Origin of the sequence: Agromyces sp. NPDC058484 (assembly GCF_042720415.1) — a bacterium.
GTDB lineage: Bacteria > Actinomycetota > Actinomycetes > Actinomycetales > Microbacteriaceae > Agromyces.
This window is the reverse complement of the sequence record NZ_JBHXMP010000001.1, coordinates 113,944-169,992: the sequence shown is the minus strand read 5'-3', so window position 1 is coordinate 169,992 and position 56,049 is coordinate 113,944. Positions and strand designations below refer to the sequence as shown.

Here is a 56,049-nt window from a genome sequence, read left to right as displayed (position 1 = left end):
CTGATATCGGCACGTGCATCGGTGGCACACTGGAATCGTGGCTGTGCCACCCGAACCGTCGACACCGGTGTTCGTCGGACGCGAACGTGAACTCGGGACCATCAGGGGGCTCCTCGACCGCGCCGCGGCCGAGGAGGCGCAGACGCTCGTCGTCTCGGGCGACGCCGGCGTCGGCAAGACCGCGCTGGTGACGCGTGCCTGCTCAAACGGGTCCGGTGCATTGACGATCTTCGGCACCTGCCTGCCGCTGACCACGATGTCCATCCCGCTGCTGCCGATCCGGTCGGCCGTTCGGAACCTCGACATCAACCGCTTCGATGACCTCAGTCCCGTCGGGATCGGCGACCTCGACGGCGACGATCGCGACGTCACGGTCCGCTTCGACGAGTGGCTCGCTCGCCGTTGTCAGGTCCAGCCGGTCGTCCTCGTCGTCGATGACGTGCAATGGGCCGACCGCTCCACGCTCGACGCCCTCATGTACGTCATCGCGGGCCCCGCTCGGCGTCGGCTTGCCGTCATCGCAACACTCCGGGCGGGGGAGGTCGGTCTCGGTCACCCGCTCCAGCGCTGGCTCGCCGACATCCGGCGCCTTCCTCGCATGTTCGAGCTCGGGCTCGAACCCTTCGATCGCGCAGGTACCGCCGCGCAGATCGAAGCGCTGATCGGAGCGGTGCCACATCAGTCGCTGATCGATGACGTGCACGGCCGCGGCCGGGGCAACCCCTACTTCAGCCGACTGATGGTCTCGGGTCTCACGTCTGATGCCCGCGTGGCACCGGACACGTTCCCGGCGGACCTCAGCTCCGCGGTGCTGCAGTCATGGTTCCGTCTGTCGCAGGAGACCCGGCGGCTCGCGACCGTGCTGGCGGTGGGCGGTGCAGCGATGCGCGCCGGCGAGCTGGCTGAGGTGGTCGAGGATGCCGATGTCGGCGGGATTCGATCGGCGCTGGCCGAGGCGGTGGACTCCGGCACCCTGGACCGACTCGAAGACGGCTCATTCTGGTTCCATCATCCGATGAGTGCAGAGGTGCTCGCCGCGGCTCTGGCGGATGATGAGCGCCGGGAGTGGCATCGACGATTCGCAGACCTGCTCGAGGGACGACTCGCGAGCCCCGCGCCCGCCGAGACGGTGATCGCCGTCGCGGATCATCGCTCTCGCGCAGGCGAGACCAGTGCCGCATTCGAATGGACGCTGCGCGCCGCAACGGCAGCGGGTGATGCCACGGGTCGCGCTGAAGAGCTGCGGCTGCTCCGTCGGGCGGTAGGCCTGCGCGAGGACCTCCCCGACGCGACCCCCTCGCTCGACGACCTGCTTCGACGCCTCCGGGAGGCGGCCGCCGATGCCGGCGCCACGAGCGACGAGCTCGACGCCGTCGAGGCACTGCTCGCCCGTATGGACGATCGGACGGACCCGCTCGCCGCGGCCGAACTCCGCGTCCGGCGCATGCACCTGCGATTCATGAGCGGCCTGTCCTTCATCGAGGTCGACGAGATGCGAGAGGCCCTCCGGCTCGGATCGGCCGACACGGCGAGCCCCGTGTACGCGCTGGCGCTGGCGGAACTGGCGCACGCGGAGCTCTGGAGCGGTGATCGTCGACATGCACGTGCCCACGCACGCGAGGCGATCGACGTCGCCCGCGCGACCGGTGATTCTCAGGCGTTGTCGATTGCGCTCTCGGCCGGCTCGATGGCAGCGAACTTCGAGGAGGACATCGCCGTCGCGTCGGCGCTCGGTCACGAGGCGCTCGCGCCCGCCCTCGAGGCGCGGGCATGGTGGGCCTATGTGCATGCGGCGATGTGGGAGGCGAACGCCGTCGAGACCTGGGCGAGCGAGACCTACGCGCTGCGCATGAGGGACCGCCGGCTCGAGCTCGAGGCGCGTGGTGGTCCGCACGCCTATGTGGCCTGGCTTTCGGCGGCCGAGGCGCTCGCCCGATTGACGAGCGGAGCCTGGCGCGAAGCGGATGAACGGCTCAGGGTGGCGCTCGGCTCCGACCCCGGTCCGCTCGGCGACGTCGAGGCGCGACTGGCTGCCGCGCGCCTTGCGGTCCTCCAGGGGCGCCAGCGCGAGGCCGAGGGCCACCTCCTGCGGGTGGAGGAGCTCGTCGTGGACGGGTCGGCGTTCCTCGCCATCGAGTACGACGCAGTCTGTGCCGAAGTGCGGCTCGGCGCGGGGGACGCCGTGGGCGCGTACGAGGCCGCGCTCAGGGGCGTCATCGATCGAGGGGGTCCACCGACCATGGCCGAATGGCTGCTGCCGTTCGCGGCGCGGGCCCTGGCCGATCGAGCCCAGGCCGCGAGGGACGGCGGCGAGTCCGACGATGAGGTGCTCGCCGCCCTCGACTCGCTCGTCGAGCGCTGTCCGCACGTCATCCAAGACGTCGGCTCATGGACCGAACTCATGCGATGGCAGGTCGCTGCGCTCGACGCGATGTACGCGGCGGAACGGGCTCGGGCGCGTGCGGATGTCGCCGCGGCGGGTCTGTGGACGGAAGCCGTCGGGGCGTGCTACCAGGCGCGGCTCCCATGGGAGGAGGCGTACTCCAGCTGGCGGGCAACGGAGGCTCTGCTCGGCCGCGGACACGATCGGCAGGCGGGCGCCGACATGCTCCGCCGCGGCCTCGCTCTCGCACAACGCCTCGGCGCCCGACCGGTCGAGGACGAGCTGACCGACCTCGCGAGGCGCGCGCGGATTCCGCTAGCGGAGCCGTCGTCTGCGGCATCCGCGGGGCCGGCCGCCCTGCACGGTCTGACCGCTCGCGAGCGCGACGTGCTCGAACTCGTCGCCGTCGGACGCACGTACGGTGAGATCGCGCGGGAACTGGTGATCAGCGAGAAGACCGTGAGCACGCATGTCTCGCACCTGCTCGCCAAGACGGGCACCGCGAATCGCGTCGAGCTCGCGCGACTGGTGCACCGCCTCAGCGCCGACGGCTGAACTGCCGAAGGAGCTCAGTGAGCGGATGCCGCGGCAGGCGTTTCGTACGTCGCACTGGGTGCCGCGACCGGGCGCTTGAGCCGAAGCACGACGACCGTCATGGCGGCAGCGGTGAGTGCAGCGAGCACCATGTGCACCCCGACGGCGAGCGGCGGCAGCCCGTTGCGGGCCTGGTAGAGGCCGACGGCGATCTGCACGAGCTCGACGGCGAGCAGGCTCCCGACCCAGCCGAGCGTCGGGAGCTTCAGGAGCCACGCCGCGACGAGCAGCACGAACGTGAGCGCGAAGAGCGCGTAGCCGGGCCACGCGTGCACGTGCTCGAGCAGCTCGGAGTCGAAGCCGGTGCGACCGGCTTCCGCGTCGCCCGAGTGCGGCCCCGAGCCCGTGGTCAGGACGCCGAACACGATCGTGAGCGCGAGCACCGCGGTCGTCGCGTGGGTGAGTCCCGCATACCAGGCGGGCACGGTGAGCTCGCGCGGACCAGGGGTCGACTTCATGCGCACGATGAACGCCGCCGCAACGCACACGAGCACGAGCGACGACACGTAGTGGAAGCCGACGATGAAGGGGTTGAGCCCCGTCCAGACGGTGATCCCGCCGACGACGGCCTGTGCGACGACGCCTGCGCCGACGATGAAGGCGAGCGTGAACAGGTCTCGCCGCTCCCGCCGGATGCGCCAGACGAGTACGAACAGCACGAGCGCGACGATTCCTACCACACCCGTCATCAGGCGGTTCCCGAACTCGATCAGGCTGTGGTAGCCGAGCTCCTCGGTGGGCACGAGCGAGTCGGCCGTGCAGGTCGGCCAGGTGGGGCATCCGAGGCCCGAACCGGTCAGCCGCACCGCTCCGCCCGTGGCGATGATCACGGTCTGCGCGAGGAACGAGAGCCAGGCGAAGACGCGGATCCGCCCGTCGACGCGATCGGGCAGCCATGCGGTGAAGCGGTTCACGCTCGTACGATCCTGATCCGGGACGCGCTGTGACGGTACTGGGAGTACCGGGCGGTTCCGACCGGCCGGCAGCGCGACCCTATAGACTTGAAGGGTTGGAGAGTCCCGCGAGGCGCGCGTCCACGCGCGATGCGGGTTCCCAGCCATCTTAGGTTCGCAATGGAGCCACCTGCACATCATCCCCACTCACCGAGCACCTCGACTCGCGAGGGGAATGAGCCGGACTGATAGCCGGTTGCACGGGAGGAGAAGAGGGAAGCATGACGGACGTACTGATCGACCGCCCCGAACTGGAGGGACTCGGCGTCTACGAGTTCGGCTGGGCCGACTCCGACGTCGCCGGGGCATCAGCCCGACGCGGCATCTCGCCCGAGGTGGTCGCCGACATCTCGCGGCTGAAGGACGAGCCCGAATGGATGCTCCAGCGCCGTCAGCGCGCGCTGCAGCTCTTCGAGCGCAAGCCGATGCCGACCTGGGGCGCCGACCTGTCCGAAATCGACTTCGACAACATCAAGTACTTCGTCCGCTCCACCGAGAAGCAGGCCCAGACCTGGGAAGACCTGCCCGACGACATCAAGAACACGTACGAGAAGCTCGGCATCCCCGAGGCCGAGCGCCAGCGGCTCGTCGCGGGCGTCGCCGCCCAGTACGAGTCCGAGGTGGTCTACCACCAGATCAACGAGGAGCTCGAGCGCCAGGGTGTCATCTTCATGGACACCGACACGGCGTTGCGCGAGCACCCCGAATTCTTCGAGGAGTACTTCGGCACCGTCATCCCGGCGGGCGACAACAAGTTCGCCGCCCTGAACACGGCCGTGTGGTCGGGCGGTTCGTTCGTCTACGTGCCTCCGGGCGTGCACGTCGAGATCCCGCTCCAGGCCTACTTCCGCATCAACACCGAGAACATGGGTCAGTTCGAGCGCACGCTGATCATCGCCGACGAAGACAGCTACGTGCACTACATCGAGGGCTGCACCGCGCCGATCTACAAGTCCGACTCCCTGCACTCGGCCGTCGTCGAGATCATCGTGAAGAAGAACGCACGCGTGCGCTACACGACGATCCAGAACTGGTCGAACAACGTCTACAACCTCGTCACCAAGCGCGCCACGGCCGCCGAGGGCGCCACCATGGAGTGGATCGACGGCAATATCGGCTCGAAGGTCACGATGAAGTACCCGTCGATCTTCCTCATGGGCGAGCACGCGAAGGGCGAGACGCTGTCGGTCGCCTTCGCCGGCCCGGGCCAGCACCAGGACGCCGGCGCCAAGATGATCCACATGGCGCCGTACACGCAGTCGTCGATCGTCTCGAAGTCGATCGCCCGTGGCGGCGGTCGCGCCGGATACCGCGGCGAGGTGCGCATCGACGCGAACGCGCACCACGCGGCGAACACGGTACGCTGCGATGCGCTGCTGGTCGACACGATCTCCCGTTCCGACACCTACCCGGCGATCGACATCCGGGTCGACGACGTGCACCTCGGACACGAGGCGACCGTCTCGAAGGTGAGCGAGGAGCAGCTGTTCTACCTGATGGCCCGGGGCATCCCCGAAGACGAAGCCATGGCGATGATCGTGCGCGGCTTCATCGAGCCCATCGCGCGCGAGCTTCCCATGGAGTACGCGATGGAACTCAACAAGCTCATCGAGATGGGCATGGAAGGATCGGTCGGCTAGAGCATGCCCGCCCAGATGACCAGCACAGCCATGCCAACTGCGGGCCAGCACGGCCTCGTTGCGCACTCCGACGGAGCCTTCGTGCCCGTGCAGACCCGGTCCGAGCGCTTCCGTTCGGTGAACGTCGAGGACTTCGCCCCCGTCAACGGTCGCGAGCACGAGTGGAAGCTCTCTCCGGTCGCCGCGTTCGCCGACCTCACCGGTGGTGACATCGACGGCTCCCGGGTCGAGATCGAGACGGTGCTCCGTGCACCCGACGGCGAAGCGGATGCCGCGGGCGTCGACGTCTCGTGGCTCGGCCGCGACGATGCCCGCATCGGCCGCGCCGGCGTTCCCGAGGAGCGCGCCTCCGCCAACGCATGGAGCTCGTTCGACGAGGCCCTGCTCATCTCGGTGACGGGCGAGGACGAGAAGGTCTTCGCGGTCACCCGCCACGACCTCGGCGACACCCCGCGCGCTTCGCACACCGTGATCGAGGCGGCGCCGAACAGCCGCGCGCTCGTCGTGCTGCGGGGCACGGGCGACGCCCGGCTCTCGGAGAACGTCGAGATCGTGGTCGGCGAGGGCGCCTCGCTCACGGTCGTCTCCCTCCAGGAATGGAGTGACGACGCCGTGCACCTCGCGAGCCACTTCGCCCGGCTCGGCCGCGACTCGTTCCTGAAGCACATCGTCGTCTCGCTCGGCGGCAAGGTCGTTCGCGTCAACCCGTCGACGCACCTCGCCGAGCAGGGATCCGACGTCGAGGCCCTCGGGCTCTACTTCGCCGATGCCGGCCAGCACCTCGAGCAGCAGGTGTTCGTGCACCACGACGCCCCGCACACTCGTTCGCGCGTGACCTACAAGGGTGCACTCCAGGGCGAGGGCGCGCGCAGCGTCTGGGTGGGCGACGTGCTGATCGGCAACGCCGCGGTCGGCACCGACAGCTACGAGCAGAACCGCAACCTCGTGCTCACCGACGGTACTCGCGCCGACTCGGTGCCGAACCTCGAGATCGAGACCGGCGACATCGAGGGCGCGGGCCATGCCAGCGCCACGGGCCGGTTCGACGACGAGCAGCTGTTCTACCTCATGGCACGCGGCATCCGGGAAGACGAGGCGCGCCGACTCGTCGTGCGCGGGTTCCTCACCGAGATCGTGCAGAAGATCGGCTCGCCCGAGCTGGAAGAGCGGCTCACCGCCGCACTCGAGGCCGAACTGGAGGGCAACTGACGTGGCATCCGTTCGTGTCTGCGCCGTCGACGACCTCGGCGTCAACGAGGCGGCCCGGTTCGTGCTCGAGGGGGTGCCGATCGCCGTCGTGAAGGACGCGGCAGGCGACGTCTTCGCGATCGGCGACACCTGCACCCACGGCGACATCTCGCTCGCCGAGGGATTCGTCGAGAACGACACGCTCGAGTGCTGGGCCCACGGCTCCATGTTCTCGCTGAAGACCGGCAAGCCGCTCACGCTGCCCGCCTACGAGCCGGTCCCGGTGTACCGGGTCGAGCTCAAGGACGGCGACGTCCACATCGACCCCTCGGTCACTCTGACCGTCTGACATCCGCTCCTCCGGCCCGGAACGGCCGGCGACCGAAAGAGATCATCCACCAGCATGTCCGTACTCGAGATCAAGAACCTGCACGTCAACGTCGAGACCGACCAGGGAACCCGTGAGATCCTCCGCGGCGTCGACCTCGTCATCAACGAGGGCGAGATCCACGCGATCATGGGCCCCAACGGGTCGGGCAAGTCGACGCTCGCCTACACGATCGCCGGCCACCCGAAGTACACCGTCGCCCAGGGCGAGATCCTCCTCGACGGAGAGAACGTGCTCGAGATGACCGTCGACGAGCGGGCCCGCGCGGGCCTCTTCCTGGCGATGCAGTACCCCGTCGAGATCCCGGGCGTGACGGTCACGAACTTCCTCCGCACCGCGAAGACCGCGATCGACGGCGAGGCGCCCGCGATCCGCGGCTGGATCAAGGACGTCCGCGAGTCGATGAAGAACCTCCGGATGGACTCGGATTTCGCCGAGCGCAACGTCAACGAGGGATTCTCGGGCGGTGAGAAGAAGCGCAACGAGATCCTCCAGCTCGAACTCCTGAAGCCGAAGTTCGCGGTGCTCGACGAGACCGACTCGGGCCTCGACGTCGACGCGCTGAAGATCGTCTCCGAGGGCGTCAACCGTGCCGCCGCCAACACCGGCCTCGGCATCCTCCTCATCACGCACTACACGCGCATCCTGCGTTACATCACGCCCGACTTCGTGCACGTCTTCGTCGCGGGCAAGATCGCCGAGCAGGGCGGACGCGAGCTCGCCGACCGCCTCGAGGAAGAGGGCTACGACCGCTACCTCGAGCCCGCCGCGAATTAGACTGGCATCATGGTCACCTCACTCGCACCCGAGCGCTACGACCAGGTCACCGAAGCGCTGAAAGACGTCATGGATCCCGAGCTCGGGATCAACATCGTCGACCTCGGCCTCATCTACGACCTCGGGTGGGACGACGAGAACGACGCGCTCGTCATCCACATGACGCTCACGAGCGCCGGATGTCCCCTCACCGACGTCATCGAGGAGCAGACCGCCGAGGCACTCGACGGCACCGTCGACGCGTTCCGCATCAACTGGGTGTGGATGCCGCCATGGGGTCCGGAGCGCATCACCGACGACGGCCGAGACATGATGCGCGCCCTCGGCTTCGCGATCTGAGCACAGCAAACTCCGGATTCCGCACCGGTCCCTGAGCTTGTCGAAGGGCGGGCATCTGTCGTCTTCGAGCGGGTGCTACAGCAGGCCGCGGCTCCGAAGCAGCGGCTCGACGCTCGCGTCGCGTCCGCGGAATGCGCGGTACGCCTCGAGGGGATCGATGCTGCCGCCCGGCTCGAGGAGCATGCGGCGGAAGCGTTCGCCGTTCTCGCGCGTCGCGCCGCCGCGCTCCGCGAACCATTCGACGGTGTCGGCACCGGGAACCTCGCTCCAGAGGTACGAGTAGTACCCCGCGTCGTAGCCGCCTGCGAACACGTGCGCGAAGTAGGTGCTCGAGTAGCGCGGCGGCACGAGCGGGTGGTCGAGGCCGGCGTTCGCGAGTGCCGACCGCTCGAAGGCGGCGACGTCGGTCACGGCTTCGGCCTCATCGGCCGTCAGTCGATGCCACGCCTGGTCGAGGACAGCCGCGGCGAGGTACTCCGCGGTCCCGAAGCCCGTGTTGAGGCCGCGCGACGCGACGACACGATCGACGAGGCGCTGCGGCATCCGTTCGCCCGTCTCGTGGTGCACGGCGTAGTTCGCGAGGACCTCGGGGCGGAGCATCCACATCTCGTTGACCTGGCTCGGGAACTCGACGACGTCGCGGGAGACGTTCGTGCCGGCCTGCGACGGGTAACGCACGCGCGCCAGCAGTCCGTGCAGGGCGTGGCCGAACTCGTGGAAGAGCGTCTCGGTCTCGTCGAACGTCAGCAGCGTGGGGTCGCCGGGCGCCGGCTGGGGCACGTTCAGGTTGTTGACGACGACGGGAAGGGTGCCCTCGAGCTCGGACTGCTCGACGATCGAGCTCATCCACGCGCCGCCCCGCTTGGAATCGCGGGCGTACGGGTCGAAGAGGTAGAGGCCGACGGGCGAGCCGTCCTCCTCGACCACCTCGAACACCCGGGCGTCGGGGTGGTGCGCCACGAGGTCGGTGCGTTCCGCGAACCGGAGTCCGTACAGCAGCGTGGCCGCATGGAAGACCCCATCGGCGAGCACCCGGTCGAGTTCGAAGTACGGGCGGAGCTCGCGCAGGTCGAGGTCGTGCGGTTCGGCGCGCATTCGTCCCGCGAGGAAGGCCCAGTCGGATGCCGCGGGCTCGCGCGCCCCGTCGCGAACGGCTCGCGCGGCGAGCTCGGCGCGTTCGCGCGCGACGTTGCGCATGGTCGCCGGCACGAGCTCGCCGAGGAGTGCGGCGACGGCCTCGGGCGAGCCCGCGGTCTCACCGGCGGTCACGGCGGCGGCGTGGTACGGGAACCCGAGGAGGCGGGCCCGCTCGGCGCGAAGTCGCACGATCGCGAGGAGCGTGGCACGGGTGTCGTGCGTGCCGCCGCGGCATCCGCGAGCTCGTGATGCGGCGAGGAGCCGGTCGCGAACGTCGGCCCGCTCGAGGAGGGCGAGCGCCGGCTGGCCGGTGGGCAGGACGAGCGTGATGAGCCAGCCCGGCAGGTCGTGCGACCTCGCCGCCTCGCGAGCCGCCGAGCGTGCACCCGCACCGAGACCGGCGAGCTCCGCCTCGTCGGTGAGGTGCAGCGCGAGGTCGTTCGTGTCGGCGCGGAGGTGCTGCTGGAACGCCGTGGTGAGCGAGGAGAGCCGTTGGCCCAGCTCGGTGAGCCGGGCCCGCCGGCCGTCTCCGAGCGCGGCGCCCGCGAGCACGGACTCTCGGTGCATCCGCTCGAGGAGGTACGCCTGGTCGGGCTCGAGTCCCAGCTCGCCGCGAGCCTCGTGCAGGGTGCCGATTCGTGCGAACAGCCGCGGGTCCAAACGGATCGCGGCGCGGTGCGCGGCGAGCCGCGGCGCGAGCTCCGCCTCGAGGGCGTCGATGACCGCGCTCGAGTCGGAGGCGCTCGCGTTCTCGAACACGGGGAGCACGCGCCGGAGCAGTGCGCCCGATCGCTCGAGTGCGACGAGGGTGTTCTCGAACGTCGGCGGTGCGGGGTCGGTCGCGACGGCCTCGACCTCCGTGCGTTGCTCTGCCATGCCCGCCTCGATCGCCTCACGGTAGTGATCGGGCCGCACGAGCGCGAAGAGCGGCAGGCGGTAGGGGAGCGGGCTCGGTTCGAGGAACGGATTCGACGGGTCGCCCATCCGACCACGATAGGGCGTGCCCGGCGGATGTCGCGGCCATAGGCTCGTCGTATGCAGCCCGAGGACGAATCCATCGAGACCGCACCCGCCGAGGCGTACACGCACGGCCACCACGAGAGCGTGCTCCGCATCCATTCGTGGCGCACGGTCGAGAACTCGGCGGCCTACCTCGCACCGCACCTCCAGGCGGGTGCCCGGGTGCTCGACGTCGGCAGCGGGCCCGGCACCATCACGATCGACCTCGCCCGAAGGGTGCGACCAGGAACCGTGATCGGCATCGACGCCTCCGCCGACGTCGTCGCCCGTGCGACCGGACTCGCCGCCAGCGAGCGCGTCGACAACGTCGAGTTCCGGGTGGCCGACGCGTATTCGCTTCCGTTCGCCGACGCCTCGTTCGACGTCGTGCACGCGCACCAGGTGCTCCAGCACCTCGCCCGGCCGGTCGATGCCCTGCAGGGGTTCCGCCGCGTGCTGAAGCCGGGCGGGCTCCTCGCGGTGCGCGACGTCGACTACGGCGGCGTCATCTGGAGCCCCGCGTCATCCGGCCTCACGCGGTGGCTCGAGCTGTACCGCGCCGTGCACGCCGGCAACGGCGGCGACCCTCACGCCGGCCGGCATCTCAAGCGGTGGGTGCGCGAGGCGGGTTTCGGCGACATCGAGGCCACCGCGTCGACCTGGGTCTTCTCCACGGCCCTCGAGCGGGAGTGGTGGGGGAACTCCTGGGCCGAGCGGGCGACGACCTCGCAGTTCGCCGCGCACGCCATCGAGTCAGGCCGTTCCAGCCCGGCCGAGCTCGAGCGCATCGCTGCGGCATGGCGCGAATGGGCGGCCGATGACGACGGTTGGCTGCTCATGCCGCACGCCGAGGTGCTCGCGCGCGCGTGACGGGCGCGCTCTCACGGGCGCATCGTCGCGTCGCGGCGCCTCACCAGTCCTCGTCGGCGTCGTGCACGTCGACGATCGCGTCGCTCACGCGCGTGCCGTCGTCGAGTTCGGCGATCGGACGCCCTTCGAGCCACGTGAGCGTCCAGTGCCGGCCCGTGCCGTCACCCGCGTGTGCGGCCTCGGCTGCCGCGATTCGCGGGCGGAGGTCGGCGGGCACGGATGCCGGGGGCGGGGCCCCGAACTCCCACCGCGTGCCGAGCCGCATCACGCGTCCATCTCGTAGGTCACCCAGCTCGTGCGCCGGGCGACCTCATCGTAGACACGCTGGGCGTCGGCATTGTCGGCCGCCGTGATCCAGCTCACCCCGCCCGTGCCGACCTCGAGCGAACGCGCGTGCACGAACTCGATGAGTGCGCGGCCGATGCCGGCGCCCCGCGCGTCGGCATCGACGTAGAGGTCGTCGAGGTGGATGCCGCGGGTGGCCTGGAGCGTGTCGGGCACGACGCGGAACTGGGCGAGCCCGACGGGTGTGCCATCCTCGTCGACCGCGAGCACCGCCTGGAGCGGGTCGGCGTCGTCGCGGATCCAATTCCAGACGATGAGCGCCTTCGCGTCATCGAGTTCCGTCTCGTAGAAGTCGCAGTACGCGGCGAACAGCGGCAACCATCCGAAGAAGTCGTCGTCGCCGGCCATGCGGATCTCGTGCGTCATCGCGTTCCTCCCTACGCCTCCGGTGCCTCGAGCACGATGTCGCGCACCTCGAACTCGTCGGCCTCCGTGAACGTCAGCGTGGCGATGCGCCCCACCGATCCGAGGTCGGATGCCGCAGACTCGAGCAGCGCGATCGCCGCGGCGGGCGCCGTGATCACGGCACGTGTCACGGGCGTCTTCTGCGACGCCTTCGCCTCGGTCTTCGCGCGGCGGATGCCGGTCAGGGCGAGGCTCGCGAGCTCGAGGAGCTCGACCCCCGCTTCACCGCGTGCGACGAGGTCGTCGAGGGTCGGCCATGCGGCGCGGTGCACGGAACCCTCGTTCGACCAGCGCCACGCCTCTTCGGTCGCGAACGGGATGATCGGGGCGAGGAGGCGCAGCAGCACGCTGAGGGCGGTCTTCAGGGCCGCGACGGCAGAGGCCTGCTCGGGGCTCGGGTCACCGTAAGCGCGTTCTTTCACGAGCTCGAGGTAGTCGTCGCAGAAGGTCCAGAAGAACGTCTCGGTGAGCTCGAGCGCGCGGGCATGGTCGTAGGACTCGAACGCGCGGGTGGCGCCCGCCACGACGTCGGCGAGCTCGGCGAGCATGCTCCGGTCGACGGGCACGCTCACCGGGGCATCCGCTCGCCCGTCGAAGCTCAGGATGAACTTCGCCGCGTTCAGCACCTTGATGGCGAGGCGGCGGCCGATCTTCACCTGCGTCGGGTTCTGCGGATCGAAGGCCGCGTCGACGCCGAGGCGCGAGGATGCCGCCCAGTAGCGCACCGCGTCCGAACCGTGCTGCTCGAGCAGCCCGGCGGGGGTGACGACGTTGCCCTTCGACTTCGACATCTTCTTGCGATCGGGATCGACGATGAAGCCCGAGATGGCGGCGTTCGCCCACGGGCTCGCATCGTGCTCGAGTTGCGCGCGCAGCACCGTGGAGAACAGCCAGGTGCGGATGATGTCCTGCGCCTGCGGGCGCAACGAGTAGGGGAACACGAGGTCGAAGAGCCCGGGGTCGCGCTCCCACCCGCCCGCGAGCTGCGGGGTGAGCGAGGATGTGGCCCAGGTGTCCATGATGTCGTGCTCGCCGATGAAGCCGCCGGGGACCCCGCGCTGCGCCTCGTCGTATCCCGGCGCCGCGGCCGACGACGGGTCGACGGGGAGTAGGTCGCGCGTGGCGACGATCGGCTCGTCGTACACGGGGTCGCCGTCGGCGTCGAGCGAGTACCAGACCGGAATCGGCACGCCGAAGAAGCGCTGGCGCGAGATGAGCCAGTCGCCCGACAGCCCGCCGACCCAGTTCTCGTAGCGCACTCGCATGAAGTCGGGGTGCCAGTCGATCTCGCGGCCGTGCTCGATGAGGCGGTGCTTCAGTGCCTCGTCGCGGGCGCCGTTCGCGATGTACCACTGCCGGGTCGAGACGATCTCGAGCGGACGATCGCCCTTCTCGTAGAACTTCACCGGGTGCGTGATCGCCTTCGGCTCGCCGAGCAGGTCGCCCGACGTGCGCAACTGCTCCACCACGGTCTGCTTCGCCGAGAAGACGGTCTTGCCGGCGAGCTGGGCGAAGGCGGTGCGCCCGGCCGCCGACGTGATCGCCTCGGGGGCGTCGGCGATGATGCGCCCGTCGAAGCCGAGGATCGCGCGGTTCGGAAGGTCGAGCTCGCGCCACCAGACGACGTCGGTCACGTCGCCGAACGTGCAGATCATGGCGATGCCGGTGCCCTTGTCCTTCTGGGCGAGATGGTGGGCGACGACGGGCACCTCGACGCCGAAGACGGGCGTCGTCACGCTGGTGCCGAAGAGCGGCTGGTAGCGCTCGTCGTCGGGGTGCGCGACGAGTGCGACGCACGCGGGGATGAGCTCGGGCCGGCTCGTCTCGATCTCGAGCGTGCCGCCGTCGGGTCGGTGGAACGTCACACGATGGTATTGGCCGGGCTGCTCGCGGTCTTCGAGCTCGGCCTGGGCGACCGCGGTGCGGAAGGTGACGTCCCAGAGGGTCGGCGCCAGGGCCTGATACGCCTCGCCCCGCTCGACATTGCGCACGAATGCGAGTTGCGAGGTGAAGAGCGCCTCGTCGGCGATGGTGCGGTACGTCTGCGTCCAGTCGACCGAGAGGCCGAGCAGGCGGAACAGCGCCTCGAAGTGCTGTTCGTCCTCAGCAGTGAGGCGCTCGCAGAGTTCGATGAAGTTGCGGCGGCTGATCGGCTGCTGGTCGGCGGCCTTGACGCTCTTGCCCTCGGCGCCCTCGAATGGCGGCGTGAAGCCGGGGTCGTACGGGAGCGTCGGGTCGCAGCGCACGCCATAGTAATTCTGCACGCGGCGCTCGGTGGGCAGTCCGTTGTCGTCCCACCCCATCGGGTAGAAGACGTGCTTGCCGCGCATGCGCTGGTATCGGGCCACCAGGTCGGTGTGCGTGAACGAGAAGACGTGGCCGATGTGGAGGGAGCCCGACGCCGTGGGCGGAGGCGTGTCGATCGAGTAGGTCGACTCGCGCGTGGCGCCTTCGCGCTCGAACCGGTAGGTGCCGACGTGCTCCCAGACCCCGCCCCACTTGCCTTCGAGGCCCTCGAGTGCGGGCTTGTCGGGGACGCGCCCTTCGGCAGGCTCAGGGACCGTCACGTTCGCCTCCGGTTCGGTATGTGCGGCACCGAGTCCATGGGGGTGCCTGAATGTGCGACGCTCCAGCCTACCGGATGCCGCGTCGCACGCCGCGGAGCGGGCGGCTCAGGCCGTGGGACCGGCCGTCGGCTGCGGTTCGCGCTGCTGCTGCTCGGGATCGCCCGACTCGGGCACGACCGGTAAACGGCTCGCCGCCCAGGCGGCGACCAGCGTGACGGCGGAGAGCAGGGCGAGCACGATGCCCGGGTGCCACCACGCGTACCCGGTCGCCTCACCGAGCGCGACGGTGACCAGGGGGACGAAGCCGCCGACGGTCGCCGCGATCGCGTACGACACGGACAGTGCCGAGTAGCGGAAGTGGTCGGGGAACAGGTCGTTCATGAGGCCGCCGAGCGCCGCCCACGACATGGTCGGCAGGATGCCGCCGACGATCATCGTGCCCACGAGGATCGGGAACGTCGCGAACTGGAGCATGAAGTACATCGGGAACGTGATGAGCAGCGTGCCCAGCGCGCCCCAGGCCACCACCCTCGCCGACCCGATGCGGCTCGCCCACGCGCCGAACAGCGGGATCGTGACGAGCTGAAGCAGGCCGCCGATGGTGGTCGCGATCAGGAGGTCCTGGAAGCTGAAGCCGAGCTCGGCGGCGCCGTAGTTGATCGTGTACGTGTTCATCAACGAGTAGGAGCCGATGCCGAGCATCGCCGCGCCGATCGCGATGACGATCGCGACGGGGCGCCGCGCGAACATCGTCGCGAAGGGGATGCGGTCGCGGCGCCCCTCGGCGACGACCTCCTTGAACACCGGCGTCTCGTCGATCGACCAGCGCAGGTAGAGCGACACGAGCAGCAGCGGGATGGCGAGCAGGAACGGGATGCGCCAGCCCCATGCGGCGATCTCCTCGGCAGGCAAAGCGAGCGTCATCACGATGAAGAGCGCAGCGGACAGGATCGAACCGACGGGGGAGCCGAGCTGCGGGATGGCGGCATAGAACGCGCGTTTGACCGGATTCGAGTGCTCGGTCGCCAGCAGGATGGAGCCGCCCCATTCGCCGCCGAGCGACAGCCCCTGCACGACGCGGAGCAGCACGAGCAGCACCGCGCCGAGCCATCCGGCTTGCGCGTACGTCGGCAGCACGCCGATGAGCCCGGTGGCGACGCCCATGATGCCGACGGTCCAGAGCAGGGTCGCGCGGCGCCCGAGCCGGTCGCCCATGTGGCCGAAGATCGCGGCGCCGATGGGGCGCACCACGAAGGCGAGCGCGATGGTCGAGAACGCGGCCAGCGTGCTGCCGAAGGCGCCCAACGGCTCGAAGAAGAGCGGGCCGACGAAGAACGCGGAGAAGTACGCGAAGACGTAGAAGTCGAACGATTCGAGCGAGGTACCGACCATCGACGCCCAGGCGACGCGCCTCACAGAGGTCGTCGGGGCCGCTGGGGACGTGGTGGGGGTTGCGGCGGTCACGGCGTTCATCTTGCCAGCGTGACCGACCCGCGACAACCAACTTGTTCGTATAGCAATAGAACAATATGATCTGAAAGTGCTGATTCGGATCGACCCGACGCTTCAGACCCCCCTGTTCGCTCAGCTGGCGTCCGCCGTCAGGGCCGCCATCATCGACGGACGGGTGGTCGGCGGCGAACCTCTCCCGGCAGCCCGTGTGCTCGCCCGAACGCTCGGCGTCAACATGCACACCGTGCTCCGCGGCTATCAGCTCCTGCGCGACGAGGGCCTCATCGAGCTGCAGCGCGGACGCGGGGCGGTGGTCGCGACGCGCATCGGCGGCCACGCCGCCCTCGCCGGCGCCGTGCACGACCTCGTCGACGAGGCGAAGCTCCACGACCTCCCCGAGAGTGCGCTGCTCGCACTCGTCAGCGAGGCGTACCGATGGACGCCGCCCGCGGCCGGCGTGCTCCGCGGCGTGCCGACACGGTAGTCTTGACGGCAACGACGTCGATCCGGCCATCACCGGGGAGTCTTCGGAAGAACGCGAGAACGGATGCCGCGAGGCATCCGCTCGCCGGTAGAACCGAACGGGCAGGCCCGTCACAGCCGACCATAGAGGGGCGAGTCGCTCCCGGCGGTCCCTGAGCTCGCCGAAGGGCCGGAGGGACGCGACTCGCAAGCGAGGTGGTACCGCGGCGGAGCTCGATCGAGCGGCCGGCGTCCTCGCGTGAGCATCCGTCCCTGCAAGGAGCGAGCGTGTACCCGCGTACCCCCGACGACCACGGTGTCGCCCCCTCACCCGACTTCCCGTCGATCGAGCGCGAGGTGCTCGAGTTCTGGAAGCGTGACGACACCTTCCAGGCGTCGATCGACCGGCGCGAGGGCGCACCCGAATGGGTCTTCTACGACGGCCCGCCGTTCGCGAACGGCCTGCCGCACTACGGGCACCTCCTCACCGGGTACGCGAAAGACCTCTTCCCCCGCTTCCAGACGATGCGCGGCCAGCAGGTGCACCGGCGGTTCGGCTGGGACACGCACGGTCTGCCCGCCGAGCTCGAGGCCGAACGCCAGCTCGGCATCACCGACAAGGCCGAGATCGAGCAGATGGGCATCGCGGCCTTCAACCAGGCCGCGCGCGACGCCGTGCTGCGCTATACGAACGAGTGGCAGGAGTACGTCACCCGGCAGGCGCGCTGGGTCGACTTCGACAACGACTACAAGACCCTCGACATCAGCTTCATGGAGTCGGTGATCTGGGCCTTCAAGACCCTTCACGACAAGGGCCTCGCCTACGAGGGCTACCGGGTGCTGCCCTACTGCTGGCGCGACCAGACGCCGCTGTCGAACCACGAACTGCGCATGGACGACGACGTCTACAAGAACGTGCAGGACCAGACGGTCACCGTCACCTTCCCGCTCACCGGCGTCAAGGCCGAGTCCCTCGGCCTCACCGCGGTTCGCGCGCTCGCCTGGACGACCACGCCGTGGACGCTGCCCACGAACTTCGCGCTCGCGGTCGGTCCCGGCATCGAGTACGCGGTCGTGCCGGCGGGCCCGAACGGCACGCCCGACGCGACCGTCAACCGCGAGAAGGCCGGTTGGGCCCCATCGACAGGCTCAGGGAGCGCCGACATCGAGGTGCTGGGCGCCGAGTACCTGCTCGCAGTCGACCTCGTGGGCGGCTACGCGAAGGACCTCGGGTACGACTCCGCCGACGACGCTCGCGCGGCCATCGCCCGAACCGTGCGGGGCTCGGAGCTCGAGGGCGTCACCTACGACCGTCTCTTCGACTACTACGCCGACGTCGAGCACTACGGGCTGCAGAACGCGTGGCAGATCCTCGTGGCCGACTACGTCACCACCGAGGACGGCACCGGCATCGTGCACCAGGCCCCCGCCTACGGCGAGGAGGACCAGCGGATCGCCGAGGCGGCCGGCATCCCGGTGGTCATCTCGCTCGACGACTCCGGGAGGTTCCTGCCGGCCGTCACGGATGTCGCAGGGCAGCTCTGGAGCGACGCGAACAAGCCGCTCACGCAGCTCCTGAGGGCCGAGGGACGCCTGCTCCGCCAGGCGAGCTACGAGCACTCCTACCCGCACTGCTGGCGCTGCCGCAACCCGCTCATCTATCGGGCGGTCTCGAGCTGGTTCATCCGCGTGCCCGAGTTCCGCGACGACATGGGGGAGCTGAACCAGGACATCAACTGGGTGCCCGACAACGTGAAGGACGGGCAGTTCGGCAAGTGGCTCGCAGGCGCCCGCGACTGGTCGATCAGCCGGAACCGCTACTGGGGCTCGCCGATCCCGGTGTGGAAGAGCGACGACCCCGAGCACCCCCGTGTCGATGTGTACGGTTCGCTCGAGGAGCTCGAACGCGACTTCGGCGCGCTGCCGACGAACACCGCGGGCGAGCCCGACCTGCATCGCCCGTACATCGACGAGCTCACCCGCCCGAACCCCGACGATCCGAGCGGCCGCTCGACGATGCGCCGCATTCCCGACGTGCTCGACGTCTGGTTCGACTCGGGTTCGATGCCCTACGCGCAGGTGCACTACCCGTTCGAGAACAAGGAGTGGTTCGACACCCACAACCCGGCCGACTTCATCGTCGAGTACATCGGGCAGACCCGCGGATGGTTCTACACCATGCACGTGCTGTCGACGGCGCTGTTCGGCCGGCCGGCGTTCGAGAACGTGGTGAGCCACGGCATCGTGCTCGGCTCAGACGGACAGAAGATGTCGAAGTCGCTGCGCAATTACCCTGACGTGAACGAGGTGTTCGACCGCGACGGCGCAGATGCGATGCGCTGGTTCCTGATGTCGAGTCCAGTGCTTCGCGGGGGCAACCTCGTCGTCACCGAGGAGGGCATCCGCGAGGGCGTGCGACAGCTCATGCTCCCGCTGTGGAGCACGTGGTACTTCTTCTCGCTCTACGCGAACACGGCGCGCCCTTCGGCGGGCTCAGGGACCGGCGGCTACGAGGCATCCCGCCGCACCGATTCGACGGATGTGCTCGACCGGTACCTGCTCGCTAAGCTCGGCGAGCTCATCACGGCGGTCACGGCCGATCTCGAGGCGTTCGACTCGCCCCTCGCGGCGGCCAAGCTCCGCGACTTCGGCGACGTGCTCACGAACTGGTACGTGCGCCGCTCGCGCGATCGGTTCTGGGCCGGCGTCGGCGACGACTCCCCGACGGGGCCCGGCGACCGCGGCGGCGAGGCCTTCGACACGCTCTTCACGGTGCTCGAGACGCTCACGCGGCTCGCCGCGCCGCTCCTGCCGCTCGTGACCGAGAAGGTCTGGCGTGGGCTCACCGGCGGGCGCAGCGTGCACCTGACCGACTGGCCCGATGCCGCGGAGTTCCCGTCCGATCCGGCGCTCACGGCCGCGATGGACGCGGTGCGCGAGATCAGCTCGAGCGCGCTCGCGCTGCGCAAGCAGGCCGGCCGCCGGGTGCGCCTGCCGCTGGCGAAGCTCACGGTCGTCACGACGGATGCCGCGGCGCTGCGTCCGTTCGAGGGGATCCTCCGCGACGAGCTCAACGTGAAGTCGGTCGACCTCGTGCAGCTCGACGAGTCGAGCGCCGAGGCCTACGGCGTGACGAAGCGGCTGAGCGTGAACGCGCGCGCCGCGGGCCCCAGGCTCGGCAAGTCGGTGCAGCAGGCGATCCGGGCCGCCCGCGAGGGTGACTGGGCGCTCGACGGCGACACGGTGGTCGCGGGGGGCATCCCCCTCGAGCCGGCGGAGTACGAGCTCGTCCTCGAGGCCGGTTCCGGCGACGGCGCGGGTGCGCTCGCGCTGCTCGCCGACGGCGGATTCGTCATCCTCGACACCGGCACGACGCCCGAGCTCGAGGCCGAGGGCCTCGCGCGCGACGTCGTCCGTGCCGTCCAGGAGGCGCGCAAGGCCGCCGGCCTCGCGGTCGGCGACCGCATCCGGCTCGGCCTCACCCTCGACGGCGACGGCGCCGACGCCGCCGGGCGCCACCGCGAGCTCATCGCCCGCGAGACGCTCGCGGTCGAGCTCGACATCGAGCCCTCCGTCGACCTCTCGGGCGCGGCGGCGGCGCGCCCGGTCGGCGACGGTTCGTCGCTCCTCGTGGATCTGGAGAGACTGTGACCGACGCATCCGACTTCGACGACGCCGCGGCGCGCGACGCGGCCGATGCCGTCTACGAGGCGCTCATCGCCCGTGTCGGCGAGGGATCGCCCCGTCCGCGGCTCGCGCCCACCCGCCGCACGGTCGAACTGCTGGGCGACCCCCACCGCGCTGCACCGGTCATCCACATCACCGGCACGAACGGCAAGACCTCGACGAGCCGGATGATCGAGAGCCTGCTCCGGGCATCGGGCCTTCGCCCCGGCCTCCTCACGAGCCCGCACCTGGAGCGTTTCACCGAGCGCATCCGCATCGACGGGGAGTCGATCTCCGATGAGGCCGTCGCTCGCAACTGGGAGGAGATCCTCCCGTTCATCGCGATCGTCGACGCCGAACTCGAGGACGCGGGCGAGGAGGCGCTCACCTTCTTCGAAGCGCTGACCGTGCTCGCGTTCGCGTGCTTCGCGGACGCGCCGGTCGACGTCGTCGTGCTCGAGGTGGGCATGGGCGGGGAGTGGGACTCCACCAACGTCGCCGACGGGCAGGTCGCCGTCTTCACGCCGATCGACCTCGACCACCAGGCCCGGCTCGGCACGACCATCACCGAAATCGCGCGCACCAAGTCGGGCATCATCAAGCCCGCGGCATCCGTCGTCTCAGCGAAGCAACCCGATGCGGCGCTCGCCGTGCTCGAGGACGCGGCCGAGCTCACCGAGTCGACGCTCGCCGTCGAGGGCGACGCGTTCGACGTGCTCGAGTCGCGTGTCGCCGTGGGCGGCCAGCTCGTGTCCATCCGCGGGCTCGCGGGGGAGTACCGCGATATCCCGCTGCCGTTGTTCGGCCGCCATCAGGCCGAGAACGCCGCGGTGGCGATCGCGGCCGTCGAGACGTTCATCGGCAGCGGCCGGCTGCGGCTCGCCACCGAGGTGGTGGAGGGAGGCCTCGGCGCGGCCGCTTCGCCCGGTCGCCTCCAGGCGGTCGGTTCCGAGCCCGTCGTCATCGTGGATGCCGCGCACAACCCGCACGGGGCGGAGGCACTCGTCGCCGCGCTCGACGAGTACTTCGACTTCGACGAGGTCGACTTCGTGTTCGGCGTGCTCGCCGACAAGGACGCCGTGGGCATCGTCGACGTGCTCGCCCGCACCGGTGGGCGGTTCACCGTCACGAGGCCCGAATCGGAGCGGGCGCGGGATGTCGCCGAACTCGCCGCGATCGTGGCCGCGCGCGTCGGCGCCGACCGCGTGCAGCAGTCGGAGCGACTCGACGACGCGCTCGACGACGCCCGCGCCTGGGCCGCCGAGGCGCCGAAGCGTGCGGTGGTGGTCACCGGCTCGATCGCCCTCGTCGGCGAGGCCATGTCGATCGCCGCCGACCGTGGCTGGGGCCGCGCGTGAACGACACCACGACGCCCGCCCCCGAACCTGCGAACGAACCCGCGCCCGAGCCTGCGCCCCGGCCGCGATCCCTCCGCAGAATGCTCGCGTCGATGCTGCTGACCTTCGAGATCGTCGTGGTGTTCCTCGCCGCGCTCGTGATCTGGGGGCTCGCGCCCACCGAGAACAGCACGTTCGGACTGCCGCCGTGGGTCGCGCTGGCGGCCGGCGGCGTGCTGATCCTCGGGCTCATCGCGACCATCGGGCTGTTGCGGCATCCGTGGGCCTACGCGGTGGGCTGGGTGCTGCAGGCACTCATCATCGCCGCGGGGTTCCTCAATCCGGCGATGTTCTTCGTCGGCGCGCTCTTCGGCGGAATGTGGTGGTACGCCATGGTCGTCGGCGCACGAATCGATCGAGACAGGACGGCGACCGCCGCCGATCCGGGGAAGGAACAGGAATGACCACCGCCATCGAGGAGACCCTCGTGCTCGTGAAGCCCGACGGCGTCGCACGCAACCTGACCGGCGAGATCCTGCGGCGCATCGAGGCGAAGGGATACTCGCTCGTCGACATCCGTCTCGTGCAGGCCGATCGCGAGCTGCTCGCGAAGCACTACGCCGAGCACGAGGGCAAGCCGTTCTACGAGCCGCTCGTGGAGTTCATGCAGTCCGGCCCTGTCGTGGCGATGCGAGTGGCGGGCAACCGCGTGATCGAGGGGTTCCGCATCCTCGCCGGCACCACCGACCCGACGACCGCGGCACCCGGCACGATCCGCGGCGACTTCGGGCGCGACTGGGGCCTGAAGGTGCAGCAGAACCTCGTGCACGGGTCGGACTCGGTCGAGTCGGCCGAGCGGGAGCTCGACCTCTGGTTCGCCTGAGCGGATGCCGCGGGCCGGCCGGGTGCGCCGGCCGGCCTGCACAGGTCGGCGGCGAGTCGCCGCAGTTGTTCAGCGGAAGAGGTTCTGCAGGTCGATCAGCACGCGCGGGATCGCGTTGATCTGCAGCTGCGCGAGCACGATCACGATCACGTAGCAGACGACGGTGATGAGCGGAATCCATCTGAACCCCTCGGCCGCCAGCCGTCGTACGCGTGCCGACGCCGGAATATGCCCCTCGCGGAGGCTGTGCAGCGCGACCGCGAGGAAGACCGGAATGGTCACCGCCCACGTGAGCATGCACCACGGGCAGAGCACGTCGAGCACGTAGATGCTCTGGGCGATCAGCCAGCCGACGAAGACGAGCGCGCCAGTGACGCCGATCGTGAAGCCGACCCAGAACCAGCGCGCGAATCGTGCGCCCGCGAGCAGGGCGACGCCGATCGTGATGACCACCGGCCAGGCCATGAGGCCGACGAAGGGGTTCGGGAAGCCGAAGACCGCGCCCTGCCAGGAGTCCAGGTTCACGCCGCACCCGACGAGCACGCCCACGTCGCACGCGGGAACGTGGTCGGGATCGGCGAGCAGCAGCACCTTCTCGATCGAGAGCTCCAACGCCGCGACGAGCCCGAGCGCCCCCGCGATGATCAGGAACACCGCGAACGCGACGGGTCGCGACCGTCGGGAGGAGTCGGGCATGGTCGTATTCTGGCATGCCGTTTCCACACGACCCTGTGCGACCGTGCGATAATCGAAGGAGTCGTCCGGGCCGCGCCCGGCACGGCGCCAATGAAGGCTTTGAGGATGCACCGCATCCGAGTGAGCGGTCGCATGCACCGCGAGACGTGGCGATACAGGCATCCTGCCGGTCGCAGTACTGAAGGATTGGCGGTTCCGCGCACGGCGCTGAACCGCTCGAGACGAGAACGGGGCGGATGGCGCGGCCATTCGAATCCGTCGTAGGAGTGCACCAGAGATGGTGGAAGGCAACGAGAACAACACGAACGAACCCGAATCCGGCAGCGTCCCCAGGCGACGTGGCGGGCTCTTCGGCTCCCGCCGCGCAGGACGCGCCCGGGCCGGCGTGGAACGCGCCGCGACGACCGGCCGCGGCGAACCCCCGGTCGCCCTCGCGCCGGACGAGCGCGAAGACGTCGCCGAGTCCGCTTCAGCGGTCACCGCGGAGACCGTAGCGGATGCCGCGGGCGTGGTCGGAGAGGCCGCCGCGGCATCCGAGGCCGACGCCGTCGCCGGACGTGCTCCCGACGAGGCACCCGCCGGCGAGGAGACCGGCGTCGAAGATGCCTTCGACGAGGCATCCGACTCCGCGGGATCCGACTCGGAAGCAGCCGCCGACGTGGCATCCGAGCCGGTGCCGGCCCCGGTCTCGCCCATCCCCGCCACGCTGACGACCACCACGCTGATCTTCCACGCCCCGCCCGTGCTGGTGCCGTCCGATCGTCCCGAGCGCCCCGAGCGCCGCGATCACGTCGGCGGTGGCGACGGCGAGGAGTCTTCGAGCGTGCGCCGGCGCACCCGTCGCAGGAGCGGCGAGGAGGGTCGAGCCGGCGGCGATGAGCCGGCCAACACCGTCGTGAAGGTGCGCAAGCCCCGCGAACCCGAGCTCATCACGGAGCCGCAGAAGGTCAAGGGCTCGACGCGCCTCGAGGCGAAGAAGCAGCGCCGTCGCGACGGTCGTGACGCGGGTCGTCGCCGCGCGGTCATCACCGAGGCGGAATTCCTCGCGCGCCGCGAGTCCGTCGACCGCCAGATGGTCGTGCGAGCGAAGGCCGGTCGCATCCAGATCGGCGTGGTGGAGGACGACGTGCTCGTCGAGCACTACGTCGCCCGCAACCAGGAGGCCTCGCTCATCGGCAACGTCTACCTCGGTCGCGTGCAGAACGTGCTGCCGAGCATGGAGGCAGCCTTCGTCGACATCGGACGCGGCCGCAACGCGGTGCTCTACTCGGGCGAGGTCGACTGGGACGCCGCCGCCGAGAACGGCGAGAAGAACCAGCCCCGCCGCATCGAGCTCGCCCTGAAGCCCGGCGATCGCGTGCTCGTGCAGGTCACGAAGGACCCGGTGGGCCACAAGGGCGCACGCCTCACGAGCCAGGTGTCGCTGCCCGGCCGCTACCTCGTCTACGTGCCGAACGGCTCGATGAACGGCATCAGCCGCAAGCTCCCCGACACCGAGCGTGCTCGTCTGAAGAAGATCCTGAAGGAGGTGCTCCCCGAGAACGTCGGCGTCATCGTCCGCACCGCGGCCGAGGGCGCCACCGAGGAGCAGCTGACCCTCGACGTCAATCGCCTCATCGCCCAGTGGGCCGACATCTCGACCCAGCTCGAGAAGGTGCAGGCGCCTGCACTCCTGCACTCCGAGCCCGATCTTCTGATCAAGATCGTTCGCGACGTCTTCAACGAGGACTTCCAGAAGATGATCATCTCGGGCGACGAGGCGCGCGAGACCATCGAGCGGTACCTCCGCGCCGTCGCACCCGACCTGCTCGAGCGCGTCGAGGCCTACGCCGGCGAGCGCGACGCGTTCGACGAGTTCCGCATCTCCGAGCAGATCGAGAAGGCGCTCGACCGCAAGGTGTGGCTGCCATCGGGCGGTTCGCTCGTCATCGACCGCACCGAGGCGATGACCGTCGTCGACGTGAACACCGGCAAGTTCGTCGGCTCGGGCGGAAACCTCGAGGAGACCGTCACGAAGAACAACCTCGAGGCGGCCGAGGAGATCGTGCGCCAGCTGCGGCTTCGCGACATCGGCGGCATCATCGTCGTCGACTTCATCGACATGGTGCTCGAGTCCAACCGCGACCTCGTGCTGCGGCGCCTCGTCGAGTGCCTCTCCCGAGACCGCACGAAACACCAGGTCGCAGAGGTCACCTCGCTCGGCCTCGTGCAGATGACCCGCAAGAAGCTGGGCCTCGGCCTCCTCGAGTCGTTCAGCGAGCCGTGCGAGGTCTGCGCGGGCCGCGGCATCATCGTGCACCACGAGCCGATCATGAAGCACCGCTCGTCGCAGCAGGCCGAGCGGGGCCGCGGGCGCGGCGGTCGTGGCGGCGGACGCGAGCCGCAGGCTCCCGCTTCCACGCCCGCGGCGCACGCCGGAACGCACGCGATCACGGAAGACGTGAAGCACGCGCTCGCGCAGATCGCCGCGTCGACGATCCCGCACGCCGAGCACAAGCCGGTCGGAGGCGAGGTCGGAGTGTCCGCGACCGCCGAGCCGGCGGGCGCAGCCGTCGCACCCTCCGCACCTGATGCCGAGGGTGAGCCGAAGGCCGCATCGGGTCGCCGGCGTGGCCGTCACCGTCGCGTGACACAGGAGCAGGGCGCCGCGGGACCGTCGCCGGATGCCACGGCCGCTGCCGCGCCCGCGCCCGAGCAGCCCGCCGAGCCGGCGCGACGCCCTGAGCCGGAGCCGGGGCCGGGGCAGCCCGCCGGGCGGTCAGCGCCCCCCGCCGCACCGATCGTAGAACTTCCACCGGTCGTGCCCGCAGAGCGCCAGCGACCCGTGCGCATCGAGGACGCCGAGGTGCTCCTCGACTCAGTGCTCGACGCGCTGCCGCCGAAGAAGGCAGGGGAGGGACGCTCGCGCAGCCGCCGCGTGTCGACCGCCGCGCTCAGCACTGCAGGAGCGGCTCCCGTCATCACGCACGCCGACGGCTCGCCGGCTTCGTCGGGTGGCGACGACTCAGCCGAGTGACGACCACCGGGCGCGCCGCTCGCGCGGCGTGACCCGGAGTCCGCTCGCGGCGAGCCGGCGCACGAGCTCCCGCGGGGACACCGGCTCGGCGCCGGCGGCCACGAGCTCGTCGTAGCGTTCGGCGGGCACGTCGTAATGGTCGAGGTCGAAGGCGCGGGGCGGGAGCCCAGCCCGTTCGGCGAACTCCCTGAGCTCGGCGATCGAGCGGTCGCTCACGAGGTGCGCCCAGACCGTGCCGTGCTTCGGCCAGAGCGGCGTGTCGATGAGCACCGTCATGCGGCCGATCCTACGGGCCGGGTGCCCGCCACGCGCGGGTGACGCGCGTTTGACCGACCATGGGTCGTCGGCTAAACTCGACCGTTGGTGCCACCGCTTATCCCGGTGCGCCCGCACAGTTTTCTGGCAGTGACGACCCTCCTTCCCGCTGGGGTCCCGCGCAGTGACATCCCCATCAGGCAGTGACATTTACCAGCTAATGGAGCCCCGGCTCCCCAGAGATAGGTACGAGTAGTGGTTTACGCAGTAGTGCGCGCCGGCGGTCGGCAGGAGAAGGTCGAAGTCGGCACCATCGTGACGATGGACCGCATCCAGGCCGACAAGGACGGCAACGTCGAGCTCACCCCGGTGCTCCTCGTCGACGGCGAGAAGATCACCTCCGACGCCGAGTCGCTCGCGAAGGTCACGGTCACTGCCGAGGTCCTGAGCGACCTCCGCGGCCCCAAGATCGTGATCCAGAAGTTCAAGAACAAGACCGGCTACAAGAAGCGCCAGGGCCACCGTCAGGAGCTCACGCGCGTCAAGATCACCGGCATCAAGTAGCCCGCGGCTCGCAAGGAGAAACAGACATGGCACACAAAAAGGGAGCGAGCTCGACTCGCAACGGTCGTGACTCGAACGCGCAGCGCCTCGGCGTGAAGCGCTTCGGCGGGCAGGTCGTCAGCGCGGGCGAGATCCTCGTCCGCCAGCGCGGCACCCACTTCCACCCGGGTGCGGGCGTCGGTCGCGGCGGCGACGACACCCTCTTCGCGCTCGAGGCCGGAGCCGTGCAGTTCGGCAACAAGGGCGGCCGCAAGGTCGTCAACATCGTGGCGGCCGGCGAATAGTCGACCGATCGGTCGTGTGAGGGCGGGCTTCGGCTCGCCCTCACGCGTTTTCACCCGTTGGAGGGATGCAGCATGGTCAGCTTCGTCGACGAGGTGACGCTGTTCGTGCGCGCCGGTCACGGCGGGAACGGCTGCGTCTCGGTGCGCCGTGAGAAGTTCAAGCCACTCGCCGGCCCCGACGGCGGCAACGGCGGGCACGGGGGCGACATCGTGCTCGTCGCCGACCCGCAGGTCACGACACTCCTCGCGTACCACGGGCGTCCCCACCGGTCCTCGGCGAACGGCCAACCGGGCATGGGCGACAATCGCTCCGGCGCTGCGGGCGAGCTCCTCGAGCTTCCCGTGCCGGTCGGCACCGTCGTGAAGGACCCCGGCGGCGCGGAGCTCGCCGACCTCTCCGAGCCGGGCATGCGGTTCGTCGCCGCGCCCGGGGGGCAGGGCGGGCTCGGCAATGCCGCGCTCGCGTCGACGAAGCGCAAGGCGCCCGGGTTCGCGCTCCTCGGCACCCCCGGGTTCGAAGGCGAAGTCACGCTCGAGCTGAAGACGATCGCGGATGTCGCGCTCGTCGGGTTCCCCTCGGCAGGCAAGTCGAGCCTCATCGCAGCGCTCTCCGCCGCTCGTCCGAAGATCGCCGACTACCCGTTCACCACGCTGCATCCGAATCTCGGCGTCGTGCAGGCTGGCGATCACCGCTTCACCGTCGCCGACGTGCCGGGGCTCATCGAGGGCGCGAGCGAGGGAAAGGGCCTCGGGCTCGAGTTCCTCCGTCACGTCGAACGCTGCGCGGCGCTCCTGCACGTGATCGACTGCGCCACGCTCGAGCCGGGTCGCGACCCGATCAGCGACCTCGACGTCATCCTCGGCGAGCTCGGCGCGTATCCGGTGCCCGAGGGCCAGGTGCCCCTTCGCGACCGGCCGCAGCTCATCGCGCTGAACAAGGTCGACGTGCCCGAGGCGCGCGATCTCGCGGAACTTGTGCGCCCCGAGCTCGAGTCGCGCGGCTACCGCGTCTTCGAGATCTCGACGGTGAGCCACGAGGGCCTTCGCCGGCTGGGATACGCGCTCGGCGAAGTCGTCGACACGGCGCGAGCGGATGCCGCGGCCGCACCCGAGGCGCCCCGCATCATCATGCGGCCGAAGGCCGTCGACGACTCCGGCTTCGTGGTTCGACCCGAGGGAGGCAGCTACGGCACGCTGTACCGCGTGCTGGGAGCGAAGCCCGAGCGATGGGTGGCCCAGACCGACTTCACCAACGACGAGGCCGTCGGCTTCCTCGCCGACCGCCTCGCGCGTCTCGGCGTGGAGGACGAGCTCGTCCGCGCCGGTGCGGTGGCCGGGTCCACGGTCGTCATCGGGTCAGGTTCGGGCGTCGTCTTCGACTGGGAGCCCACGCTCACCTCGACCGCGGAGCTCATCACCGCACCGCGCGGTTCCGACATCCGACTCGATGAGAACCGGCGTGCGACACGTGCCGAGCGCCGCAGCGAATACCACGAGCGCATGGATGCGAAGGCCGAGGCGCGCGCCGAGCTCCAGCGCGAGCGAGACGCGGGCCTCTGGTCCGACGAGACGGCCGACACGATGGACGAGACCGCGGCCGAGCCGGCGGATGAGCCGGTGATCGACGCCGCACCGCGGGAGGACGAACGGTGACCCCCCGAACGCGCGCAGAGATCCGTGACGCGAAGCGCATCGTCGTGAAGGTCGGCTCTTCGTCGATCAGCGGAGAGAATGCGGGCCAGATCGGCCCGCTCGTCGACGCGCTCGCCGGCGCGCACGAACGCGGCGCCGAGATCGTGCTCGTCTCGTCGGGCGCGATCGCCACGGGCATGCCGTACCTGCGGCTCGACGAACGGCCCACCGACCTCGCCACACAGCAGGCCGCGGCATCCGTGGGGCAGAACCTGCTCGTGTTCCGCTACCAGGACTCGCTCGACCGGTACGGCATCGTCGCCGGCCAGGTGCTCCTCACCGCGGGCGACCTCGAGCACTCGACGCCGCGCTCGAACGCCCAGCGCGCAATGGATCGGCTGCTCGCCCTGCGCATCCTGCCGATCGTGAACGAGAACGACACCGTCGCGACCCACGAGATCCGCTTCGGAGACAACGACCGGCTCGCGGCGCTCGTGGCCGAGCTCATCGGCGCCGACCTGCTCGTGCTCCTCTCCGATGTCGACGCGCTCTACACGAAGCCCCCGCACCTTCCGGGCGCCGAGCGCATCGCCCAGGTCCCGTTCGGCGATGCGCTCGCGGGCGTCGAGATCGGGTCGGCCGGCCGTGCCGGCGTCGGCACCGGGGGGGCCGAGACGAAGGTGTCGGCGGCGCGCGTCGCGGCGGAGGCCGGCGCGGCTGTGCTGATCACGGCGACGAGCCTCGTCAGCGAGGCGCTCGCAGGCGCTGAGCTCGGCACCTGGTTCGACGCCGCCCCCGGGCGTCACGCGACCGACGGGGACGCGACGCTCGCCTAGGCTGGTGTCATGGAGCAACCCGACCTCGACACGGTGATCGACGCGCGCCTCGCCGCAGCGAAGGAGGCGTCGTACCGCCTCGCGCAGGCGACGACGGCCGAGAAGGACGCCGCGCTCGAGAAGGTCGCCGAGATCCTCCGCGAACGCACCGCCGACATCATCGCGGCCAACCGGCTCGACCTCGAAGCCGGGCGCGAGTCGGGCCTCGCGACCGGGCTCCTCGACCGCCTGCAGCTCGACGAACGCCGGGTGGGGGCCCTCGCCGACGCCGTCCTCGAGGTCATCGCGCTCACCGACCCCATCGGCGAGACCGTGAGCGGCAGGTCGTTGCCGAGCGGCGTGCGGATCGATCAGGTTCGCGTTCCGCTCGGAGTGGTGGGCGCGATCTACGAGGCGCGACCCAACGTCACCATCGACATCGCGGTGCTCGCGCTGAAGAGCGGCAACGCGGTCGTGCTTCGCGGCGGCACCGCCGCCGAGCAGACCAACCGCGTGCTCCTCGACGTGCTCCGCGCCGCCCTCGACTCCGTCGGCCTGCCCGTCGGCGCCGTGCAGACCGTCGACGACTTCGGCCGTGACGGGGCCCGCCACCTCATGCAGGCGCGCGACTACGTCGACGTGCTCATTCCGCGAGGCAGCGCGGGGCTCATCCGGGCGGTCGTCGACGAAGCGCGGGTGCCAGTCATCGAGACCGGCGCCGGCGTCGTGCACATGTTCCTCGACGCGAGCGCGCGCGAAGACTGGTCGGTCGAGCTCGTGCACAACGCGAAGGTGCAGCGTCCGAGCGTGTGCAACGCGCTCGAGACGCTGCTCGTGCACCGAGACGCCGCCGAGCGGCTGCTGCCCGCCGTGCTCGACCGGCTCGAGGCATCCGGAGTCACAGTCCACGCCGACGAACGGGTGCGCGCCCTTCGCCCCGAAGCCGTCGCGGTCACCGACGAGGACTGGGCGACCGAGCACATGAGCCTCGACCTCTCGGTCGGCATCGTCGACTCGATGGACGACGCCCTCGCCCACATCCGGCGCTATTCCACCCGGCACACGGAGTCGATCGTGACCAACGACCTCGGCAACGCCGAGCGATTCCTGAACGAGGTGGATGCCGCCGCCGTCATGGTGAACGCATCGACACGGTTCACCGACGGCGCCGAGTTCGGCTTCGGCGCCGAGGTCGGCATCTCCACGCAGAAGCTGCACGCGCGCGGCCCCATGGGACTGCCCGAGCTCACGAGCACGAAGTGGATCGTGCGCGGCGCCGGGCACGTTCGCGCCTGACCTCGCTGATAGGTCATGAGAGGGGTGTTCCCTCGATCGAGGCTGACTTGGCCGGCGTGTGGGAAGGTGTCAACGTGGAGCACGCGCAGCGCAGCGAGCATGAACGACGTTGACACCGACGAGCGCAGGCTGATGATGGGCCGTCGAGGGGATGGTCTGACTCGACGGCGGTGACGCGTCGAGCCTTCTCTGGTCGGTGAGGAGGCCGGTCATGTCGGTACTTCAGGTGGCGCTTGAGCCTTCGACGGTGGTGGTGGCGGTCGATCCGGGAAAGGTGATGAACCGGGTCTGGGTCAGTGACGGGGCCGGTTTGCTCGAGGATCCGGTGTCGTTGCCGGTGGCGCGGTCGGGGATCGCGGCGCTGGAGAAGATGCTTGCAGTGCATGGCGGGGAGCGGGTATTCGCGATCGAGGCGACCGGGAGCTTGCATCGGGCGTGGGTGGCCGAGTTGGAGCGGCTGCATCCCGGTGCGATCCGGCTGTTCGCGCCCTCGGAAACGAAGTCCGCGCGCACCCAACTGGGGTCGGGCAGGTTCAAGACCGATGACCGCGATTGCGCGGCATTGACCTACCTGACCCGGCAGGGCATGGGCCGCCGACCGGTCGAGGAGCAACCGGTCGAGGGACTTCGTTCGGCGGTCCGTTACCGCCGAGGGCTGGTCGCGGAGCGCAAGAAGGCTCAGCAGCGGCTGCATGACCAACTCAACGCGCTGGTCCCCGGGCTGTCGGCACCGGCCGGACACGGCCGGGAACTGGCGATCGAACGGCCCACCGGGCAGGCCGTGCTCGCGTGCGTGGTGGCGTTCGCAGGACGTGCGCCGTCGACCCGGTCGCTGATCGCCAGATCGCCTGGCCGGCTGAGCAAGGCGGCGGCCGAGTACTGGGTCAGCCGGTGGCGGGACTGCCTGCCACCACCATCGGACGCCCTGGCACGGGCGCAACGTCTGGGGCGAGACCTGGCCCGCTACCGGATCCTGCAGGCCGACGTGGCCGCGGTCGAGGACGAGATCGCCACGCTGCTGGCCGGTACCGATGGGCAGGTGCTGACCAGCCTGCCCGGGGTCGCGGCGACCAGGGCCGCCGCGTTCGCCGCGCACAGCTTGCCGATCGCCCGGTTCCCCGATGCCGAGCATCTGTACTCGGCGACCGGGCTGGCGCCGGCAATGTACGAGTCGGCGACCCTGCGCCGCCGCGGAGGGATCTCCCGGCAAGGTCTGGCCGAGCACCGCGACGCACTGATGGGCATCGCTCAGGGCCTGTCCCGGTACTCGCCCTCGTTCGCTGAACGCGACGCCGAACTTCGTGCTCGCGGTATGGCGCCTATCCAGGCCCGCGTCGCGCTGGCCCGCAACGCGTGCCGGCTAATCTACCGGATGCTCCTGACCCAACAGCCTTTCGATGAAGGGGCGTATCGTCGAGGAAGGCTCAGCCGCGGACGGTGACGGCCACGGTCGCTATGCCGCTCGACGGCGCAACCTAGCTTGCCGCCCATCCGCGCCGGGCCGCCTCACACGGCGAACACGAAAGCCTGCCGCTCCACGGCGCCTGATCAGCCTGCCGAACCCAACAGGCGGCCCGAGCCGGATCCGACAACCTGCGCTTCATCGCAAACCCCACCAGCCGTGCGCCAGTCGAGACGCATCGGCTGATGCAATACGCCCAAATGACACTTGACGCGCAGTGCGAAAGCTAGACTGTCACGAGCAACACCCGGGATCTCGAAAGGAACGGCGAATGAGCCTCACGACCGCAGTGCTGACCGGCACGGTGCTGACCGAGACGGTGCACGCGAGGGAGCTCCCCATCGAGTCGTGGGTCTACGGGCTCATCGCGCTCGTCGTCTTCGCCGCGCTGGCGTTCGTCGTCGCCTCGTACCGCGACGTGGCGAACCGGCACCGCAGCAAGGCCGAGGCCTACGCGGCCCGTCACGGCGGGGGCGAGCACGGCGGCCACTGAGCGGGCGCTCTCGTGATGACGGGCGAGGATCGCCGGCCGCGCGTCGGCGTCATGGGCGGCACGTTCGACCCCATCCACCACGGCCACCTCGTCGCCGCGAGCGAGGTGGCGCAATCGCACGGGCTCGACGAGGTGATCTTCGTGCCGACCGGCGCGCCGAGCTACAAGTCGGTCGTGACATCGCCTGAGCACCGCTACCTGATGACCGTCATCGCGACGGCGTCCAACCCGCGATTCACGGTGAGCCGCGTCGACATCGATCGCCGCAAGCCGACGTTCACGATCGACACGCTGCGCGACATCCGTGCCGAACGGCCCGAGGCCGACCTGTACTTCATCACCGGCGCCGATGCGATCGCGCAAATCCTCTCCTGGAAGGACGTCGCCGAGCTCTGGGAGCTCGCCCACTTCGTGGCTGTGACTCGCCCGGGTCATGTGCTGTCCGTTTCGGGTTTGCCCGAGCAAGACGTAAGCTTGCTTGAGGTTCCGGCACTCGCGATCTCGTCGACCGACTGCCGAGACCGGGTGCGCCGGGGCTTCCCGGTGTGGTACTTGGTGCCCGATGGGGTCGTCCAGTACATCTCCAAGCACCACCTCTATCGGAGTGTCGAATGACGTCGTCACAGGAACCGCCGCTGACGCGCCGCGAGCTGCGTGAGCGCGAACGCCTGCGGGAGCAGCAGGCCGCCACGTCGACTCCGGATGCCGCTGCAACGACTCCTGCGCCTGCAGCGCCCTCGCGGCAGCCCGCCTCGACTCCGCCCGCGGCCGCAGTCACGACGCCCGCTCCGGCGAACCCGTTCGCGCCACGTTCCCAGCCCGAGCCGCAGGCGCCCGCGCCCGGGCGGTACCCCGATGCGGTCGAACCAGAACCGCCCACGCCCGAGCGCACGCTCACCCGACGCGAGTTGCGCGCCATTCTCGACGCGAACTCGGCTGACTTCTTCGACCTCGAATCCGAGGATGAGTCCGTTGAACCGACGTCTCGGCCGGCAGCTGCGGCCGCAGCCGTTCCGGCGGCTCCGTTCCCGTCGCATCAGGCCGCGCACGTTCCGGCGCCGGCGCCGACTCGCGCCCCGACTCCGCACCAGATCTCCGAGTCCGCCATCGCCGACGAGCCGGTCGCCGCGCCGAAGCCGGTGGGTCACTGGACCGACCAGCTCAACGCGCCCGTCGACCGCGCCGAGCCGTTCGACCAGCTGCTCTCCCGCGGGGCCGTGAGTCACGGCGTGCCGACCACGACGAACGCTCTCATCCTCCCGACGCTGCCCGACCACGGGCCACTGGGTGACTCGATCGCGTCGAGCGGCGAGGTGATCATCACGGGTTCGGTCGACCTGCCACGAAGCTACGGCGCGACCGGCGTGCACCCCAGCCAGATCGACTCGAGCGATGTCGACCGCCTCTTCGACCAGGTGGAGGACGGCGCAGGGATCGGCGCGCCCGTCGCAGCCACCCGGGCGATAAGCACCCAGGGGGCTGCCCGCGCGATGATGGCCCCGCCGAAGAAGGAGGGAATGAACGTTCCCCTGGTGCTCGCCGTCACCGCGGGCGTGCTCGCGCTCGGCGTCGTCGCGGCGCTCGTCATCGGCGCCGTCGCCGGTCTCTTCTGAGCCGGTTCCACAGTCCCTCGTCCAGCTTCCGGAAGTGAGCGTATGACCGCATCCGACCAGGCACTCGACTCGCTCGCACGTGCGGCGCGAGCCGCGGATTCGAAGGGTGGCGAAGACCTCGTGGCCCTCGACGTGTCAGGGCCCCTGCCGTTCGCCGATGTGTTCCTCCTCGTGACCGGCAATTCCGAACGCAACGTCGTCGCGATCGCCGACGAGGTCGAGGACGTGCTCCGCGAGGCCGGCGTGAAGACGCTCCGCAGGGAGGGACACGACGCAGGTCGTTGGATCCTGCTCGACCTGGGCGACCTCGTCGTGCACGTCTTCCACCGCGAGGAGCGCCTCTACTACGGCCTCGAGCGGCTGTGGAGCGATTGTCCGGCGGTGCCGGTGGCGCCGCTTCTCTCCGCCGGGAACTGAGCCCCGGGGCATCCGCTCACTGACAGCGGCCTCGATCTCACTCGATTTCTTCGGAGAGCCGGGGCTGGTGTAAGCTCGATTCGTTGCCTCGCACGGGGCGCATGGGTCTGTGGCGCAGCTGGTAGCGCACCTGCATGGCATGCAGGGGGTCAGGGGTTCGAGTCCCCTCAGATCCACCATGTATCTTCGGGATCCGACTGATTCCGCAACTCGACGTCGCCACCGCGGTGGAGGCGTTGGCGGGCGGCGGCGCGCTTCCTTGACCCCTCTGTCGCTGCGGCCCACAATTGGGGGGTCTGCCGTTTGCAAGGGGAGTGGGGAACGAATGACCGACTCGTACGCTCGTCCGATCGTCGACCAGGGGGCCGTGCCAGGGAGAACCGCGACGCCGCAGGGCGATGACACGGTGGTGCTGCCACAGCCCTCGCCTCAGCCGCAGCAGGCGGAACCGCGCGGCCCGTCGGCGCGTCCCGGCGCGAACGTCTGGGGCCGCGACCTGCGGTTCATGCTCGTCGTGCTCGCCGCGATCGTCGTGTTGTTCCTCGCATTCGCGCTATTGATCGCGTTCAGCCCGACGGGGGCGGCCATCAGTGCCCTGGCCATCATCGCCGCGCCGATCGCCACGATGGTGGCGGCGTACTACGGAATCTCCCTCGCGCTTCGACAGGTGAGCGATGCCCGGAACGCGGCTGAAGCAGCAGACGCGCGTGCCCGCGCCGCCGAGGTGAGCGCGCGGGAGTCCGACGCGTGGGCGGCACAGATGGAGTCAGGCCTCCGCGTCGCGGTGGCGAAGTTGAAGGCCGACGGCCAGAACACCCGCGACATCGAACGCGCCGCGGGCACGCCCGACGAGTTCTTCTAGTCGCGTATTCGAGGCTCGCGACGCTCAGTGTCGGCGGAGCGCCATTCGTCGGTCGGTCAGAGCTCGGCGAGCAGCGACACGGGGCGCTCGATGCATCGGGAGACGAAGGTGAGGAAGGCCGCGGCCTCGGCTCCGTCGCAAACCCGGTGGTCGAACGACAGCGTCAACTCGGTGACCGTGCGCACCGCGACTTCGCCGTCGATCACCCACGGCCGCTCGACGAGCCGGCCGACGCCGAGCATCGCCGCCTCGGGGTGGTTGATGATCGCCGCTGACCCGTCCACGCCGAGCGTGCCGTAATTGTTGAGCGTGAAGGTGCCGCCCGTGAGCGCCGAGGGTGGGAACGCGCCCGATTCCGCCTCCTCGCTGTGCGCAGTGATGCCGTCACGAAGCTCGCGCAGCGACATCCGCTCGGCCCCGTGCACGACCGGCACGAGCAGCCCGCGCGGAGTCTGCGCGGCGATGCCGAGGTTGACGGCGCCGTGCATGACGATCTCCGCGCGCTCGGCGTCGAAGCTCGAGTTCAGCAGCGGATGTCGCGCGAGCCCGGCCACGACGAAGCGCGCGACGATCGCGGTGACGCCGAAACGTTCGCCGGTCGCCTCCTGCAGTTGGCGCCGGGCGGCGAGCAGCCCGGTGGCGTCGGCATCCATCCACACGGTCGCCTCGGGGATCTCGCGGCGCGATCGTGAGAAGTGCGCGGCGGCGGCCCGGCCCATGCGGTCGAGCGGCACGCGCTGGTCGCCGGCGGCTGCGGTGCGAGCGGCGGTGGATGTCGCGGCCGGCGCGGATGTCACGGCCGGCTCGGCACCGGATGTCGCTGCCAGGGCCGCTGCCGGCGTCGGCGTCGGCGACGCGTCAACCTCGAGTTCGCGCACGAACGACTCGACATCGCGACGCATCACGAGGTGGTCGGGGCCCGAGCCCGAGAGCTGGCTCGCCTCGAATCCGTGCTCACGCGCGATGCGGCGCACGATCGGCGAGACGACGGGGGAGCGGCGGGTCGGATCGAGACGTGGCGGACCCGAGGACGGACGTGCGCCCACGGTCGTCGTGGCGGCCGCCGCTCCGCGCCTGCCGAATCGGGCGGGCGCCGACGCCGCACGCTTGGTCGCCGCGGTCGCGCGGGTTCCGTAGCCGATCAGCACGGCGCCGGATTCCTCGGTGGCGGTGCCGGTCGGCACCGCCACGCCGGGCTCGGCGGGTTCGGGCACGTTCGCGGGCGCGGCATCCGTCGCCGATTCGGCGGCCGCGGCATCCGTCGCCGAAGTCGCAGCCTCGGTGACATCTGCCGGTGCGGGCGCACCACCGCTGCCGGCGGGCGTGAGCGTCATGAGCACGGTGCCGGCGTGCAGCACCTGCCCGACCTCGCCGCCGAGCGTCTCGACGACACCGGCGAACGGCGTGGGCAGCTGCACGACGGACTTCGCCGACTCCAGCTCGACGACCGGCTGGTCGATCGCGACCTCATCGCCGGGCGACACGAGCCACGCGACGATCTCGGCCTCGGTGAGACCCTCGCCGAGATCGGGAAGGATGAAGTCGCGGCTCATTCCCACTCCCAGGTGTCGAGCGCGGCGAGGACCCGGTCGGGCGTGGGCAGGTGGTACTCCTCGAGCTTCGGCGACGGGTAGGGGATGTCGAATCCCGTGATGCGCAGGACGGGCGCGGCGAGGTGGTGGAAGTTCCGTTCGGTCACGCGTGCGGCGACCTCGGCGCCGTAGCCGCCGAACTGCGCGGCCTCGTGGATCACGGCGGCGCGCGAGGTCTTGCGCACGGATGCCCCGACGGTCTCGTCGTCGAAGGGGGAGAGGCTGCGCAGGTCGACGACCTCGACGCTGAGCCCCTCGGCCGCGGCGGCGTCGGCGGCTTCGAGCGCGGTGCGCACGGTGGGCCCGTACGCGAGCAGGGTCACCTCGGTGCCCTCGCGCACGACGACCGCGCTGTCCATCGGTGCCGTCGTGACCGGCAGTGCGAGGGGCGCCTTCGACCAGTACCGGCTCTTCGGCTCCATGAAGACGACGGGGTCGTCGCTGTCGATCGCCTCGCGGAGCATCGAGTAGGCGTCGGCCGGGTTCGAGGGCATCACGACGGTGAGGCCCGGGGTGGCCGTCCAGTACGACTCGGACGAGTCGGAGTGGTGCTCCACACCCCCGATCGCACCGGCACACGGGATGCGTACGACCATCGGCAGCGACATCCGGCCCTTCGTGCGATTCCGCATCTTCGCGACGTGCGAGACCATCTGCTCGAACGCGGGGTAGCTGAACGCGTCGAACTGCATCTCGACGACGGGCCGCATGCCGTACATCGCCATGCCGACGGCCGTGCCGACGATGCCCGCCTCCGCGAGCGGCGAGTCCCAGATTCGGTCGTCGCCGAAGCGCTCCTGCAGGCCCTCGGTGACGCGGAAGACGCCACCGAGCGGGCCGACGTCCTCGCCGTAGACGACGACTCGGTCGTCGGCCGCCATCGCATCACGCAGCGCGGCGTTCAGCGCGCCCGCCATCGTGAGCTGCGTCGGCGCGGATGCCGCGGGCGTGTCGTGCGCCGTCGCCGTCGCGGTCATCGGGCGGCTCCGGCGGGCTGGGTGGCGTGGCCCTGTGCGGCTTCGGCGAGCTCGGCCTCGAGGCGGGCGCGCTGCTCGGCGAGCGCTGCGCGCGGACGACTGTACACGTGGTCGAAGAGCTCGAGCGGGTCGAGGTCGGCCTCGGTCGTCATCACCTCGCGCGTGTGGGCGGCGACCGCCTCCGCGGCATCCGCGATCTCGGCGCGCACCGACTCGGAGAGCGCACCCTCGGAGACGAGGTACTTCTCGAGGCGTTCGATCGGGTCGCGGCGCTTCCAGTGCTCGACGTCGCGGGCGGTGCGGTAGCGCGTCGGGTCGTCGGAGTTCGTGTGCGCCTCGATGCGATAGGTGAGGCCCTCGATGAGGGTCGGCCCTCCGCCCGAGCGAGCACGCTCGACGGCGGCGCGGGCGACCGCGTACATCGCCGCGACGTCGTTGCCGTCGACGTGGAAGCCCGGCATCCCATAGCCGACCGCCTTGTCGGCGAGGGTGGTCGCGCGGGTCTGGCGTGAGAGGGGCACGCTGATGGCGAACTGGTTGTTCTGCACGAGGAACACCGTGGGCGTCTGCCAGACGGCCGCGAAGTTGAACGCCTCATGCGCATCGCCTTCGCTGGTCGCCCCGTCGCCGAGGTAGGTCATCGTCACGATCGGATCCTGCCGCAGGCGTGCGGCGTGCGCGAGGCCGACGGCGTGCAGCGCCTGGGTCGCGAGCGGCGTCGCCTGCGACGCGCAGCGGTGCGCGTGCTGGTCGTAGCCGTTGTGCCAGTCGCCGCGGAACGACTGCAGGATGTCGGCCGGGTCGATGCCACGGGTGAGCAGCGCGATCGTGTCGCGGTAGGTCGGGAAGAACCAGTCGCGCGCCTCGATCGCCGTGATCACGCCGATCTCGCACGCCTCCTGGCCATAGGCGGAGGGATAGGTGGCGAGCCGGCCCTGCTTGGTGAGCGCGGTGACCTGCACGTCGAAGCGGCGCGCGACGACCATCTTCCGGTAGAGGTCGAGGAGCACGTCGAGATCGGGCAGCGCGAAACCACCGGTCGCCGCGCCATGCACGGCGTGGCCCGCGTTGTCGAGGAGCCGGATGGGCTTCTCGGAGGGGAGGGCGCGTGTGCTCTGATGCTCGACATTGAGGCTCATGGACTCCATGTTCCGCCCCTTCGGCGGCGCGCGCAGGGGGTCCCGGCGAAGCGTGAACGAACGGCTCTACCGCCCCGAAAGCGGTGCCATGCGTCCACCTGGAAATGGCTCAGGTGCGCCAGATGTCCAGCGTCTGCGCGGGCGGATGTCCCTCGAGTTCGGCGAGGATCAGATGCGACCTCGTCGACACGACGCCCGGCATGTCGTGGATGTCGCGAAGGATCGCCTGGCTCAGCTGTTCATGGTCGGGCGCGCTCACGGTGAGCATGATGTCGATGTCGCCCGAGACGGCCTGCACCTTCTCGACGAAGGGGAGTGTCGCGAGCTTCGCGGCGATCTCCTCCCACGAGACCTCGCCGATGCGCACGACGACGAGTGCGGAGATGTGCAGTCCGATCGCCCTTCGGTCGATCTGGGCACCGAAGCCCCTGATGACCCCGCGCTTCTGCAACTGCTGCAGGCGATTGTGCGCCGCGGTGCGTGAGATGTGGACCCGCTCGGCCAGGGTGCGCACCGACAGCCGGCCGTCGCGGCTCAGCTCGGCGACGATGCGTCGATCGATGCTGTCGAGCGCGTCGTTCCGGTGCGGTGTCTGCTGGGTCATCGTCGTCCCTTGTGCTCACTGCTCAGCGTAGCGGCTGCGCCGCCGCCCGCGAGGGCGTTCGGCGAACCGTCGGTCACGCGGCGTACACTCGGCCAGATGCGTGTGAGACGAACGGCTGCTCTGCCGTTCCTGATCGCGGCGATGCTCCTCGGCGCAACCGCGTGCGGCACGGCCGCTCCGGCCGGGTCGGCACCCACGACCAGCCCCGCGGCGCCCGCGGCTCCTGCCCCAACCGCGACGCCGACGCCGGCGCCGATCCCCACCGAGGCGCCGGTTCCGAGCGACGCCGTCGGCGCATGGGTCAGCGAACGGATGTCGCAGCTCACCACCCCGCAGAAGGCGGCCGCGCTCCTCATGCTGCACGCTCCCGGCACCGACCCGGCGCCCCTCAGGGCGTACGTCGACGCAGGCGTGTCGGGCCTCATCCTGATGGGCGACAACGTGCCGGCGACCCCGCCCGAGCTCGCGGCGATCACCGCCGCCGTCCGCACGGGCGCCGAGGCGCCCGTGCTCATCGGCATCGACGAGGAGGGCGGCGAGGTGCAGCGCCTCCCGTGGGACGGGGCCGCGAGCGCGGAGACGCTCCGCGGAGCCCCCGCGCCCGCGGCGCGCGACGCGTTCGCCCTGCGTGCAGCGACGCTCGCCGAGGTCGGCGTGTCGGTGAACTTCGGCATCGTCGCGGATGTCACGCCCGATCCGGAGTCGTTCATCTCGGGCCGTGTGCTCGGCACCGATCCGGCCGGCGCCGCGGAGCGGGTGGCGGCCGCCGTCGCGGGGGAGCGGGGCATCGTGATGAGCACGCTCAAGCACTTCCCTGGCCACGGTGCGGCCCCGGGCGACTCGCACACGAGCGTGCCCGCCGCGCCGCTCTCGCTCGACGAGTGGCGCGCCGGACCGGCCATCCCGTTCCGAGCGGGGATCAATGCCGGCGCGGAGCTGGTGATGACCGGCCACCTCGCCTATCCGGCGGTGGACCCGGCGCCCGCCTCGCTGTCGCCCGAGTGGCATCGCATCCTGCGTGAAGAGCTCGGGTTCGAGGGCGTGGTGGTGACGGACGACATGCTGATGCTCCAGCACAACGGCCTGCCCGAGTACGCGGACCCGGGCGAGAACGCGGTGCGCGCCGTCGCCGCCGGCAGCGATCTGCTGCTCTACGTGCTGCCCGGCGATCCGACGGAGTTCGGCATCTCGATCGACGGGCTGGTCGGGTCGCTCGTGGCCGCGGTGGAGGCGGGTCGCATCACCGAGGAACGGCTGGACGACGCCGTGCGACGCGTGCTGACGCTCAGGCGGTCGCTCGCCGTCTGAGCGCATCCGGGGGAATACCGCGAGTGATCCATGTGTTTGCATAGATGTGGCCGGGAGAACGGCCGCGGCGACACCGAATCGACCATGGAGAACCACCACATGACGAGCACTGCCACGACGATCGAGATCCCCGGCTACCGCGCCGGCACCTGGAAGGTCGACACCGCGCACAGCGAGGTCGGCTTCAGCATCCGCCACCTCATGATCAGCAAGGTGAAGGGCGCCTTCGAGCGCTTCGATGCGACCTTCGTGACCGCGGAGAACCCCCTCGACTCGAAGGTGACGGCCTCGGCCGAAGTCGCCTCGATCACCACGAACGAGCCGAACCGCGACGCGCACCTGCGCACCGGCGACTTCTTCGAGGCCGAGACCTACCCGACCATCGACTTCGTCTCCACCGGCGTTCGCGTCGACGACGGCGACTTCAAGGTCGACGGAGACCTCACGATCCGTGGCATCACGAAGCCCGTGACGTTCGACTTCGACTTCGGCGGCTTCGGCGGCGACCCGTACGGCAACTACAAGGGCGGCGCGACGGCGAAGACCGAGATCGCCCGCGAGGACTTCGGCCTCACCTACAACGCCGCCCTCGAGACCGGCGGCGTGCTCCTCGGCGACAAGGTGACCATCACGCTCGAGCTGCAGGCCGCGCTCGAGCAGTAGTCCGAGAGGCGATCCGAATCTCCCGGAACGGGCGGTGCCCCAGCGCGGCATCGCCCGTTCCGCGCTTCACGCGATCTCGACCGTTCCGAGCTCCTGCCCCCAGAAGCGCGCCCGCGAGCGTAGTGACGTGGCGAAGTCGGCCGGATCGATGGCGGATGCCGCGTCGAAGCCGTCGAGCACGACGGATGTTGCGCCGCGGCCCTGCCCGCGCCGCCACGTGCCGACCACGCGGCCCCGTGACACGAGGATCGGCTGGAACACGCCGTTGCCGCCCGGGATGATGCGTGCGGCGAACTCGGGCGTACAGACCGCGAGGCGGTCGGCGTATCCGAGGAAGTACTCGTCGAACGCAGCGAGCACGAGACCCGACTGCGCCCGCGGCGTGGGTGCGGCCGCATCGGCCGGCCACCCGGCATCCGACGCCACGAAGCGGTCTTCGTCGAATGCCGTGACCGTGTCGCCGGCCGCCGCCCGCGCAGAGCGCGCATCGCCCAGCGTGAGCCCGCTCCACCACGCGAAGTCGCGTACGCTCGCGGGCCCGTGCCCGGCGATGTAGGCGAGGAAGAGGCCGGCGAGCGTCTCGTCGCGATCGAAGGCCGAGACCGTGGACGGCGCCCACTCGTCGAGCAGGACGAGGCGTTGCCCGCGCCCATCGATGGGACCCCAGCAGACGAGAGCATCGTTCGCGAGCCACCAGATCAGGTGGTAGCCGCGCTGGCCGGTCGTCGCGATGCCCGCGGCCTCCCAGGCTGCCTGCAGCTCCTCGCGAGAACGTGAGGCGCCGCCCGCGAGCTCGCGCTCGGCGATCGCCCGGGCCGCACGATAGGTCGCCTCATCGAGCTCGAGCTGCCGGTGCCGGGTGGCCGCGCGCTGCAGTATGCGCGGCCCGGTGATCGCGATGATCGGCCGGAGTCGTTCGGTGGGCAGGAGGTGCAGGGTGCCGCGCAGTGGCCAGGAACGCACGATCTCGCGAGCCTCGATGGCGGCATCGACGTCGGCCGCGACCGACCCGGGCACCCGTGCGCCGACCACCCACTTCGCCGCGGAGAGGTCTTGGGCCTGCACCGCGCCCAGGCGGCGCACGGCATCGGCGGCGCTGGGCAGGCCGCCGCGGAGGCCGTGGGACTCGAGTCGTGCTGCGCGCACTCGGGCATCGCTGGTGGTCTTCGGCATGGCTCGAGTCTGGCGGATGCCGCCGACACGTGCCCACCGCCCCGCGGATGCTGCGGCAACGCGGCCGGGATAGACTGGGAGGCTGTGCCCGTCGGCACGCTCCCACCACCACCCGCATCCCTCCCGGAGGATACCCGTGCTCGCCGTCAATGATCTCGAGATCCGCGTTGGCGCCCGCGTGCTCATGGAGCACGTCGACTTCCGCGTGACCGCGGGCGACAAGGTCGGCCTCGTCGGTCGCAACGGGGCGGGCAAGACCACGCTCACCAAGACGCTCGCGGGTGAGACCCTGCCGACCGGCGGGCGCATCGACCGCTCGGGCGAGATCGGCTACCTTCCGCAGGATCCTCGCTCCGGCGACCCGGAGATGCTCGCTCGCACGCGCATCCTCGACGCGCGCGGACTCGGCATGCTCGTGCTCGGCATGCACGAGGCATCCATGCAGATGGGCAGCGATGATCCGGCCGTCGCCGAACGGGCCATGAAGAAGTACGGCAACCTCACCGACCGGTTCACCGCTCTCGGCGGCTACGCAGCCGAGGCCGAGGCGGCCTCGATCGCCTCGAACCTCAACCTGCCCGACCGCATCCTCGACCAGCCGCTGAAGACCCTCTCCGGCGGCCAGCGACGCCGCATCGAGCTCGCCCGAATCCTGTTCTCCGACGCCGACACGATGATCCTCGACGAGCCGACCAACCACCTCGACGCCGACTCGGTCGTCTGGCTCCGCGAGTTCCTGAAGGGCTACAAGGGCGGCGTCATCGTGATCAGCCACGATGTCGAGCTGGTCGGCGAGGTCGTCAACCGCGTGTTCTACCTCGATGCGAATCGGTCGATGATCGACATCTACAACATGGGCTGGAAGCACTACCTGCGCCAGCGCGCCGCCGACGAGGAGCGCCGCAAGAAGGAGCGCGCCAACGCCGAGAAGAAGGCCGGCGCGCTGCAGCTCCAGGCTGCGAGGTTCGGCGCCAAGGCGACGAAGGCCGCGGCTGCCCACCAGATGGTTGCGCGCGCCGAGAAGCTGCTCGCGGGCCTCGAGGAGGTGCGCGCCGTCGACCGCGTGGCGAAGTTGCGCTTCCCGACGCCGGCGCCCTGCGGGCGCACACCGCTGACCGCCAACGACCTCTCGAAGAGCTACGGCTCGCTCGAGATCTTCACCGCGGTCGACCTGGCGATCGACCGCGGCTCCAAGGTGGTGATCATCGGCCTGAACGGCGCAGGCAAGACGACGCTGCTCCGCATCCTCGCGGGCGTCGATCGTCCCGACACGGGCGTCGTCGATGCAGGGCATGGCCTGCGCGTGGGCTACTACGCCCAGGAGCACGAGACGCTCGACGTGAAGCGCAGCGTGCTGCAGAACATGGTGAGCGCCTCACCGAACCTCACCGAGACCGAGGCACGCAAGGTGCTCGGGTCGTTCCTCTTCACGGGCGACGACGTGCACAAGCCCGCGGGCGTGCTCTCAGGCGGCGAGAAGACCCGGCTCGCGCTCGCGATGATCGTCGTCTCGGGCGCGAACGTGCTGCTCCTCGACGAGCCGACGAACAACCTCGACCCCGCCAGCCGCGCCGAGATCCTCGACGCGCTCGCGCACTACGAGGGCTCGGTCGTGCTCGTCTCCCACGACCCGGGCGCCGTCGAGGCCCTGAACCCCGAGCGGGTGCTCATCATGCCCGACGGCACCGAAGACCACTGGAGCCGCGAGTACCAGGAGCTCATCGAGCTTGCGTGAGTCGGCGACCTATCGCCGGTCGAGGATCTCGTCCTCCACGTCGGCGTCGCCGCGCTCACGCGGCGGCCTGCGCGGCACTCGTGCCGCCTTCGCCGCCCGGTCGGATCCGGACGCCTCCAGGAGCCCCCGCCGCTCCTGGTTCGCGGCCCAGCCGAGTCCGATGAACGCCAGGAGGGCGAACACGAACCACTGCAGAGCATAGGAGAGGTGCGGGCCCTCGTCGCGCACGGGACGTGCGGCGGCGAGCGGCGGTTCCGCGGCATCCGCCCCCGACTGCACGAGCAGACCGTACGCGCCGGTGTACGCGGGCTCGTCAACGCGCTCCGCGAGCTCGGGGAGGTCGATCGTCGCGAGCTCGACCCCGGTCGACGTACGGCCGGCGATCCGCTCCTCGCCGGCCTTCAGGCGAGCCGCGATCTCGACGTGTCCCGTGGGCGGCGCGGCGATCTCGCTCGGCCGGCCGCCGGAGGCCTGTGCGATCCAGCCCCGGTCGACCATGAACACCGTGCCGTCGTCGAGGCGGAACGGCGTGATGACCTCGAAGCCCGAGCTGCCCCCGAACGGCCGGTTCCGGACGACGACCTCCTCGTCGGCGAGGTACTCGCCCGACAACGCCACCACCGTCCAGCGCTGATCGACATCGAAGGCCGACGGGTCGGGCAGCGCTTCAGCCACCGGCACCGGATCGGCGTCGTAGTTCGCGTCGATGCGGGCGACCTCCGCGAGCGCCTCGGCGCGCCGGTTCAACTGCCACGTGCCGAGGGCGCAGCACGCGATGGCGAACGCGACGACGAGGGCAAGGTAGCCCGCCCAGCGCGGTGACGTGAGGAAGGACCATTCGTTCACGAGCCGGCCTCCGCTGCGGCATCCGTTTCGCGCGTATCGAACCGGTCGACGCACACCGGGAACGAGCGCGCCTCCAGGAAGCCGCGAAGGTACTCGACGTGCTCGTCGCACGCGAGCCAGGTCTTCCACCGATCGCCGGTGTGGATGCGGGGGTTCTGCCAGTCGATGCGCCAGGCGGCCGTCTCGCGGCAGCCGGCGCGCGAGCAGACGTCGGGGGCGGCGCCCGCCCCGATGCCGCCGATCACGCGGCACCGCGCTCGTCGTCGTGTGGCGTTTCCGATTCGGCGTGGTGCTCGGTGTCGGGCTGCCCAGGCCTGGAGTCCCCGGTTCCGGTGTCGTCGGATCCGGGCGTGTCGGGTGTCGGCTCCGCCTGGGTGAGCGGCACGAGCCCGCCGGGTCGCAGCACCTGCGGCGCGCGCGTCGGCCCGCTCACGTTCGCGAGCACGACGGCCACGTACGGGAGGAAGATGGCACCGGCGGCGCACACCGCGAGCCACCAGCCTTCCACGAAGAGCATCGCGAAGATGCACGCGACACGGATCGACATCGCGATCGTGTACTTGATCATGCGCGAGTGCCGCTCCGCTTCGGGCGAGGGCGGCAGCGTGGTGATCGACTGCTGCTTCATGGTGGTCGCCGTGGGTCGCGCGGCACTCCTCTCCTTCAAGCCTACGTCGGTCGGGCGTCGCCGGATGCCCCGATCTCCGACGCTCTATGCTGGGACGGGCCGGTCGGCCAGACGCTCTCACGCACCGCAGAAACGGAGTCCAGCATGACGACGAGCCGCACCGTCCTCGTGACCGGTGGCAACCGGGGCATCGGATACGCGATCGCCCGCGAGTTCATCGCCCAGGGCCACCGCGTCGCCGTCACCGCCCGCTCCGGCGAGGGCCCCGAGGGATCGCTCACGGTGCGAGCAGACGTCACGGATGCCGCATCCGTCGACCGGGCCTTCACCGACGTCGAGGCGGCGCTCGGTCCCGTGGAGGTCGTCGTGGCGAACGCGGGCATCACGCGCGACACGCTCCTCCTGCGCATGAGCGAGGACGAGTTCACGAGTGTGGTCGACACCAACCTCACGGGCGCCTTCCGCGTGGTGAAGCGCGCGTCGAAGGGCATGCTCAAGGCGCGGTTCGGCCGCATCGTGCTCATCTCGAGCGTCGTCGGCCTCTACGGCTCGGCCGGGCAGGTGAACTACTCGGCGTCGAAGGCCGGGCTCGTGGGCATGGCGCGGTCGCTGACCCGCGAACTCGGTGCACGCAACATCACGGCGAACGTCGTGGCCCCCGGCTTCATCGAGACCGACATGACCGACGAGCTGCCCGAGGCGCAGCAGGCGGAGTACAAGAAGAGCATCCCGCTGGGCCGTTTCGCCTCGCCCGAAGAGGTCGCGCGCGTCGTCACGTGGCTCGCCGGCGACGACGCCGGATATGTCTCGGGCGCGGTCATCCCCGTCGACGGCGGACTGGGCATGGGTCACTGAGCCGGGCTTCCGGAGCCGATCGCGACGCGCGCACCCGCGCAGAGGCCTCAGCCGCGTAACCCGAGCAGCGCCAGCACCTGGCCGAGGTCGGGGCGGTCGATCGCGACATCCGCTCGCTCGCGCACGACCGGCTTCGCGCAGAACGCGATCCCCAGCGTCGCCCGGCCGAGCATCTCGAGGTCGTTCGCTCCGTCGCCCACGGCCACGGTCCGGTCCGGGCGGATGCCGCTCGCCGCCGCCCATTCGTCGAGCGCCCTCGCCTTGGCGTGCGCATCGACGATCGCGCCGTCGACGCGGCCGGTGAGCCGGCCGTCGGCGACCTCGAGTCGGTTGGCACGGCAGAAGTCGAGGCCGAGTCGCGACGCCAGCGGGTCGAGCAGCTCGTGGAAGCCGCCCGAGACGACGCCCACGCATCCGCCGGCGGCGTGCACGCCGTCGATGAGCTCCTGCACGCCGGGCGTCGGGTTCATCCGCCCGCGCGCGTGCTCGAGCACTGCGACGTCGAGGCCGGCGAGGGTCGCGACCCGTTCGCGCAGGCTCGCCGCGAAGTCGAGTTCGCCGCGCATCGCGCGCTCGGTGACGGCCGCGACGAGCTCGAGGCTGCCCGCGGCATCCGCCAGCAGCTCGATCGCCTCCTCGCGGATCAGCGTCGAGTCGGCGTCGAGCACGACGAGGGGGCCGCTCACGCGGCCGGTGGCGAGCGCCGTCACGCCGAGGCCCGAACCCGCGAACCCTTGCCGACGACCGTGATGCCGCTGTCGGTCACCATGAATCCGCGCGCGCGATCGTGGTCGAGGTCGACGCCGATGTTCGCGCCGGCCTCGACGACCACCTCCTTGTCGAGGATGGCGCGCTGCACGGTGGCGCCGTCCTCGATGCGGGCCCGGTCGAAGAGGATCGAGTCGGCGACGTGGGCGCCCGAGCCCACGATCGCCCACGGCCCGAGCACGCTCCGCTCGACGTGCGCGCCCGAGATCACCGAGCCGAGCGAGACGATCGAGTCGATGACCGTGCCGAGCGAGCCGCGGGCGTCGCGGGTGAACTTCGCAGGCGGGGAATTGAGCTGCTGGCTGAATATCGGCCACTCGCGGTTGTAGAGGTTGAAGACGGGCAGCACCGAGATGAGGTCCTGGTGCGCCTCGAAGAACGAATCGATCGTCCCAACGTCGCGCCAGTAGTACCGGTCGCGGTCGGTCGAGCCCGGCACCTCGTTGCTCAGCAGGTCGTAGACGCCCGCGGCGCCCGCCTCGACGAAGGCGGGGATGATGTCCCCGCCCATGTCGTGACTCGAGTCGGTGCGCTCGCCGTCGCGGAGCACGGCCTCGACGAGCGCGTCGGCGTTGAACACGTAGTTGCCCATCGAGGCGAGCACCTCGCGCGGAGAGTCGGGGAGGCCCACAGGGTCCTTCGGCTTCTCGAGGAATCGGTGGATGCGGCCCGGGTTCGCCGGGTCCACCTCGATGACGCCGAACTGGTCGGCCAGGCTGATCGGCTGGCGGATCGCGGCCACCGTGGCCGGGAGGCCCGATTCCACGTGCGCCTCGATCATCTGCTCGAAGTCCATGCGGTACACGTGGTCGGCGCCGACCACCACGATGATGTCGGGGTTCTCGTCGTGGATGAGGTTGAGGCTCTGCAGGATCGCGTCGGCCGAACCCGAGAACCAGCGCTTGCCGAGGCGCTGCTGCGCCGGCACCGAGGCCACGTAGGAGTTCAGCAGCCCGCTCATGCGCCAGGTCTGCGACACGTGCCGGTCGAGGCTGTGCGACTTGTACTGCGTGAGCACGACGATCTGCCTGAGCCCCGAGTTGAGCAGGTTCGACAGCGCGAAGTCGATGAGCCGGTACTGGCCGCCGAACGGCACCGCGGGCTTGGCCCGATCTTCTGTCAGGGGCATGAGCCGCTTGCCCTCGCCGCCGGCGAGGACGATGCCGAATACCTTGCGCGTGGACATGCCCCCAGCGTAGTCAGACGACGCCGCTTTCGCGGACGGCGTGTCGAACGGTGACGGATGCCGCTGCGCTACCGTTGCAGCATGCGTGTCGACCTGCTCACCCGCGAGTACCCACCCGAAGTGTACGGAGGTGCCGGTGTGCACGTCGCAGAACTCGTGCGAGCGCTCCGTCGGGATCTCGAGGTCGTCGTACGATGCTTCGGTGCCTCCCGCGATGAGCCCGGCGCGTTCGCCTACCCGACGCCGGCGGAGTTCTCGGGCCGCAACGCCGCCCTCGGAACCATGGGCGTCGACCTCCTGATGGCGGGCGACGCGGCCGGAGCCGACGTCGTGCACTCGCACACCTGGTACGCGAACTTCGCGGGCTTCACGGCCAAACGACTGCACGACGTGCCCCACGTCGTCACCGCGCACAGCCTCGAGCCGTTGCGTCCGTGGAAGGCCGAGCAGCTCGGCGGCGGGTACCGGCTCTCGTCGTGGGTGGAGCGCACGGCATTCGAGGACGCCGACGCGGTGATCGCCGTCTCGGGCGGCATGCGCCGCGACATCCTGCGCGCGTATCCCGCGATCGATCCCGGGCGTGTCGAGGTGGTGTACAACGGCATCGACCTCACCGACTGGCAGCCGAACCACGACGCCGATGTCGCGCGCAGCCTCGGGCTCGACCCCGATCGGCCCTCGGTGATCTTCGTGGGACGCATCACCCGGCAGAAGGGCCTGCCGTACCTGTTGCGGGCGGCCCGACTCCTTCCCGACGATGTGCAGCTCGTGTTGTGCGCCGGGGCGCCCGACACCGAGGAGATCATGTCCGAGGTCACCGGCCTCGTCGATGCGCTCCGTGCCGAGCGCGACGGCGTGGTCTGGATCGACCGCCATCTGCCGCGTCACGAGCTGACCGCGCTCCTCACCGCCGCGACCGTCTTCGTCTGCCCCTCGGTCTACGAACCGCTCGGCATCGTGAACCTCGAGGCGATGGCGTGCGGCGCACCCGTCGTCGGAACGTCGACCGGCGGCATCCCCGAGGTGGTGGAGGACGGCGTGACCGGTGTGCTCGTGCCCATCGAGCAGGCGGACGACGGCACAGGCACCCCGCTCGACCCCGACAGGTTCGTCGCCGATCTCGCCGCCGCGCTCACGCGGGTCGTGGGCGATCCCGCCGCGGCGCGGGCGATGGGGGAGGCCGGGCGTCGCCGCGCCGAGGCGCACTTCGCGTGGGACGCGATCGCCGCCCGCACCCGGGAGGTGTACGAGCGGGTGCTCGCGCGCTGACGTGCTCGGGCCGGCGACGGATGCCGCGTGCGGCATCCGCGCGCACCGGAGGCCCTCCCCGGTCCCGATAGCATTGAGCACATGGCGAGTACGGTTCTGGAGTTCCGCGATGTGTCGGTGGTCCGCGACGGCAATTCGATCCTCGACTCGGTGACGTGGGGCGTCGAATCCGATGAGCGCTGGGTCATCCTCGGGCCGAACGGCGCCGGCAAGACCACGCTGCTGCAGATCGCCGCCGCTGCGATGCATCCCTCGAAAGGTTCCGCCCACGTGCTGGAGGAGTCGCTCGGCAAGGTCGACGTGTTCGAGCTCCGGCCGATGATCGGCTTCGCCTCCACGGCCATGGCGCGCAAGATCCCGCGCAACGAGACCGTGCTCGACGTCGTGCTGACCGCCGCCTACTCGGTCACCGGCCGGTGGAACGAGGAGTACGAGGAGATCGACCTCCGCCGCGCCCAGCGCGTGCTCAAGGAGTGGGGCCTCGCGGGATTCGCCGAGCGCCGCTTCGGCAGCCTCTCAGACGGCGAGCAGAAGCGGGTGCAGATCGCCCGCTCGGTCATGACCGACCCCGAGCTGCTGCTCCTCGACGAGCCCGCGGCGAGCCTCGACCTGGGTGCGCGCGAAGAACTCGTTGGGCTGTTGGGAGGCTACGCCTCCTCGTCCGCGTCGCCCGCGATCGTCATGGTCACGCACCACGTCGAGGAGATCCCGCAGGGGTTCACGCACGCGATGCTCCTCGCCGGCGGCAAGATCGTCGCAGCGGGCCCACTGGCCGAGGCACTCACGTCCGAGACCCTCACCGAGACGTTCGGCCTCACGATCGACCTCACCGAGGCCGAGGGGCGATTCGCCGCGCGAGCCGCCTGACGCGGCCCGACGCCGCCCGACGTGCGGTCGCGTCGACTCTGCTAGAATCGATAGCTGGCCCGTGGGCCATCATGCTTTCCTGCCACCGTGCGTGGGCGCGTGGGCGGGATTCCAGTTCATCATCCGATCAGCAAGGAAGTCTCCATGAAGACCGACATCCACCCCGAGTACAACGCCGTCGTCTTCCGCGACCTCTCCTCGGGCGCCACGTTCCTCACCCGTTCCACCGTGACGAGCGACAAGACGATCGAACTCGACGGCGAGACGTACCCCGTCATCGACGTCGAGATCTCGTCGGAGTCGCACCCGTTCTACACGGGCAAGCAGCGCATCATGGACTCGGCCGGCCGCGTCGAGAAGTTCAACCAGCGCTTCAAGAACTTCGGCAAGTAGGCACTGCCGAACGAGGGCGGGCGGCTCCGGTCGCCCGCCCTTCGTCGTGCCTGCACCCATGAAGTCCGTGGGACTGACTTCATGGCGCGGGGGTGGACCGCGCGCGCTCAGGCTCCGTGACTCGGTGACGCCCCTGCAGGAACAATTGCGCTCCTGTCGGCGTGTCGCTCGACAGTGGCTTGCGTCTCCGCGACTTCTTCCTGCGTCAGCGTCGCACGCGCACGGGGTGCGTCGTCGTTGACGTGTGAGCGCACCGGCCAGGCGCCCGAGGTCGTGAACTCGGGCTCGCCATTGGCACGACGCCACGCCTGGTAGCTCTCGGCCTGCTCGCGGCACCAGTCGACCTGGCGGGCGTGCAGGTCTCCGACGGCGATCGCCGCGAGCTCGGGGTACTCGCGGGCGATCGCCTGGGCGACCCGCCCCGCGGCGACGGCGTCGGCACCGGCGTCGTGCGCGTTGGGGAGCGCGACCCCGTAGTGGGCGGCCGTGGCGGTGAGCGTGCGCTTGCCGCGGCGGTAGCGGTCGACGGCCTTGTCGATGACGAGGGGATCGATGACCGGGCCGGGGCCGGGCAGGGGAGTGTGTCCGTAGCGCTCCGCCTCGCGGGCGAGCACCGTGAGGTCGTATGCCGCGTTGTACGCGACGATCGGCAGGCCTCGGCCTGCGGCATCCGTGAGCGCGTCGATGATCTCGGCGACTGCGACCGCCGCGACCCGGCCTTCGAGGCGTGCCCGCTCGGTGGTCACGCCGTGGATGAGCGACGCCGCCGTGGGGATCTCGACGCCGGGGTCGACGAGCCACTCGCGTTGCTCGAGCACATCGCCGGCAGCACCGATCACGCCGACGTGGGCGGTGACGATGCGGCAGGCGTCGACGTCGATGCCGGTGGTCTCGAGGTCGAAGACGGCCAGGGTGTCGGCCCAGCGGGCGCTCGTCGTGTCATCCATGGTCGAAGGCTATGGGCGGCCACCGTCAGGGGCGGCGGACCGTCACGCGTGTCCGCGGCATCCGTCGCAGGGAGCGGGAAGGGGGAGCCGGGCGCTCAGCTGACGCGCCGTAGAATGTCCGGGATGATCGACTCCCCGTACGCCGAGCAGCTCGCTCGCATCCCCGTGAGCGCCCACCGCGTCGACGTCGACGGCACCGAGACCGCGTGGTGGGAGTACGGCGCGGCGGATGCCCCGGTGCTGGTGCTCGTGCACGGCTTCCGCGGCGACCATCACGGCCTCGAGCCGGTCGTCGCGCAACTGCCGGGGTTCCGCATCATCTCGCCCGACCTGCCCGGCTTCGGCGAGTCCACCGCGTTCGCGGAGCGTCCGCACGACATCGACGCGTACGCCGACTGGCTCGCCGCGTTCATCGACGCGGTCGGCATCGCCGGCCCGTACGCTCTGCTCGGCCACTCGTTCGGGTCGATCGTGGCCTCCGCGGCGGTCGCGCGCGGTCTCGCGCCCGAACGGCTCGTGCTCGTAAACCCGATCGGCGCGCCGGCGCTCGAGGGCCCGCGCGGCGTGATGACCCGGCTTGCGGTGGCGTACTACCGCGCCGCGGCGGCCCTCCCCGAGAAGGCGGGGTTCGCGCTGCTGCGCAACGGCGCGATCGTGCGGGTCATGAGCGTCACGATGGCGAAGACCCGCTCGAAGACCCTCCGCCGGTGGATCCACGATCAGCACGACCGCTTCTTCTCGGCGTTCGGCGACCGCGACGCCGTGCTCGAGGCGTTCCGTGCCTCGGTGAGCCACGACGTGAGCGAGTTCGCGCGCGACATCCGGGTGCCGACCCTGCTCGTCGCCGCGGAGCGCGACGACGTCACGCCGCTCGACGCGCAGCGGCGCCTGGTCGCACGTTTTCCCGACGCCTCGCTCGAGGTCATCCCCGAGGTCGGGCACCTCATCCACTACGAGACGCCCGGCGACGCGGCGGCGCGAATCCTCCGCTTCCTGCGCTCGGAAGCACGCACGTGAGGATCGTCGTCGACTGCCGCTATGTCCGCGTCGGGCAGCACGACGGCATCAGCCGGTTCACCGCGGGCATCGTCACGGAGCTCGGCAGGCGGCATCCGCTCACCATGCTCATCAGCGACCACCGGCAGCTCGACATGCTGCCGGCGCTGCCGTGGCAGCTGGTGAGCTCGCCGACCAGCATCCGTGAGCCGCTGGTCGCGCTGCAGGTGCGCAAGCTCCGACCCGATGTCGTGTTCACACCCATGCAGACCATGGGGTCGTGGGGCCGCACCTACAAGCTGCTCCTCACCGTGCACGACCTGATCTACTACGAGAACCGCACGCCGCCGCGCGACCTGCCCGCGCCCGTGCGCCTGCTGTGGCGGCTGTACCACCTCGCCTGGTGGCCGCAGCGGATGCTCCTGAACCGTGCCGACGGCGTCGTCACCGTCTCGCAGACGACCGCCGAGCTCATCCACGAGCACCACCTCACCGAACGGACCGTCACCGTCGTGCCGAACGCGGCCGACGACCTCGCGGCGCCGTCGCTGCCGCGTGCACGCCCCGCAGGGCACCGCCTCGTCTACATGGGCTCGTACATGCCCTACAAGAACGTCGACACGCTCGTGCGCGCGGTCGCGGCTCTGCCCGACCACGAGCTGCACCTGTTGAGCCGCATCTCGCGTGCCGAGCGAACCCGGCTCACGAGGCTCGCACCGCAGGCGCGTCTCGTCTTCCACGACGGCGTGACGGATGCCGCGTACGCGGAGCTCCTCGCGAACGCCACCGCGCTCGTGCACGCGTCGCGCGCCGAGGGGTTCGGCATCCCGCTCATCGAGGCGATGCGGCTGGGCACGCCCGTCGTCGTGAGCGACATCCCGATCTTCCGCGAGATCGGCGACGGCGCGGCGCTGTTCTTCGACCCGGGCAACCCCGAGTCGCTCGTGGCCGCGCTGTGGGCGCTCGAACACGAGGGGGAGTGGGAGCGGCGCTCCGCGGCATCCGTCGACGTCGCCGCACGCTACGATTGGGCGTCGTCGGCCGAGAGACTGCTCGAGCTCATGCGGCGCACGGTCGCGCCGGGAACCCGGCGGCGTCGCCGGCGGGCCCGCGCCTGAACGTCGTCAAGGGAGCAGCGCGGCCGCCATCGCGGTGAGCGTCTCGCTCGCGCCCGCGTCGATCTTCACGGCAGCACGGCTGTCGCCCTTCGTCGTGCCGCGGTTGACCACGATGATGGGCATGCGGCGTCGCCGCGCGAGCTCGATGAGGCGGATCCCCGAGTTCACGACGAGCGACGAGCCCGCCACGAGCAGGGTGTCGGCGCCCCGCACGAGCGAGGCCGCGGCGTGGAACGTGTCGGTCGGCACGAACTCGCCGAAGAAGACGACGTCGGGCTTCAGGATGCCGCCGCAGACCGTGCACCCGGGAACCGCCATCGCTTCGATGTCGTCGACGTCGACGTCACCGTCGGGCCTCGGCCGGATCGCCGTGGCGAGGTCGACCGACGGGTTCAGCGCGGCCAGCCGATCGGCGATGGCCTGACGGGCGTAGTGCTGGCCGCAGGTGAGGCAGACCACGCGATCCATCCCGCCGTGGAGTTCGACGACGTGACGGCTTCCCGCGCGCCGGTGGAGGCCGTCGACGTTCTGGGTGACCACGCCCGACACGACGGCGCGGGCTTCGAGATCGGCGAGGGCGCGGTGCCCGGAGTTCGGCTTCGCGCCCGCGAAGTTGCGCCAGCCCAGGTGGCTGCCCGCCCAGTACCGTTTGCGCGCGGTCTCCGAGGCGAGGAACGCCTGGAACGTCATGGGCGTGCGCACCGGCGCCCCCTCGCCGCGGTAGTCGGGGATGCCGGAGTCCGTGCTGACTCCGGCGCCCGTGAGCACCGCGACGCGCGTGCCGCGCATGAGGTCGATCGCAGCGTCGAGCAGCGCATCGGTTCGCACCGGAGCTTCCAGGTCGGACACCACGCGGATTCCCCCTTCGACGGTGGTCATGATTCTAGAACGCGTCGTTTTCCGGATTGTTTCCGGCACTGGCAGGCTGGAGGGGAGGAGATCCATGCACATCGAACGAGTCCGCGACGCGGCATCCGACGAGGTGGCCGACTACGCCCGGCTCACCGACGTCGCCCTCCGCAGCGCGCACGAGCCTGCGGAGGGCCTGTACATCGCCGAGTCGGCGAAGGTCATCCGCCGCGCGATCGGCGCCGGACACCGTCCGCGCTCGGTGCTCATGGAGGAGAAGTGGCTGCCGGGGCTCGAGCAATCGCTCGCGCCGTTCGACGTCACCGTTCATCTCGCCGACGCAGAC

General features: G+C 70.4%; 54 protein-coding genes and 1 tRNA gene (1 of these 55 only partly in view). 35 read left to right on the top strand and 20 right to left on the bottom strand.

Going from position 1 to position 56,049, the window contains the following annotated elements:
• Window positions 1-37 precede the first annotated feature (37 nt).
• Window positions 38-2,938 (top strand): AAA family ATPase, encoded by a 2,901-nt coding sequence (locus ACFWN7_RS00805; protein ID WP_376936749.1) that lies wholly within the window; start codon window positions 38-40, stop codon window positions 2,936-2,938.
• 14 nt (window positions 2,939-2,952) lie between these two features.
• On the opposite strand, the gene ACFWN7_RS00800 is transcribed toward ACFWN7_RS00805, so the two are convergent.
• On the bottom strand, window positions 2,953-3,891 hold the full coding sequence (locus ACFWN7_RS00800; protein ID WP_376936748.1) for a heme A synthase: 939 nt from the start codon (window positions 3,889-3,891) through the stop codon (window positions 2,953-2,955).
• 260 nt (window positions 3,892-4,151) lie between these two features.
• Here ACFWN7_RS00800 and sufB point away from each other — a divergent pair, with 260 nt between their 5' ends.
• Genes sufB through ACFWN7_RS00775 form a run of 5 tightly spaced genes read left to right on the top strand, consistent with a single transcriptional unit; the run spans window position 4,152 to window position 8,262 of the window.
• Window positions 4,152-5,570 (top strand): Fe-S cluster assembly protein SufB, encoded by a 1,419-nt coding sequence (gene sufB, locus ACFWN7_RS00795; protein WP_376936747.1) that lies wholly within the window; start codon window positions 4,152-4,154, stop codon window positions 5,568-5,570.
• Between the two features lie 15 nt (window positions 5,571-5,585).
• A complete protein-coding gene (gene sufD, locus ACFWN7_RS00790) occupies window positions 5,586-6,779 on the top strand; it encodes a Fe-S cluster assembly protein SufD (protein WP_376936746.1) in 1,194 nt (397 codons plus the stop codon).
• A 1-nt stretch (window position 6,780) separates the two neighbouring features.
• Window positions 6,781-7,107, top strand: coding sequence for a non-heme iron oxygenase ferredoxin subunit (locus ACFWN7_RS00785; RefSeq protein ID WP_376936745.1), 327 nt, complete (start codon window positions 6,781-6,783; stop codon window positions 7,105-7,107).
• Window positions 7,108-7,161: 54 nt separating this feature from the next.
• Window positions 7,162-7,923 carry a Fe-S cluster assembly ATPase SufC gene (sufC, locus tag ACFWN7_RS00780; RefSeq protein WP_376936744.1) on the top strand — a complete coding sequence of 254 codons (762 nt, stop codon included), beginning with the start codon at window positions 7,162-7,164 and terminating at the stop codon, window positions 7,921-7,923.
• A 9-nt stretch (window positions 7,924-7,932) separates the two neighbouring features.
• Window positions 7,933-8,262 carry a metal-sulfur cluster assembly factor gene (locus ACFWN7_RS00775; protein WP_376936743.1) on the top strand — a complete coding sequence of 110 codons (330 nt, stop codon included), beginning with the start codon at window positions 7,933-7,935 and terminating at the stop codon, window positions 8,260-8,262.
• Between the two features lie 75 nt (window positions 8,263-8,337).
• On the opposite strand, the gene ACFWN7_RS00770 is transcribed toward ACFWN7_RS00775, so the two are convergent.
• Complete coding sequence (locus tag ACFWN7_RS00770) at window positions 8,338-10,383, bottom strand: M3 family metallopeptidase (RefSeq protein ID WP_376936742.1); 2,046 nt, start codon at window positions 10,381-10,383, stop codon at window positions 8,338-8,340.
• Between the two features lie 51 nt (window positions 10,384-10,434).
• Here ACFWN7_RS00770 and ACFWN7_RS00765 point away from each other — a divergent pair, with 51 nt between their 5' ends.
• Window positions 10,435-11,268, top strand: coding sequence for a methyltransferase domain-containing protein (locus ACFWN7_RS00765; protein WP_376936741.1), 834 nt, complete (start codon window positions 10,435-10,437; stop codon window positions 11,266-11,268).
• A 40-nt stretch (window positions 11,269-11,308) separates the two neighbouring features.
• On the opposite strand, the gene ACFWN7_RS00760 is transcribed toward ACFWN7_RS00765, so the two are convergent.
• The 4 genes from ACFWN7_RS00760 to ACFWN7_RS00745 form a co-directional block, all read right to left on the bottom strand.
• Entirely contained in the window at window positions 11,309-11,533 is a 225-nt protein-coding gene (locus ACFWN7_RS00760; RefSeq protein ID WP_376936740.1) for a hypothetical protein, read from the bottom strand.
• A complete protein-coding gene (locus tag ACFWN7_RS00755) occupies window positions 11,533-11,979 on the bottom strand; it encodes a GNAT family N-acetyltransferase (RefSeq protein WP_376936739.1) in 447 nt (148 codons plus the stop codon). Before ACFWN7_RS00755 ends, ACFWN7_RS00760 begins: the two co-directional genes overlap by 1 nt.
• A gap of 11 nt (window positions 11,980-11,990) precedes the next feature.
• Window positions 11,991-14,585 (bottom strand): valine--tRNA ligase, encoded by a 2,595-nt coding sequence (gene valS / locus ACFWN7_RS00750; protein WP_376936738.1) that lies wholly within the window; start codon window positions 14,583-14,585, stop codon window positions 11,991-11,993.
• A 105-nt stretch (window positions 14,586-14,690) separates the two neighbouring features.
• Window positions 14,691-16,058 (bottom strand): MFS transporter, encoded by a 1,368-nt coding sequence (locus tag ACFWN7_RS00745; RefSeq protein ID WP_376936737.1) that lies wholly within the window; start codon window positions 16,056-16,058, stop codon window positions 14,691-14,693.
• A gap of 67 nt (window positions 16,059-16,125) precedes the next feature.
• Here ACFWN7_RS00745 and ACFWN7_RS00740 point away from each other — a divergent pair, with 67 nt between their 5' ends.
• The 5 genes from ACFWN7_RS00740 to ndk all read left to right on the top strand — a co-directional run bounded on the left by ACFWN7_RS00740 (window position 16,126) and on the right by ndk (window position 22,385).
• Complete coding sequence (locus ACFWN7_RS00740) at window positions 16,126-16,521, top strand: GntR family transcriptional regulator (protein WP_376936736.1); 396 nt, start codon at window positions 16,126-16,128, stop codon at window positions 16,519-16,521.
• 266 nt (window positions 16,522-16,787) lie between these two features.
• Window positions 16,788-20,150 carry an isoleucine--tRNA ligase gene (locus tag ACFWN7_RS00735; protein ID WP_376936735.1) on the top strand — a complete coding sequence of 1,121 codons (3,363 nt, stop codon included), beginning with the start codon at window positions 16,788-16,790 and terminating at the stop codon, window positions 20,148-20,150.
• On the top strand, window positions 20,147-21,523 hold the full coding sequence (locus ACFWN7_RS00730; RefSeq protein ID WP_376936733.1) for a bifunctional folylpolyglutamate synthase/dihydrofolate synthase: 1,377 nt from the start codon (window positions 20,147-20,149) through the stop codon (window positions 21,521-21,523). The genes ACFWN7_RS00735 and ACFWN7_RS00730 overlap by 4 nt, the downstream gene beginning before the upstream one ends.
• Window positions 21,520-21,966, top strand: a complete 447-nt coding sequence (locus tag ACFWN7_RS00725) for a DUF4233 domain-containing protein (protein ID WP_376936732.1) — start codon at window positions 21,520-21,522, stop codon at window positions 21,964-21,966. Before ACFWN7_RS00730 ends, ACFWN7_RS00725 begins: the two co-directional genes overlap by 4 nt.
• A complete protein-coding gene (ndk, locus tag ACFWN7_RS00720; RefSeq protein WP_376936731.1) occupies window positions 21,963-22,385 on the top strand; it encodes a nucleoside-diphosphate kinase in 423 nt (140 codons plus the stop codon). Before ACFWN7_RS00725 ends, ndk begins: the two co-directional genes overlap by 4 nt.
• Window positions 22,386-22,454: 69 nt before the next feature.
• On the opposite strand, the gene ACFWN7_RS00715 is transcribed toward ndk, so the two are convergent.
• Window positions 22,455-23,081 (bottom strand): vitamin K epoxide reductase family protein, encoded by a 627-nt coding sequence (locus tag ACFWN7_RS00715; protein ID WP_376936730.1) that lies wholly within the window; start codon window positions 23,079-23,081, stop codon window positions 22,455-22,457.
• Between the two features lie 277 nt (window positions 23,082-23,358).
• Here ACFWN7_RS00715 and ACFWN7_RS00710 point away from each other — a divergent pair, with 277 nt between their 5' ends.
• Complete coding sequence (locus ACFWN7_RS00710; RefSeq protein ID WP_376936729.1) at window positions 23,359-26,097, top strand: Rne/Rng family ribonuclease; 2,739 nt, start codon at window positions 23,359-23,361, stop codon at window positions 26,095-26,097.
• On the opposite strand, the gene ACFWN7_RS00705 is transcribed toward ACFWN7_RS00710, so the two are convergent.
• Entirely contained in the window at window positions 26,086-26,373 is a 288-nt protein-coding gene (locus ACFWN7_RS00705; RefSeq protein WP_376936728.1) for a DUF4031 domain-containing protein, read from the bottom strand. The genes ACFWN7_RS00710 and ACFWN7_RS00705 overlap by 12 nt on opposite strands.
• 234 nt (window positions 26,374-26,607) lie before the next feature.
• Here ACFWN7_RS00705 and rplU point away from each other — a divergent pair, with 234 nt between their 5' ends.
• From rplU to ACFWN7_RS00645, 12 genes are all read left to right on the top strand, one after another.
• Entirely contained in the window at window positions 26,608-26,916 is a 309-nt protein-coding gene (gene rplU, locus ACFWN7_RS00700; RefSeq protein ID WP_376936727.1) for a 50S ribosomal protein L21, read from the top strand.
• 26 nt (window positions 26,917-26,942) lie between these two features.
• Window positions 26,943-27,200 carry a 50S ribosomal protein L27 gene (gene rpmA / locus ACFWN7_RS00695; protein ID WP_130352862.1) on the top strand — a complete coding sequence of 86 codons (258 nt, stop codon included), beginning with the start codon at window positions 26,943-26,945 and terminating at the stop codon, window positions 27,198-27,200.
• 72 nt (window positions 27,201-27,272) lie between these two features.
• Window positions 27,273-28,853, top strand: coding sequence for a GTPase ObgE (gene obgE, locus ACFWN7_RS00690; protein WP_376936726.1), 1,581 nt, complete (start codon window positions 27,273-27,275; stop codon window positions 28,851-28,853).
• Window positions 28,850-29,668 (top strand): glutamate 5-kinase, encoded by an 819-nt coding sequence (gene proB / locus ACFWN7_RS00685; protein WP_376936725.1) that lies wholly within the window; start codon window positions 28,850-28,852, stop codon window positions 29,666-29,668. The genes obgE and proB overlap by 4 nt, the downstream gene beginning before the upstream one ends.
• Window positions 29,669-29,677: 9 nt before the next feature.
• Window positions 29,678-30,943, top strand: coding sequence for a glutamate-5-semialdehyde dehydrogenase (locus tag ACFWN7_RS00680; protein ID WP_376936724.1), 1,266 nt, complete (start codon window positions 29,678-29,680; stop codon window positions 30,941-30,943).
• Between the two features lie 211 nt (window positions 30,944-31,154).
• Window positions 31,155-32,384, top strand: a complete 1,230-nt coding sequence (locus ACFWN7_RS00675; RefSeq protein ID WP_376936723.1) for an IS110 family transposase — start codon at window positions 31,155-31,157, stop codon at window positions 32,382-32,384.
• Window positions 32,385-32,676: 292 nt separating this feature from the next.
• Window positions 32,677-32,898, top strand: coding sequence for a hypothetical protein (locus tag ACFWN7_RS00670; protein ID WP_376936722.1), 222 nt, complete (start codon window positions 32,677-32,679; stop codon window positions 32,896-32,898).
• A gap of 15 nt (window positions 32,899-32,913) precedes the next feature.
• Window positions 32,914-33,513 carry a nicotinate-nucleotide adenylyltransferase gene (gene nadD, locus ACFWN7_RS00665; RefSeq protein ID WP_376936720.1) on the top strand — a complete coding sequence of 200 codons (600 nt, stop codon included), beginning with the start codon at window positions 32,914-32,916 and terminating at the stop codon, window positions 33,511-33,513.
• Entirely contained in the window at window positions 33,510-34,511 is a 1,002-nt protein-coding gene (locus ACFWN7_RS00660; protein ID WP_376936719.1) for a hypothetical protein, read from the top strand. The genes nadD and ACFWN7_RS00660 overlap by 4 nt, the downstream gene beginning before the upstream one ends.
• 42 nt (window positions 34,512-34,553) lie before the next feature.
• Window positions 34,554-34,928, top strand: coding sequence for a ribosome silencing factor (rsfS, locus tag ACFWN7_RS00655; RefSeq protein ID WP_376936718.1), 375 nt, complete (start codon window positions 34,554-34,556; stop codon window positions 34,926-34,928).
• A gap of 103 nt (window positions 34,929-35,031) precedes the next feature.
• Window positions 35,032-35,107: transfer RNA gene (locus ACFWN7_RS00650), tRNA-Ala, on the top strand.
• Between the two features lie 146 nt (window positions 35,108-35,253).
• Window positions 35,254-35,790: a hypothetical protein gene (locus tag ACFWN7_RS00645; protein WP_376936717.1), complete on the top strand. Its 537-nt coding sequence runs from the start codon at window positions 35,254-35,256 to the stop codon at window positions 35,788-35,790.
• Between the two features lie 56 nt (window positions 35,791-35,846).
• Here the strand turns inward: ACFWN7_RS00645 and ACFWN7_RS00640 are convergent, their stop codons facing one another.
• From ACFWN7_RS00640 to ACFWN7_RS00625, 4 genes are all read right to left on the bottom strand, one after another.
• A complete protein-coding gene (locus ACFWN7_RS00640; protein ID WP_376936716.1) occupies window positions 35,847-37,343 on the bottom strand; it encodes a dihydrolipoamide acetyltransferase family protein in 1,497 nt (498 codons plus the stop codon).
• The gene (locus tag ACFWN7_RS00635) at window positions 37,340-38,359 is read right to left on the bottom strand and encodes an alpha-ketoacid dehydrogenase subunit beta (protein WP_376936715.1); all 1,020 of its coding nucleotides are present in this window, start codon (window positions 38,357-38,359) and stop codon (window positions 37,340-37,342) included. Before ACFWN7_RS00635 ends, ACFWN7_RS00640 begins: the two co-directional genes overlap by 4 nt.
• Window positions 38,356-39,507, bottom strand: coding sequence for a pyruvate dehydrogenase (acetyl-transferring) E1 component subunit alpha (pdhA, locus tag ACFWN7_RS00630; RefSeq protein WP_376936714.1), 1,152 nt, complete (start codon window positions 39,505-39,507; stop codon window positions 38,356-38,358). The genes ACFWN7_RS00635 and pdhA overlap by 4 nt, the downstream gene beginning before the upstream one ends.
• Before the next feature lie 100 nt (window positions 39,508-39,607).
• Window positions 39,608-40,102, bottom strand: a complete 495-nt coding sequence (locus tag ACFWN7_RS00625; RefSeq protein WP_376936713.1) for an Lrp/AsnC family transcriptional regulator — start codon at window positions 40,100-40,102, stop codon at window positions 39,608-39,610.
• Window positions 40,103-40,198: 96 nt separating this feature from the next.
• Between ACFWN7_RS00625 and ACFWN7_RS00620 the strand changes: the two genes are divergently transcribed.
• A complete protein-coding gene (locus tag ACFWN7_RS00620; RefSeq protein ID WP_376936712.1) occupies window positions 40,199-41,410 on the top strand; it encodes a glycoside hydrolase family 3 N-terminal domain-containing protein in 1,212 nt (403 codons plus the stop codon).
• A gap of 99 nt (window positions 41,411-41,509) precedes the next feature.
• A complete protein-coding gene (locus ACFWN7_RS00615; protein WP_376936711.1) occupies window positions 41,510-42,073 on the top strand; it encodes a YceI family protein in 564 nt (187 codons plus the stop codon).
• Between the two features lie 66 nt (window positions 42,074-42,139).
• On the opposite strand, the gene ACFWN7_RS00610 is transcribed toward ACFWN7_RS00615, so the two are convergent.
• A complete protein-coding gene (locus ACFWN7_RS00610) occupies window positions 42,140-43,246 on the bottom strand; it encodes a winged helix DNA-binding domain-containing protein (RefSeq protein ID WP_376936710.1) in 1,107 nt (368 codons plus the stop codon).
• A gap of 136 nt (window positions 43,247-43,382) precedes the next feature.
• On the opposite strand from ACFWN7_RS00610, the gene ACFWN7_RS00605 reads away from it, so the two are divergent.
• The gene (locus ACFWN7_RS00605; RefSeq protein ID WP_376936709.1) at window positions 43,383-44,981 is read left to right on the top strand and encodes an ABC-F family ATP-binding cassette domain-containing protein; all 1,599 of its coding nucleotides are present in this window, start codon (window positions 43,383-43,385) and stop codon (window positions 44,979-44,981) included.
• 9 nt (window positions 44,982-44,990) lie between these two features.
• Here the strand turns inward: ACFWN7_RS00605 and ACFWN7_RS00600 are convergent, their stop codons facing one another.
• From ACFWN7_RS00600 to ACFWN7_RS00590, 3 genes are read right to left on the bottom strand one after another with little or no spacing between them, the layout of a single operon-like run.
• Window positions 44,991-45,827: an SURF1 family protein gene (locus tag ACFWN7_RS00600; protein ID WP_376936708.1), complete on the bottom strand. Its 837-nt coding sequence runs from the start codon at window positions 45,825-45,827 to the stop codon at window positions 44,991-44,993.
• Window positions 45,824-46,072, bottom strand: a complete 249-nt coding sequence (locus ACFWN7_RS00595; protein WP_376936707.1) for a hypothetical protein — start codon at window positions 46,070-46,072, stop codon at window positions 45,824-45,826. Before ACFWN7_RS00595 ends, ACFWN7_RS00600 begins: the two co-directional genes overlap by 4 nt.
• A complete protein-coding gene (locus tag ACFWN7_RS00590; RefSeq protein ID WP_376936706.1) occupies window positions 46,069-46,455 on the bottom strand; it encodes a DUF3099 domain-containing protein in 387 nt (128 codons plus the stop codon). The genes ACFWN7_RS00595 and ACFWN7_RS00590 overlap by 4 nt, the downstream gene beginning before the upstream one ends.
• Before the next feature lie 144 nt (window positions 46,456-46,599).
• Between ACFWN7_RS00590 and ACFWN7_RS00585 the strand changes: the two genes are divergently transcribed.
• Window positions 46,600-47,310 (top strand): beta-ketoacyl-ACP reductase, encoded by a 711-nt coding sequence (locus ACFWN7_RS00585; protein WP_376936705.1) that lies wholly within the window; start codon window positions 46,600-46,602, stop codon window positions 47,308-47,310.
• A gap of 47 nt (window positions 47,311-47,357) precedes the next feature.
• On the opposite strand, the gene serB is transcribed toward ACFWN7_RS00585, so the two are convergent.
• Both serB and ACFWN7_RS00575 read right to left on the bottom strand, forming a co-directional pair.
• A complete protein-coding gene (serB, locus tag ACFWN7_RS00580) occupies window positions 47,358-48,020 on the bottom strand; it encodes a phosphoserine phosphatase SerB (protein WP_376936704.1) in 663 nt (220 codons plus the stop codon).
• Window positions 48,017-49,264 (bottom strand): glucose-1-phosphate adenylyltransferase, encoded by a 1,248-nt coding sequence (locus ACFWN7_RS00575; RefSeq protein ID WP_376936703.1) that lies wholly within the window; start codon window positions 49,262-49,264, stop codon window positions 48,017-48,019. The genes serB and ACFWN7_RS00575 overlap by 4 nt, the downstream gene beginning before the upstream one ends.
• 81 nt (window positions 49,265-49,345) lie before the next feature.
• On the opposite strand from ACFWN7_RS00575, the gene glgA reads away from it, so the two are divergent.
• The 3 genes from glgA to ACFWN7_RS00560 all read left to right on the top strand — a co-directional run bounded on the left by glgA (window position 49,346) and on the right by ACFWN7_RS00560 (window position 51,793).
• A complete protein-coding gene (gene glgA / locus ACFWN7_RS00570; protein WP_376936702.1) occupies window positions 49,346-50,533 on the top strand; it encodes a glycogen synthase in 1,188 nt (395 codons plus the stop codon).
• 81 nt (window positions 50,534-50,614) lie between these two features.
• A complete protein-coding gene (locus ACFWN7_RS00565) occupies window positions 50,615-51,400 on the top strand; it encodes an ABC transporter ATP-binding protein (RefSeq protein WP_376936701.1) in 786 nt (261 codons plus the stop codon).
• Between the two features lie 144 nt (window positions 51,401-51,544).
• Window positions 51,545-51,793: a type B 50S ribosomal protein L31 gene (locus ACFWN7_RS00560; RefSeq protein ID WP_376936700.1), complete on the top strand. Its 249-nt coding sequence runs from the start codon at window positions 51,545-51,547 to the stop codon at window positions 51,791-51,793.
• 107 nt (window positions 51,794-51,900) lie between these two features.
• Here ACFWN7_RS00560 and ACFWN7_RS00555 read toward each other — a convergent pair whose 3' ends face one another.
• On the bottom strand, window positions 51,901-52,740 hold the full coding sequence (locus ACFWN7_RS00555) for an exonuclease domain-containing protein (protein WP_376936699.1): 840 nt from the start codon (window positions 52,738-52,740) through the stop codon (window positions 51,901-51,903).
• 123 nt (window positions 52,741-52,863) lie between these two features.
• Between ACFWN7_RS00555 and ACFWN7_RS00550 the strand changes: the two genes are divergently transcribed.
• Together ACFWN7_RS00550 and ACFWN7_RS00545 are read left to right on the top strand one after the other, a co-directional pair.
• Window positions 52,864-53,757, top strand: a complete 894-nt coding sequence (locus ACFWN7_RS00550; RefSeq protein WP_376936698.1) for an alpha/beta fold hydrolase — start codon at window positions 52,864-52,866, stop codon at window positions 53,755-53,757.
• Window positions 53,754-54,854, top strand: a complete 1,101-nt coding sequence (locus tag ACFWN7_RS00545) for a glycosyltransferase family 4 protein (RefSeq protein ID WP_376936697.1) — start codon at window positions 53,754-53,756, stop codon at window positions 54,852-54,854. Before ACFWN7_RS00550 ends, ACFWN7_RS00545 begins: the two co-directional genes overlap by 4 nt.
• Before the next feature lie 6 nt (window positions 54,855-54,860).
• Here ACFWN7_RS00545 and ACFWN7_RS00540 read toward each other — a convergent pair whose 3' ends face one another.
• On the bottom strand, window positions 54,861-55,733 hold the full coding sequence (locus ACFWN7_RS00540) for an NAD-dependent protein deacetylase (RefSeq protein WP_376936696.1): 873 nt from the start codon (window positions 55,731-55,733) through the stop codon (window positions 54,861-54,863).
• A 64-nt stretch (window positions 55,734-55,797) separates the two neighbouring features.
• Here ACFWN7_RS00540 and ACFWN7_RS00535 point away from each other — a divergent pair, with 64 nt between their 5' ends.
• Window positions 55,798-56,049, top strand: partial view of a TrmH family RNA methyltransferase gene (locus ACFWN7_RS00535; RefSeq protein WP_376936695.1) — the 5' portion only. It continues 588 nt past the right edge of the window; 252 of the gene's 840 nt are visible here — the first part of the coding sequence; it begins with the start codon at window positions 55,798-55,800; its stop codon lies off the right edge, out of view.

Coding starts and splice junctions, on each gene's coding strand:
- sufD (WP_376936746.1), top strand. CDS start 5,586: ATGACCAGCACAGCCATGCCAACTGCGGGCCAGCACGGCCTCGTTGCG.
- ACFWN7_RS00550 (WP_376936698.1), top strand. CDS start 52,864: ATGATCGACTCCCCGTACGCCGAGCAGCTCGCTCGCATCCCCGTGAGC.
- ACFWN7_RS00645 (WP_376936717.1), top strand. CDS start 35,254: ATGACCGACTCGTACGCTCGTCCGATCGTCGACCAGGGGGCCGTGCCA.
- sufC (WP_376936744.1), top strand. CDS start 7,162: ATGTCCGTACTCGAGATCAAGAACCTGCACGTCAACGTCGAGACCGAC.
- ACFWN7_RS00555 (WP_376936699.1), bottom strand. CDS start 52,740: ATGGATGACACGACGAGCGCCCGCTGGGCCGACACCCTGGCCGTCTTC.
- ACFWN7_RS00705 (WP_376936728.1), bottom strand. CDS start 26,373: ATGACGGTGCTCATCGACACGCCGCTCTGGCCGAAGCACGGCACGGTC.
- ACFWN7_RS00590 (WP_376936706.1), bottom strand. CDS start 46,455: ATGAAGCAGCAGTCGATCACCACGCTGCCGCCCTCGCCCGAAGCGGAG.
- ACFWN7_RS00765 (WP_376936741.1), top strand. CDS start 10,435: ATGCAGCCCGAGGACGAATCCATCGAGACCGCACCCGCCGAGGCGTAC.
- ACFWN7_RS00710 (WP_376936729.1), top strand. CDS start 23,359: ATGGTGGAAGGCAACGAGAACAACACGAACGAACCCGAATCCGGCAGC.
- ACFWN7_RS00635 (WP_376936715.1), bottom strand. CDS start 38,359: ATGACCGCGACGGCGACGGCGCACGACACGCCCGCGGCATCCGCGCCG.
- ACFWN7_RS00640 (WP_376936716.1), bottom strand. CDS start 37,343: ATGAGCCGCGACTTCATCCTTCCCGATCTCGGCGAGGGTCTCACCGAG.
- ACFWN7_RS00775 (WP_376936743.1), top strand. CDS start 7,933: ATGGTCACCTCACTCGCACCCGAGCGCTACGACCAGGTCACCGAAGCG.
- glgA (WP_376936702.1), top strand. CDS start 49,346: ATGCGTGTCGACCTGCTCACCCGCGAGTACCCACCCGAAGTGTACGGA.
- ACFWN7_RS00575 (WP_376936703.1), bottom strand. CDS start 49,264: ATGTCCACGCGCAAGGTATTCGGCATCGTCCTCGCCGGCGGCGAGGGC.
- ACFWN7_RS00670 (WP_376936722.1), top strand. CDS start 32,677: ATGAGCCTCACGACCGCAGTGCTGACCGGCACGGTGCTGACCGAGACG.
- ACFWN7_RS00760 (WP_376936740.1), bottom strand. CDS start 11,533: ATGCGGCTCGGCACGCGGTGGGAGTTCGGGGCCCCGCCCCCGGCATCC.
- rsfS (WP_376936718.1), top strand. CDS start 34,554: ATGACCGCATCCGACCAGGCACTCGACTCGCTCGCACGTGCGGCGCGA.
- ACFWN7_RS00625 (WP_376936713.1), bottom strand. CDS start 40,102: ATGACCCAGCAGACACCGCACCGGAACGACGCGCTCGACAGCATCGAT.
- ACFWN7_RS00715 (WP_376936730.1), bottom strand. CDS start 23,081: ATGCCCGACTCCTCCCGACGGTCGCGACCCGTCGCGTTCGCGGTGTTC.
- ACFWN7_RS00680 (WP_376936724.1), top strand. CDS start 29,678: ATGGAGCAACCCGACCTCGACACGGTGATCGACGCGCGCCTCGCCGCA.
- ACFWN7_RS00585 (WP_376936705.1), top strand. CDS start 46,600: ATGACGACGAGCCGCACCGTCCTCGTGACCGGTGGCAACCGGGGCATC.
- ACFWN7_RS00540 (WP_376936696.1), bottom strand. CDS start 55,733: ATGACCACCGTCGAAGGGGGAATCCGCGTGGTGTCCGACCTGGAAGCT.
- ACFWN7_RS00620 (WP_376936712.1), top strand. CDS start 40,199: ATGCGTGTGAGACGAACGGCTGCTCTGCCGTTCCTGATCGCGGCGATG.
- ACFWN7_RS00770 (WP_376936742.1), bottom strand. CDS start 10,383: ATGGGCGACCCGTCGAATCCGTTCCTCGAACCGAGCCCGCTCCCCTAC.
- pdhA (WP_376936714.1), bottom strand. CDS start 39,507: ATGGAGTCCATGAGCCTCAATGTCGAGCATCAGAGCACACGCGCCCTC.
- obgE (WP_376936726.1), top strand. CDS start 27,273: ATGGTCAGCTTCGTCGACGAGGTGACGCTGTTCGTGCGCGCCGGTCAC.
- rpmA (WP_130352862.1), top strand. CDS start 26,943: ATGGCACACAAAAAGGGAGCGAGCTCGACTCGCAACGGTCGTGACTCG.
- sufB (WP_376936747.1), top strand. CDS start 4,152: ATGACGGACGTACTGATCGACCGCCCCGAACTGGAGGGACTCGGCGTC.
- nadD (WP_376936720.1), top strand. CDS start 32,914: ATGACGGGCGAGGATCGCCGGCCGCGCGTCGGCGTCATGGGCGGCACG.
- ndk (WP_376936731.1), top strand. CDS start 21,963: ATGACCACCGCCATCGAGGAGACCCTCGTGCTCGTGAAGCCCGACGGC.
- ACFWN7_RS00610 (WP_376936710.1), bottom strand. CDS start 43,246: ATGCCGAAGACCACCAGCGATGCCCGAGTGCGCGCAGCACGACTCGAG.
- ACFWN7_RS00745 (WP_376936737.1), bottom strand. CDS start 16,058: ATGAACGCCGTGACCGCCGCAACCCCCACCACGTCCCCAGCGGCCCCG.
- ACFWN7_RS00660 (WP_376936719.1), top strand. CDS start 33,510: ATGACGTCGTCACAGGAACCGCCGCTGACGCGCCGCGAGCTGCGTGAG.
- ACFWN7_RS00560 (WP_376936700.1), top strand. CDS start 51,545: ATGAAGACCGACATCCACCCCGAGTACAACGCCGTCGTCTTCCGCGAC.
- ACFWN7_RS00565 (WP_376936701.1), top strand. CDS start 50,615: ATGGCGAGTACGGTTCTGGAGTTCCGCGATGTGTCGGTGGTCCGCGAC.
- ACFWN7_RS00615 (WP_376936711.1), top strand. CDS start 41,510: ATGACGAGCACTGCCACGACGATCGAGATCCCCGGCTACCGCGCCGGC.
- ACFWN7_RS00755 (WP_376936739.1), bottom strand. CDS start 11,979: ATGACGCACGAGATCCGCATGGCCGGCGACGACGACTTCTTCGGATGG.
- ACFWN7_RS00675 (WP_376936723.1), top strand. CDS start 31,155: ATGTCGGTACTTCAGGTGGCGCTTGAGCCTTCGACGGTGGTGGTGGCG.